Below are 51841 nucleotides of genomic sequence, written 5' to 3' on the forward strand. Positions count from 1 at the left end.
AGGCCGGCCAGTTGGTCTTCCCTTCCAACGAGTGGGCCGCGCTGTTGCGCACAGCATCCCGCCCCTAGCGGAGAACGCAGAAGGCCCCGACCTTGCCGATCGGGGCCTTCGCGATGCTCACCAGAAGCATTATCCGAGAACACTCTATCCCGCTCCAGCGGTGTGGACAGGTGCCCTTGTCGACTAATCGTCTTCGTCGGCGTGCTTGGGCAGGACCACGACCGGGACCTTGGAGCGGTGCAGGATCCCCTGACTGACCGAACCCAACAGCAGGCCTCGGACGCTTCCCCTGCCCCGCGAACCGACGACGATGGCGTCGGCGTTGGTGTCTGCGGAGGCCTCCAGGAGGGCGTTCACCGGGTTGGACTGGGTCCGGACCACGGAGACCTGGATGTCGACGTCCTCACACTGGTCGTCCATGACGTCGGCCAGTAGCTCGGCGACGAGCGCCTCGGACTGCTTCTCGAAGACGTCGTCCTGGGGCCGGTATCCCGCTGCGGACATGGCGACCGGGTCATACGGGAACGGCACCTCCCAGCTGTTGACGACGACCAGTTCACCCTCGGTCTCGGCGGTGAGTTCCACCGCCAGGCCCAGGGCGCGGCGGGCGTTCTTGGAGTCGTCCACACCGACGACGACGCGCTCCAGCTTGGTCCTGGTGGGCTTGCCGTTCTCGGACGGCACCACCACGACGGGGCAGGGCGCCTGAGCGGAGACACGGACGCTGACCGAACCCACGAAGAGTGCGGCCACGGAACCGAGTCCCCTACTACCCAGAACGATGAGGTCGTGCGGGTGGCTCTGCCGGATCAGCGCCAGCGGAGCCTCCTCCAGCGCGGTGACGGTCTCGACCGTCAGCGAAGGCTGCAGCTCCTCGGCCTTCTCCTTGGCCGCGGTGACGACGGCGTCCGCCTGACCGGACATCTCGTTGGTCGGCTGGAAACGCTGTGGCCCCCCGTAGGCCGAGACGATCAGCGGCATCCCCAGGGCGTGGACGATGTGAAGTGAGACGCCGCGACGAACGGCTTCGGCCGCGGCCCATTCGAGCGCGGCCTGCGACTGGTGGGAACCGTCGACACCGACGACCACCTTGTTGTCTGCCATGAATCCCCCTTTGCGCTGCTGCCCATCATCACCGAGTAGAGCAAATTCATGCGTGAACGGCACAGGCTGAAGGTCCCCGAAATGTAGCCATTAGTCCGTTTCGTCCGAATGTGGTGGCAGGACCGCCACCGGGACCTTCGCGTGGTGCAGGACCCCCTGGCTCGTGGAGCCCATGATGAGCCCCCGCACCCCTCCTCGCCCACGGGACCCCACGACGATGAGGTCGGCGTCCCGCGAAGCACGGGTCAGCGCCTCGACCGGGTCGTCCTGCATCCGAACGGCGGAGATGTCCAGGTCCTCGGTCTGGTCGTCGACGACCTCGGCGAGCACGCCCGCGACGATCTCCTCGGACTGACGGTCGAACACCTCCTCGTGCATCGCCTCGGCGTCCGCCGCCAGGGACTCGGCGTCCTGTGGCAGCGGCACCTCCCAGCTGTTGACCACCTCGACGGAGGAACCCGTGAGCAGCGCGTGCCGCAGGGCGAAGCGCAGGGCCCGACGCGAGGAGTCCGAGCCGTCGACACCGACGACGACCTTGCCGTGATGTCGTTCGTCCCCGGCCTCGGGCACGACGACCACCGGGCAGGGAGCGTGCGAGGCCGTGCGGGAGCTGACGGAACCGAGCATGATGGCCCGGACCGCCCCCAATCCCCGCGAGCCGACGACGATGACGTCACCACGCGCGGCCTCGTTCAACAGGACCGCCGGCGCCTCCTCGGGTGCGAGGACGGTGGCGACGTCCAGGGAGGGACGGGCCCCACGCGCGTACTCGGCGGCGTCGCCCAGCAGTCGGTGCCCGGCCTCCCGCTCCTGTTCACCGGCCTTGTACCTCTCGGACCCGGTGTCGGCGAAGACACCCATCACCATGGGCATGCCCAGGCCGTGCACGATCCGTAGTTGTTCACCTCGTCTGGCGGCCACCTCCGTGGCCCACACCAGCGCCGCGTGCGCGGCCGGTGAGCCGTCCACCCCCACGATGATCGCCGGTGGGCGCTCCTGAGCGTTCATGTCCACCCCTTCCCCTCCCTTCCATTGTCGTGCCCACCCGCCCGTAAACCAGGGGAGAGGGGCCCGGGCGTCGTGACACCCCCGGGTCAGCGGTGGTAGGCGAAGGCCTCACCGACGTTAGCGGCCAGTTGCAGGTAGGCGTCCTTGGTGGCGGGGGCCAGACGGTCGAGGTCGACCTCCGCGCCCTCCTCCAGGTGACCGTCCCAGGGGACCCGCACGACGGACCGGCATCGTCCGGCGAAGTGGTCCTCCAGACGGTCGAGGTCGACGCTGCTCTTGCTGTTGGAGCGCACCATGGACAGCACCACGACGGCACCGGCCACGAGAGCGCCGTGACCGTGCGCTTCGAGCCAGTCCAGGGTGGCGCTGGCGCTGCGCGCACCATCCACGGAAGCGGAGCTGACCAGCACCACCTGGTCGGCGAGGCCGAGGACACCGCCCATGGCCGAGTGCAGCAGCCCGGTGCCGCAGTCGGTGATGCAGATCGAGTAGAAGTGCTCGACGATGCGGGCGACCTCGCGGTAGTCCTCGTCGCTGAACGCCTCGGAGACAGCGGGGTCACGGTCGGAGGCGAGGATCTCCAACCGGCTGGGCGACTGGGAGGTGAAGCCGCGGATGTCGGCGTACCGCGACACCAGGTGGCGCTCGTTGAGCAGGTCGCGGATGGTGGCGGCGGTCTCCAACCGCACCTTGTCCGAGAGGGTGCCGCGGTCGGGGTTGGCGTCGACGGCCAGGACCCGGTCACCGCGCAGGGAACCGAGGGTCGCGCCGAGGGCGACGGTGGTGGTGGTCTTGCCGACGCCACCCTTGAGACTGAGCACCGCGACCCGGTGATGTCCGGTGGCGACGGGGGTGCTGGCCCGGGCGACGAGTTCGCGTTCGCGCAGGACCTTGGGAGACTCCCCCGGGTTGATCAGGCCGAGGCTGGCCGTGTGCACGGCGCGGCGCCACCCCCCGGTGGGCCCCTGGCGCCGGTTGCGGACCAGGGTGGCGGCGTTGAGCGCGTCGGAGGTCACCCCGGGTTCGTACTCGGATGGTGGAAAGGGCGAGGAAGTGCCCCGGGAGACCAGGCCACCACCGTGTTCCCGCGCCTCGGTGTTCCCCGTCGTCCCGGTGGGCTCGGTCGTCCCGGTGGGCTCGGTGCTCCCCGTGGTTCCGGCCGGACCGATCCGGCCACTCGAAACCTGACCGGAACGATCCCGAAGGGGTTCGGTTCGTTCCACCGGCTCCGGCGAGGCCACGTCCGACCGTTCGGTCCGCTCCGCTTCCAGGGGCGGGAGCTGCTCGGGTTCGGGGACGTCCGAGTCGCCTCGTATCCGGCGGGGGCCGAGCGGGTCCTGGTCCTCGCGGCCGACCCGGCCGGGTCGTGAGGGCCGTGGCGGAATCCGGGGCTCCTCCTCCCGCCACGGGGTGTCCCCCGGCCCGCTCCGGCGAATGCCGGGCATGAGCCGGACCGTGCCGCCACTCGTCTCCTCCGGCTCGTCGCCGGAGTCCTCGTCGTTCCCATCCTCGGCCCCGGCCACCGACTCCGCCTCTGGATCCGGTGCGGCGTAGGCGGTCCCGGGCAACGGCGGTGGGGTGTCCTCGGGCAACCGGGCGTAGGGCGGGGGCGGGGGAGCCTCACCCTCGAACCCGCCGAACCACTGCTCGCGGGGGCTGGGGGTGGAGGGGCCCGGGGTGGACTCGGTGGCCGGTTCGTCGAGTTCCTCCGCAGCGCCCAAGGGACGCCGGATCGGCTCGGATCGGTCCGGCGACTCCGACTCCGCGCCTGTCCCGTTGTGTTCGTGCTGTGCCACCGGGGTTTCTCCTGCGTCAAGGGGCTTGCTGTGGAGGTGGGGCCCTCCCGGGGGAGATGTCGGGATCGAGCCCTCCAGGGGTCTCATACCCCTGCGAGCCCACCCAAGCATCCTTCCCGGTCACCTGAACAGTCTCCGACCGTTCCGATGTACTCCACGGGTCGGTCATGGATACTGTCGCCCCATGCACGCGATCCGAATCATCGAACCCGGGGGCCCCGAGGTCCTGTCCTGGTCAGAGGTACCAGACCCCGTCCTCAAGGAGGGTGAGGTCCTGGTGGACGTGGCGGCCACGGCGGTCAACCGCGCCGACGTCGCCCAACGCCAAGGCAACTACGCACCCCCGCCCGGAGCCTCCGAGTACCCCGGACTGGAGTGCTCGGGAACCATCGTCGAGGTCGGCCCCGGTGTCGAGGGCAGGTCCGTGGGCGACCGGGTGTGCGCCCTGTTGTCCGGTGGCGGCTACGCGGAACGGGTGGCGGTACCGGCCGGCCAGCTCCTACCGATCCCGCACGGCGTGGACCTGGTGGAGGCGGCGGCGCTGCCCGAGGTGGCCTGCACCGTGTGGTCGAACCTGGTGATGGCGGGCCGGTTGAAGGCCGGCGAGACCGTCCTGGTGCACGGCGGCGGCAGCGGCATCGGCACGTTCGCGATCCAGTTCGCGCGCGCCTTGGGCGCCCGTGTGGCCGTCACCGCGGGCAGCGACGAGAAGCTCGCACGCTGCCGAGAGCTGGGCGCCGAGATCACCATCGACTACGGGACCGAGGACTTCACCGAACGGCTGCGCGCCGAGGGCGGAGCGGACGTCGTCCTCGACATCATGGGCGGGTCGTACCTGGACGCCAACCTGCGTTCGTTGGCCACCAACGGCCGGCTGGTGATCATCGGCCTGATGGGCGGACGCCGTTCGGAGATCGACCTGGGCCGCATGCTGGCCAAACGGCTCTCGGTACAGGCGACCACGCTCCGTTCCCGCCCGGCCGCGGAGAAGGCGGAGATCGTCTCGGGAGTACTGGAGCAGGTTTGGCCGTTGGTAGAAAATGGAACCATCCGCCCCGTCATCGACCGTACGGTGCCCTTGCGGGACGCGGCGGAGGCACATCGTGTCATGGAATCGAGCGCGCACACCGGCAAGATCCTTCTCGCCCGTTGAACGCGTGCCGAACACAGCCGAACTAGGGGATCGATGAGCAACGCAGACGAACAGAAGGAGCCCCGGGTCCTGGTGGTGGGCGCGGACGCCGATCACGAGGACGAGGGGGGCGAGGGCGCGGAGGAGACGCGCTCGCTCGCGGACATGGTGGAGCAGCCCGCCAAGGTCATGCGGATCGGCAGCATGATCCGTCAGCTCTTGGAAGAGGTGAAGGCGGCTCCGTTGGACGAGGCCAGCCGCTCCCGGTTGAAGGAGATCCACACCTCCTCGATCAAGGAGTTGGAGGACGGTCTCGCACCGGAGCTGATCGAGGAGCTCGAACGGCTCACCCTGCCCTTCGCGGACGGAGCCGCGCCCAGCGACGCCGAGCTCCGGATCGCCCAGGCACAGCTGGTGGGTTGGTTGGAGGGCCTGTTCCACGGCATCCAGACCACCCTGGTCGCCCAGCAGATGGCCGCCCGTGCCCAGCTGGAGAACATGCGCAAGGCACTGCCGCCCGGCGTGGTCGGTCTCCAGACGCAGGGCCCCGGTGGCCCGGGTGAGGAGCAGGACCGTCCGAGCATGGGGTCGGGCCCCTACCTGTAGGTGTCGCGCCCCGAGCTCCGCCTGAACGAACGGGAGCCCGGAGGACCTCGGTCGAGGTCTTCCGGGCTCCCGCGTGTTCGTGTGCGAGCGTGGGCGAGCTACCTCTTCTTGCCCTTGGGCGCCTGGATCGGCTCCAGGACGTCCTTGCCCAGGTACGGGCGCAGCGCCTCGGGGACGACCACGGAACCGTCCTCGCGCTGGTGGTTCTCCAGGATGGCGACGATCCACCGGGTGGTGGCCAACGTGCCGTTGAGGGTCGCGGCGAAGCGCGGTTTGCCGTCCTCGTCCCGGTAGCGGACGTTGAGACGTCGAGCCTGGAAGTCGGTGCAGTTCGAGGTGGAGGTCAGCTCACGGTAGGTCTCCTGGGTGGGGACCCACGCCTCGCAGTCGTACTTGCGGGCGGCGCTGGTGCCCAGGTCGCCACCGGCGATGTCCACCACGCGGTAGGGCAGGTCGAGCTTGTCGAGCATCCGTCGCTCCCAGGCCAGGAGCCGCTCGTGCTCCTCGTGGGCCTGGTCCGGGTGGGTGTAGACGAACATCTCCACCTTGTTGAACTGGTGGACGCGGATGATGCCGCGGGTGTCCTTGCCGTAGGAGCCGGCCTCCCGACGGAAGCACGACGACCAGCCGATGTACCGGTTGGGCAGGGCGTCCGCCGGCAGGATCTCCCCACCGTGGTACCCGGCCAGGGCCACCTCCGAGGTTCCGACCAGGTACAGGTCGTCCTCGGGCAGGTGGTAGATCTCGTCGGAGTGCTCACCGAGGAACCCGGTGCCCTCCATGGTCTCGGGCTTGACCAGGACCGGGGGGATCATCGGGGTGAAGCCCGCCTCGATGGCCTGGTTCATCGCCATGTTGAGCAGCGCCAGCTCCAGCTGGGCGCCCACGCCGGTGAGGAAGTAGAACCGGGCGCCGGAGACCTTGGCCCCACGCTCCATGTCGATGGCGCCGAGCATCTCGCCCAGTTCCAGGTGGTCGCGCGGGGTGAAGTCGAACTCGCGGGGCTCGCCCGCGGTCTCCAGGACCACGAAGTCGTCGACGCCACCCTCCGGGGCGCCTTCCTCCACGAGGTTGGGCACGCGGGCCAGGACGGTGTCGAGCTCGTCGCCCAGTCGCCCGGCCTCCGCCTCGGCCTCCTTGACCTCGGCGGCCAGGGACTTGGCCTTGGCCAGGAGCTCCTCGCGCTCCTCCGCGGACGCCTTGGAGACGGACTTGCCCACGCTCTTCTGTTCGGCGCGCAGGGTTTCGAACCGGGTCAGCGCGGAACGGCGACTGGCGTCCAGTTCGAGCAGTCGGTCGGCGACGGAGGGGTCCTCCCCGCGGGCCCGCTGCGATGCACGGAGTCGGTCGGGGTCTTCTCGAAGAGCGCGAAGGTCGATCACGCCTTGCAGGTTACCGCCCGCCCAGGTCCGACCCCACATCTTTTCCCCGCGGTCACGTCATGAACGGCCCGTTCCCCCGTCTTCCTCCTAGGAAGGGCCGCCGGGGAGAGACACCGGCGGCGCGTTCGGAGCTTGGGGGACTGTCGTGAAACCGCTGGGTGAGATGACGACCGGGGAACTCACCGAAGCCCTGGAAGCGCTGGACGACGCGGGTTCGCAGGACACCGCGCTGAGGTTGGCGCTGTACCTGGAGCTGCGTCGGGCCGCGACCGAGGAGTGGGTGTTCGACGAGGAGGACCTCTCCGAGACCGGTTGAGCGCACGGTCGGGGCGACCGCCGGTGGGGTGGTCGCCTCAGTCGATCTCGCCGGAGCGGACACGGGCGAGCCAGCGCTCCGCCTCCGCGAAGTCGGCGTCGGTGGCCGCGCGCGGCCGCATCGGCGGGTCGAGTTCGGTGCCCTTGCTGCGGCGCGGATAGCTGCCGAGGAACCGGACGTCACGGCAGACCCGGCGAATGCCCATGAGCGCTTCGCCCACCCGGGCGTCGGCGACGTGTCCTTCGGCGTCGATGCTGAAGCAGTAGCTGCCGAGGCCGTCGCCGGTGGGGCGCGACTCCAGGCGGGTGAGGTTGACGCCGCGGACGGCGAACTGGTTCAGCACCTCGATGAGCGCGCCGGGGTGGTCGTCGGCGATGAAGGCGACCAGGGAGGTCAGGTCCGCCCCGGTGGGTTCGGGCAGGGCCCCGGCCCGCGACAGGTAGATGAACCGGGTGGCGGCGTCGGAGCGGTCGCCGACCCCGGTGGCCAGTGCGTGCAGCCCGTAGCGTTCACCGGCGATGACGGCGCAGATCGCGGCCTCGTAGGGCGACCCGGGTTCGGAGACGGCGCGGGCGGCGGCCGCGGTGGAGGACACGGTGTGGGTGTCGGCGTCCGGGAGGTGCCGGGAGAGCCAGCCGCGGCACTGCGCGAGGGCGTGGGGATGGGTGGCCACCCGCTTGACGTCCTCGATCACGGTTCCGGGTCGGGCGAAGAGCGCGAACTCGACCGGAACCGCGGTCTCACCGGTGATGAGCAGGGGTTCGCCGTTGATGAGTTCGGCGATGGTGGTGGTGACTCCGCCCTCGACCGAGTTCTCCAAGGGCACGACCCCGCCGTCCACCGTGCCGGCGCGGACCGCGTCGAAGACCGCGGCCACTCCATCGCAGGGAACGCGGGCTTCCGCGGGCGCGTCGGGACGCAGCGCGCGTAGGGCGGCCTCGGTGAAGGTGCCCTCGGGGCCGAGGTAGGCGTAACGGTTGGGCATGCTGTTCAGGCTATACGGGACGTGTGGGCCGGGTGGGATCAGTTCCGGAAGTCGGGGGTCACGGGTTCCGCCGTCTCGGAGTCCGGATCCCTGGGTTCCGGGGCGCGCGCCTCGTCGGCGCCGTCGACGCACGACTCGGTCCCCTCCCCCGCCTCGGTCTCCCTCTCGGGTCCGGACACCACGGTGACCAGGTCCTTCTCCGATTCCACGAGTACGGTGTCGTCTTCTGCCCGTGCCGACCCGGGTGATGTCGCGCCGATCCCGTCGCCGAGTCGCGCGGACCGGATCACCTGGCACTCCTCGGGGCTGAGCCGGTCCTCGGACTCGCCTCGGGTGACGACCTTGGCGTAGGTACGGGTCTCGGTACGCCCGTTTATGGAGGTGACCACCACACCGTCGCCGTGGCTGTTGAGCAGGGCCAATGAGAAGGAGCGCGCGCCCGTCATCTCCTCCAGGGCGTCGTAGTGCAGCACCGCGATGTCGCGGATGGTGCACGGGTCCGAATCGGTGGCGTTGACGGCGAGCGCGCGTTTGGCCAGGGTCCGGTACTCGTCTTGGGCCTCGCGGGCCCGAAACAACGCGTAGCCGCCGACGGTGAGGCCGACCAGTCCGATGAGCAGTCCGATGAGAGCCAAGATGGTAGTGAACACAGCGCGAGCGTATCGCCACGCATAGCACCCATGTGGTTACTCTTAGCGTTTTTTGCGAGCAATCTGCCCGATTTTCCGAGGTATTTCCCGACCAGTGGCCTGCACACCATCGACCGTGCGTCCCCACGTCCGGTGCAGGGCCGGACGCAGCTCCCGGGAGGTCAACGCCCTGGCCACGTCCACGAACTGGTGCGCCCGGTGCATCTGGGCCCGCAGGTCCGTGCCGGTCGCCCGGTGCTCCAGGGGCACCTCGACCTCCACCACACGGAAGCCGGCGCGCAGGACGTCGATGCTCAGCCCGGTCTCCACACCGAATCCCTGGGCCAGTGGTCGCGCCGCCTCGAATGCCGAGCGGGTCAAGCAGCGCTGTCCGTTCAACGGCTGCTCCGGTTCCCAACCGGTGGCCTTGTGGACCCCGCCCCGGGCCAGGCTGACCACGAACCCGTGGCCGCCCAGGCGTAGACGAGTGGCGGGGAAGAGGGCGACGGTCATGTCCGCGACGCCCTCCAGCACCGGTGTCACCAACGGGGCGGCGCCCTGGGCGCTGTGGGCGAGGTCCGCGTCGAGGAACAGCAGGTGGCGCGGTGGGTAAGCGGTTCCCGACGCCGCCTCGTGTTCCTCCACCAGGCGGATCCCCTCCGCCCCGGTCTCCATGGCGGCGCCCTTGCCGCGGTTGCGGCCGTGCCGGAACACGCGGGCCCCGGCGTCCAGGGCCAGGGCCACGGTGTCGTCCGTCGACCCGTCGTCGACCACGACGACCAGGTCCACTCCGGGCAGCCCGCGCGCGGCGCCGACGGTCGCTCCGATGCGCTCGGCCTCGTTCTTCGCGGGAATCACCACCGCGACGGACGCACCGGCCGCCTCTCCGGGCCGGTACGGCTCCTGGGGCATGGCCGCTACTGTGCCGTGCCGGTTCCCGCGGCCACCGGCAACACGTCGAGGTCGGAGTGAATGGTGAAGACCTCGTGCAGCCCGGTGACTTCGAGGACCTTCATGACCGCGGGCCGGGGCGCCACGATCTCCAGGTCGCCGCCCTTCTCACGGGCGCGCTTCATCGCCGCGAGCAGGACGCTGATCCCGGTCGAGTCGCAGAACTCCGTCCGTGACATGTCCACGAGCAGCCGTCGTGTCCCTTCATCAAGGGAACCGACGAGCTCGTCGCGCAACTGGGGTGCCGTGTACAGGTCGATCTCACCGCCAACGGTTACCACCACGACGTCATCTTGAGACCGGCTCGATATCTTCAACTCCACAGTCGTGACTGTAGCGCCCATGACAGAGCCGGGCCACCTCGCCGACGGCGTTTCGCGCCATCAGTCAGGTTCATCCGTTCCTGAGGCCGTGACCAGGGACGGAAGCAGGAGTGAAGCCGGTCAGAGCAGGGCCCCCCAAGCCGGTTCGTCATGGTGGCCGTCCAGATCGAGTTCGACGACGCCTCGGTCTTGGTCACGACGTGCCCGCTCCAGGAGGGAGAGGGGTGAATCGGTCACGGCGTCGTCGTCATCGCTCGGCAGGTCGTCGGCGGTGATGTCCAGGACCGCCCAGACCGTGGTCGTGGTCTCGTCCATCTCGGTGCCCCAACGTCCGGCCAGGGTCTGGACGATGCCCAGGCCACGGCCGCCCAACCCGGAGATCGAGGGACGGGACACTCTCGGCATGGTGGTCGACCCCCCGTCGCGGACCGCGATCTCCAGCCGGGCGCCGGAGGCCTCCTTGTCCACCGCCAACCGCCAGGAGACACCGACCGTGTCGTCGGGCAGGGGGCCGGCGTGACGGAGCGCGTTGCCGACCAGCTCGCTGAGGATCAAGGCGGCGTCGTCGACCAGGGAATCGCGGATCCGTAGGGATCGCAGATCCGCGCAAAGGTCGTGTCTGGCGTCGGTGACACTTTCGGGAACGTAGGGAAGAGTGACGCTTCGCTCGACCTTTCGAGGATTCTGGGGGTCCTCGGCGTCGAGTGAGGTGTGGTCTCCTGTCACGGCTTTCGTCCCTGCGCGTTCGTGCTTATCAGCCGGCCCGGAACCCGACCGTTGTATGACGGCGAATTCCACCAGGGGTGGAAATGCCCCGAACACCCGGGGAGGAAACCAACCCCGAGGTGAAACTACGCACACGTGGCCCCTCGACGATGCGTTCGGCCCCCTCATCATCTGAATTCCAGGGTTTCTCGGGTTTCCTGAGACCACTGGGGCCCATGGGTTCTAGGCGCGGGCAGAGGGCACCCCTCCGCCCTCCCCCGTGACATGGGATTCGGACAGGACCACGTCCGGGCCGGGGTCCTCGCCCCTATGCCTGGGCACGGTGATCCGCATCCGGGTGCCCTTGGTCAACCGGTGCGCGGTGACCTCACCACCCTGTTCCCGGACCAGCTGGCGCACGATGTACAGACCGATACCGAGCCCGCCGTAGCCTCGCCGATCGCCCCGCTCCCCACTCTGGAAGAACCGCTCGAAGATCTGTTCCTCGTCACCGGGGTCGATGCCGATGCCCTCGTCGTCCACGTGGATCGTGAGCGTGTCCTCGTCGACGTCCACGTGGACCCGCACCAGGCCGCCATCGGGCGAGAACTTCAGCGCGTTCTCCAACAGCTGGTCCATGACCATGCCGGTGACCAGGGGATCTCCCACGGTGCACAGCGGGCCCTCCGAGTCCAACACCAGTTCCTGGCTCTCGGCCAACGGGCGGAACGCCGCCACGGACTGGCCGAGCAGTTCCACCAGGTCGAACGGGACCCGGTCCAGGGTCATCTCGCCGCTGGCCACGTCCGAGCCCAGCCGCAGCCGCTCCACCAGCTTGGCCAGGGCACGTGCCCGGTCGAGGATGATCTCGCTGGCCTCCTGGCGCCCGGCCGGTCCCAGCCGTTCGCCCTTGCGGGACAGCATCGCCGCGTACCCCTGGATGACCGTGACCGGGGTCCGCAGTTCGTGCCCGGTGCTGGCCAGGAAGAACTCGCGTTCCTCCTCCAGGGCCTTCTGCGCGGTGATGTCGCGAAAGTCCACCACCCATTCGTCGGTGCTGGGGATCCTCGCCATGAGGATCTCCAGCCAACGCCCGCCCTCGTTCTTGTGCTTGACCGGGTCACCGTGGGCCACCGGGATGGGGAAGGGCGGGTGTTTGCCCTCCATCTCCTCGAAGGTGTAGCCGGTGAGCTCGGTCGCGGAGCGGTTCCACTTACGGACCTTGCCGTTGATGTCCAGCACCGCGATCCCGTCCGCGCTGGAGTCCGCGACCGCCTGTTCCCGCGCCCGCTGCAACTTGAGTTCCTCGTAGGCCATCGCGTTGCCGATCGCCACCCCGGCGTGCGACGCCAGGAGTTCCAACAACTCCAGCTCCACGTGCCCGACCTTGCGCCGGCTGTACAAGGCGTACAGCGCGCCATAGGGCCGCCCCTGGGCGTTGGACACGCACAGGGCGATGGTGTGGAGTCCGGGCAGGTCGGCCCAGATGAGGTCCTCCAGGCTGCGGGTGTCGCTGTTGGCCAACAGCACGGACTTGCCGCTGCGCAACAGTTCACCGAACAGGCTGGTCTCCAGCGAGGCGCTGAATCCGTACAACTCGCCGGACAGGTGGGTGAGGCTGACCAGCCGCACCTTGTCCTCGTCCAACAGCACGAACCCGCCGGCGTCGGCGCCGGTGAGCTCGGTGAGGCTGCTGGTGATCCGGTCCAGGACCGACTTGAGGCTGAGGTCGGCGTTGATGTCGGCGACGACGTCGGTGAGCCGACGGACCAGGCGGGCGCGTTCCATCGCCGAGGTCTGCGCCTGGGACTCCTTCTCCCGGGGGTAGAGGACCAGCACCCACCCGGCGTGCCGACCCTGGTCGTCGTACACGCACCCGGTGCTGACCCGCACGTCCAGGGCGGTCCCGTCCCGGCGCGTCCTGCGGCTGAAGATGGTCAACGGGGTTCCGGCGCGCACCTGTTCGAGCACCGCGCCGTGCTCGGGCCTCAACTCCGGCGGGACGATCGGCAGCTCGCCACCGATCACCTCGCCCGCGGACCAGCCGAGCATCCGTTCGGCCGCCGGATTCCAGAAGGTGACTCGGCGCTCGCCGTCGATACCGATGACCGCGTCCGCCGAAGAGGCGAGCATGGCTTCGGCGCTGAGGGGCGCGCGCTCGGAACTCACGTCGTCATAGTGCCACTCGCGAGCCTCCGAGTGGCAGGCCTTTGCGTAATCCGTCCGGATTCGACGCTCAGATCACACGGGGCTCGCTGTCCGAATCGGTCTCCATGTCCCGTCCGGCCTGCTCCCAGGCCTGCATGCCACCGGCCACGTTCACCGCGTCCCAGCCGGCCTGGTTGAGCGCCATGGTGGCCTGGGCCGAACGCCCGCCCGCGCGGCAGACGACGTAGACCTTCTTGTCCTTGGGCACCTCGGCGACGCGCTCGCCCAGCGCGCCGAGCGGAATGTGCACCGCGTCCGGCGCGTGCCCCGCGTTCCACTCGTCGTCCTCGCGGACGTCGAGGAGGTAGACGCCCTCGGGCACCTCGCCGACCAGCACCTCTGCGACCTGTTGACCGAACATGTGACCCCCTGTGTCAGGTGTGTACAAAGAATGTGAGAACCGGAGGAACCGAGTGATCCGGGTCTCCGTCAAAGCGGTATGCGTATGCACACCTTCGCAACGGCCCTGCCGACCCGCCTCGCCGCTCTCGCAGCCCTTGGCCTGCTTATCACGGCCTGCGGCAACGAGCCCGCCGAGGTGGAAGCACCCGCCCCCGGCGCGGAAGCCCCCGAAGAGACCGAGACCGAGACCGACGAAGACGATGAGGACGCGGAGGACTCCGAGAACTCCGAGGACGCCGAGGACGCCGAGGATACCGACGGTGGCGATGCCGCCGTGGAGCTCGTGATCGAGACCTCGGTGTCCGGTGAGGACGGCATGCCCGTCCAGGAGGGTTTCGAGGAGGGCACGTGGACACTGACCTGCGCGCCCGTCGGGGGTGACCACCCCGACCCCGAGGCCGCCTGCGCCGCGATCGACGAGATCGGTACCGAACCGTTCACCATGGACACCTCCGACATGGCGTGCACGATGCAGATCGGTGGCCCCGAAGAGGCCCGGGTGACCGGTCACGTCGAGGACACCGAGATCGACACCGAGTTCAACAAGCGCAACGGTTGTGAGATCGAACGCTTCGGCGACGTCGAGGCCGTCATCACTCACTGACCCCCACCGATCCGAGGGCCCCGAGGCCCCGAGGGGCGGACCGACCACCGGTCCGCCCCTTTTCCATGCGTCGTTTCTCCTGGCCGAAAGTTTCGGAAACCCGTCGGGCCCGGCTTTCCCCGGGCCTCGCCTCACCCACCTTCGATGGCGCTTGACGGGTGGGGCCTCTCAGAAAAGGGTGACCCGCACCTCCGAAGGGGGTTGACCCTGCGGGGACGTGAACGTACATTCACCGGCAACAAGTTTCGCGAAAATTTACGAAACTTTCGGAGCATGCCGGCCACCCCGGCGTACCCCGTGTCCCCACCATGGAAAGGCACTCCTTGACCAGGTCATCCGCTCGCCCCACCGACACACCCCCGGTGACGGCCGGCCAGCACTGGCAGGACCCCACCGCGACGACCGACGAGCGCGTGGAGTCGCTCTTGTCCGCGATGACCATCGAGGAGAAGGTCTCCCAGCTGTACGGAGTGTGGGTCCAGGCGAGCTCCGGCGGCGGACCCGTCGCCCCGCACCAACACGACATGTCCCAGGAACCCCCCGCCTGGGACGAGGTCGTCAAGGACGGGCTCGGCCAGCTCACCCGGCCGTTCGGCACCGTCCCGGTCGACCCCACCGAGGGCCGCGCCTCCCTGGCCCGCAGCCAACGCGAGATCATGGCCGCCAACCGCTTCGGCATCCCGGCCGTGGCCCACGAGGAGTGCCTGGCCGGATTCGCCGCCTGGACCGCGACGATCTACCCCGTGCCCCTGGCCTGGGGCGCCTCCTTCGACCCACCGTTGGTCGAACGGATGGCCGCGCAGATCGGCCGGAGCATGCGCGCGGTCGGCGCCCACCAGGGACTGGCCCCCGTGTTGGACGTGGTCCGCGACACCCGTTGGGGCCGTACCGAGGAGACCATCGGCGAGGACCCCCACCTGGTCGGCACGGTCGCCACCGCCTACGTCCGCGGGCTCCAGTCCAGCGGGATCGTGGCCACCCTCAAGCACTTCGCCGGCTACTCGGCGTCCCGTTCGGGCCGCAACCTGGCACCGGTCTCCATCGGCCCCCGCGAGTTCGCCGACGTCATCCTGCCGCCGTTCGAGATGGCGGTCCGCGACGGCGGGGCCCGATCGGTGATGCACGCCTACAACGACAACGACGGGCTGCCGGCCGCCGCGGACGAGGGCCTGCTCACCGGGCTCCTTCGGGACACCTGGGGTTTCGAGGGGACCGTGGTCGCCGACTACTTCGGGGTCGACTTCCTGCACAAGCTGCACGGGATCGCCGAGTCCCCGGCGCACGCGGGCGCCTTGGCCCTGTCGGCGGGCGTGGACGTCGAACTGCCCACCGTCCACTGCTACGGGGACCTGTTGGTCGAGGAGGTCCGCGCCGGCCGCGTCCCCGAGGCGACCGTGGACCGGGCCGTCCGAAGGGTCCTGCGCCAAAAGTGCGAGCTGGGCATGCTCGATCCGGGTTGGTCCCCGGAGGGTGACGAGGACGCGGGCATCGATCTGGACCCGACCGAACACCGCGCGCTGGCCCGCCGGCTCGCGGAGCGGTCCGTGGTGCTGCTCGACAACTCCGGCGCCGCCCTGCCGTTGCCGGACGCCGGAGACAACGGCGTCGCGGACGTGGCGCTGATCGGCCCGCTCGCGGACACCGAGGACGCCATGCTGGGCTGCTACTCCTTCCCCGCCCACGTGGGACGCCGCCACCCCGGTACTGAGACCGGGGTCGCCATCCCCACTCTGGTGTCGGCGCTTCGCGACGAGCTGCCCGGGCACCGGATCACCCACGCCGAGGGCTGCTCGGTGGACGGCGACTCGGTGGGCGGGTTCGACGCGGCGACGGAGGCGGCCCGCTCCGCGCGCGTGTGCGTGGTCGCCCTCGGAGACCGCTCCGACCTGTTCGGCCGCGGCACCTCCGGAGAGGGCTGCGACGCCACCGACCTGCGTCTGCCCGGGGTCCAGCAGGATCTCCTGGAAGCACTCGTCGACACCGGAACCCCGGTGGTGGCGGTGGTGTCGAGCGGTCGCCCGTACGTGCTGGGGCCGGCGGCCGACCGCTTGGCCGCCGTCGTCCAGACGTTCCTTCCCGGGGAAGAGGGCGGTCCCGCGCTCGCCGGTGTGCTCTCCGGTCGGGTCGAGCCCGGTGGGCGCCTGCCCGTGTCGATCCCTCGGCACCCGGGCGGCCAGCCCGCCACCTACCTGGGGGCACCGCTGGCCGGGAAGAGCCAGGTGAGTTCGGTCGATCCCACCCCGCGCCACCCCTTCGGGCACGGCCTGTCTTACACGGACTTCGAGTGGAGCGCCCCCGAGGTCGAGGGCGCTCCGGCCACGGAAACCGCGATCGAAGTCGCCACCGACGGCGAGGTGACCGTCGGCTGCACCGTCCACAACACCGGTTCCCGAACCGGTTCCGAGGTCGTGCAGCTGTACCTGTCCGACCCGGTCGCCCAGGTGACGCAGCCGGTGCGCCGCCTGATCGGCTACGCCCGAGTCGACCTCGAACCCGGACAGGGGTCGATGGTGCGCTTCAGCGTCCCCGCCGACCTGGCCGCCTACACCGGTCTTGACCTGCGACGCATCGTCGACTCAGGGGAACTCGTCCTCGATCTGGCCGCCTCCAGCGCCGACGTTCGGCACACCGTACGTGTACGGCTCACCGGCCCCACCCGGGTGGTCGACCACCGGCGTCGACTCGTCTGCGACACCCACGTGGAACCGCTCCTGGGCCGGACGCCACGCACCTGAGGAGGGAACCCCCGTCTCGCGCCTTTAGGCCTACGACCGGTTCGTCGAGGACGGGGGTTCCGGGGGTTCCCCCACCGCGCACCGCCTCGTCCGAGGACGCTCAGAGGCATCCGAACGCACTTTCCCAGAGTGATGGAGACCACTTATCGGACTCCCCAGCGCTCACCACCACAAAGGGATCCAGAACAGGCATGTGCGGTGATCTCCGAACCCGGGACCTCGACGACACCACCTCGGCCCCACACCGTGACCGGTTCCGGCCCCGGAGGGCGGGTTGCCCCGAACCTAACGATCCAAGATCGTTGCTACCGCTTGTCCCCCATTACGGCCCACCCGAAAAGAGCCCCCATGAGCACCATCGACGCCATCAGGTGTCGCGCGACGAGAGGTGCCGGCCAAGGGCCGCGACCGAGCGGCGCACCGCGAGGTACAGGGGCTCACACCCCCGGAGGACACAACAAAGCCGACCCCGGAAGTCGGCCGGAGGCCGACGACCAGGGTCGTCCCGGGGGTCTGGGGGTCGCCCCACAGAGGACACAACGAAAACGACCCTGGGAGCAAGCACAGCTTGCGACCAAGGTCGTCCCGGGGGTCTGGGGGTCGCCCCACAGAGGACACAACGAAAACGACCCTGGGAGCAAGCGCAGCTTGCGACCAGGGTCGTCTAGAGTTGAGTGGGCGAGGAGGGATTTGAACCCTCACATCCTTTCGGACACACGGACCTGAACCGTGCGCGTCTACCGTTCCGCCACCCGCCCGAGTGACTTATCCAATTATAGTGCCAGGTGATCCGGTGTTATTCCGGTTCGTCCTGGCGACAAGAAAAAGACTAGCACGGGCTGGAGGCGGCTCGCACATCGTTTGTGGACGGCCCCGATCGTGGCCGTTCGACACCGCTGCCGGGGGTGCACCTGAGACCAGGGGCGCCCCGGCCCGGTTACGATCGTCTACACATACGGAGTGGAGTACAAAGGGAGGTACCTCGTGGGAGTGCTCCAACGCTTCGAGCGCAGGCTTGAGGGCATGATCGAAGGCACCTTCGCGATGGCCTTCAAGTCGGAGCTCCAGCCGGTCGAGGTCGCGAGCGCCGTTCAGCGAGAGATGGACGAACGGGCCGCCATCGTCGCCCAGGGTCGGACATTGGTCCCGAACGACTTCATCGTCGAGTTGTCGGCCAGTGACAAGGAACGCCTGGAGGTGTACGCCGACAGCCTGGGTCAGGAACTGTCGAAGCTGGCCCGTGACTACGCCACCGAACAGGGTTATTCGTTCGTCGGTCCGGTGCGGGTGCAGTTCCGCTCGGACGAGGGACTGAAGACCGGACGATTCCGGATCCGTTCCGGCGTCGTTCGCGGGAGTCTGGTGGAGGGCGGTGAGCTCCGCCAGCCGGTGGGCGATCCGGCTCCGGGCTCGGCGCAGCCCCAGACGGGTCGTCCTCGCCTGCTGATCTCCCCTGGTGGGGCGACGGCCGAGGGCAACATCGCCAGTCAGGGCATGCAGCAGTCGTTCGAACTGACCACGCCGGTGACCCTGCTGGGTCGCGGTACGGACTGTGACCTGCGCCTGGTGGACAACGGTGTCTCCCGTCACCACGTGGAGATCCGCGTGGACGGTGACGAGGTCATCCTGGAGGACAGGGGTTCCACGAACGGCACCTTCGTCAACGGGCAGCAGGTCAGGCAAGCACGGTTGGTGGACGGTACCCGGATCAGTCTGGGCCGCACCACCATGACCTTCCGCCGCGACTGACCGCTTCCCCGACAGGCCACCGATTCCGACCCCTCCCGGACCGCAACCAACCACCTCGCTTCGGCATCTGAGGGTTCGGGACCGGTGGTGGGCCGACAAGGGACCACTGTCGGAGAATCCGGCCGGGAGGGTAGTCTCCGCGAAGACCTGACCGATCGGGCACAATGGCCGCGGCCGGCTCTGGGTCGCGGACAGCGACCTGGACTCACCGACCCGAAGGTGGGGCAGACACGGTGGCGGCGCCGATGACCGCCACCCCGGCCGAAGCACGACAGGGGCTGAAGAGCAGTTCGATGTCCAACTTGACCCTCATATTGATCAAGATCGCGTATCTCGCGGTGCTTTGGCTGTTCGTCCTCATGGCGGTCGGCGTTATCAGTACGGACCTCTTCGGACAGTCGAAGAGGAAGTCCCGCAAGAAGAAGCCGCGATCGGCTCCGCGTCCCGCGCCGCGTCGTTCCCCTTCCTCCTCTCAGGGGCGTTCACGGGCATCGCGTAACGAGCCCACGGTGCTGGCCGTGACCCAGGGCCCGTTGACGGGGACGACGATCAACCTCTCCTCCCAACCCATCCTCATCGGCCGCGCTCCCGATTCGACGTTGGTCATCACCGATGACTACGCGTCGGGGCGGCACGCGCGCGTTTACACCGAAAGCGGCCGCTGGTTCGTCGAGGACCTCAACTCCACCAACGGCACCTACCTCGGCCAGCAGAAGCTGAACCGCCCCCAGCCCATCACGGTGGGTCAGCCCATCCGTATCGGCAAAACCGTCCTGGAACTGCGCAAATGACAATCGCTCTCCGATACGCGGCGTACTCCGACGTAGGATGCCTCCGCGAAGGCAACGAAGACTCCGGTTACGCCGGCCAGCACCTCCTCGCGGTGGCCGACGGCATGGGCGGGTACGCGGGCGGAGAGGTGGCCAGCTCGATCGCGATCTCGTCGATCCGCAGCCTGGACACCTCCGACGATCCACGGGCCGAAGAGATGGCCGAGGTCCTGCAACAGGCCGTCGAGAAGGCCAATGAGTCCCTGGCCCTCCGGATCCGGCAGGAACCCCAGCTTGAGAACATGGGCACCACCCTGACCGCCATGCTGTGGTCGGGTTCACAGGTCGCCCTGATCCACATCGGTGACTCGCGCGCCTACCTCATGCGGGGTTCGCGGTTCGAGCAGATCACCCATGACCACACCTTGGTGCAGACCCTCGTGGACGAGGGCAAGATCACCGAGGAGGAGGTCGCCACCCACCCGCAGCGGTCCCTGATCCTGCGTGCCCTGGACGGCAAGACCCCGGTCGACCCGGACATCTCCATCAGCCGTGCCAAGCCCGGTGACCGTTACATGCTGTGCTCCGACGGGCTGTCGGGCGTGGTCAGCAAGAAGACCATCCACGAGACCCTGGCGACCGAGAGCGACCCGCGCGCGGCCGCCAAGAAGCTCATCGAGCTGGCGATCCGCGGTGGCGGTCCGGACAACATCACCACCGTGGTCGCGGACGTCATCGAGACGGACGACGACCAGGAGGGAGCGACCGTCGGCTCCCAGGTCGTGGGCGCCGCGGACCAGCGTGACGTGGCGACGGGCCCGAACGAGACCAGCCCCGCCAGACGGGCGCAGGAGCTGCGCGGCAACGGCGGCGACACCGCAGAGATGGACCCCATCGACGAGCAGGCGCCGCCCCCGACCGGTACGTACGGTGCTTCTCCCTACGAGGAGCACGCCTACGAGGCCTCGCCCCCTCGTGACCGGGACCCGGAGCCGGAGTACCGGACCCGTAGCTGGTGGCCGATCATCCTCGTCTTCGTCATCGTGGTCGGCGCGATCGCCGGTGGCGGCTACTACTTCGGTAGCCGGTACATCAATGACCAGTACTACGTGGGCGTCTCCGCCGACGGGGAGAACGTCAGCATCTACCGCGGCATCGACACCAACATCGCCGGGATCGACCTCTCCGAGGAGGTGGAGAGGACCGAGCTTCGACTGGACTCGCTCGCCCCCACCGACCAGGAAGCCCTCCAGAACAACATCGAGGCGACCGACCTCGCGGACGCCGAGGCGAAGGTCGAGGACCTGCAGGGCGAGGTCGAGAACTCCGAGCGGACCCGGACCGACTCGGGCGGCCAGGAGACCGAGACCGAGGAATCGGGGTGACCCATTGAGCACCACGAAACCTGAGGCACCGACGGCACTTCCGCCGGTCAAACGGCGCAACGCCGAGCTGGTCCTGGTCCTCGTCGCCATCGTCATCATGATGAGCGCGATGGCCACGGCCGGGCTGAACCTCAACAACCAGGTCCCGGGCGCGATGTGGGGCTATGGCCTCATCTTCGGTGCGCTCGCCCTCGCCACGCACATGGCACTGCGGTTCATCGCACCGTACGCCGACCCCCTGATCCTGCCCTGCGCACTGTTCCTCAACGGGATCGGTGTGGCGATGATCTGGCGCCTGGACGCGGCCGACTCCGGGAACATCGAGCACGCCGGTATCGGCATGCAGCTGGTGTGGACCGCGGTCGGCATGGTCCTGTGCATCGCGCTGCTGTTCTTCCTGAAGGAACCGCGGATCCTACAGCGGTACACCTACCTCACCGCCCTCGCCGCGATCATCCTCATCGCGCTTCCGATGGTCCCGGGCCTGGGCATCAGCGAGTACGGTGCCCGCCGGTGGATCGGCATCGGGCCGTTCACCATGCAACCGTCCGAGTTCGCGAAGATCGCGTTGGTGATCTTCCTGTCCTCGTATCTGGTCACCAAACGGCAGGTGCTGTCGTTGGCGGCCAGGTCGATCAAGATCGGCCGGTTCAAGATCCTGGACCTGCCTCGCGCCCGTGACTTCATGCCGATGGTCGTCGGCTGGGTCGTGGCCATCGGTCTGCTGGTCATCAGCAAGGACCTCGGTTCCTCGCTGCTGCTCTTCGGCATCTTCCTGGCGATGCTGTACGTGGCCACCCAGCGTTCCTCCTGGGTGCTCATCGGTCTCACGGTCTTCATCGGCGCGGCGACCGCCGCGATGTACATCTTCTGGCACTTCCGCCAGCGTGTCGACATCTGGTTCCACGCCTTCGACCAGGAGGTCTACGACCGGGTGGGCGGTAGCATGCAGATCGTCCAGGGCATCGTGGGCATGGCCTACGGTGGCGTGTTCGGTACCGGTTTCGGTGGCGGCCAGGCGCACAACATCTTCGCCGCGGACAGCGACTTCATCTTCGCCTCGCTGGCGGAGGACCTGGGCCTGACCGGACTCATGACCATCCTGATCGTGATCTTCCTTCTGGTCCAGCGCGGTATGCGCGTCGCGCTGGCCTCCCGTGAACTCTTCGTCAAGATGCTGGCGAGCGGTATCGCGTTCGTTATGTGCTTCCAGGTGTTCGTGGTGCTGGGCGGCCTGACCAGGATCATTCCGTTGACCGGTATGACCACGCCGTTCCTGGCCGCGGGTGGTTCCGCGTTGATGGCCAGTTGGCTGATGATCGGTCTATTGCTCCGGATGAGCGACAACGCGCGCAGACCCGCGCCACAAGCCATCCAGGACGAGGGGGCCACACAGGTGATCCGACGATGAACACACCCATCCGACGCCTCAGCGTCTTCTCGATGATCCTGTTCGGTGCCCTGATGCTCCAGCTCACCTGGATCCAGGGCTTCCAGGCCGAGGCCATCCGAGACCACTCTCTCAACACCCGCCAGTACAGCGAACGGCTCACCGAGATGCGGGGACCCATCGTCGTCGGTGGGGAGAACGTCGCCTACTCCGAGAACATCGCCGCCGAGGACGACCCTGCCCGCTACCAGCGCGTGTACGAGGGCGGTCCCCTGTACACGCCGGTGGTCGGTTCCTTCCGCAGCTACGGCGCGGACGGCATCGAGAAGAGCGAGAACGCGCTGTTGGACGGCACCGACGACCGGCTCGCGGTGCGCAACTTCCGCGACGTCATCACCGGCCGTGAGCCCGAGGGCGCGCGCGTCGAACTCACCATCGACCCCGCCGTGCAGCAGGCCGGTTACGAAGGCTTCGAGCAACTGGGCATGAACGGTGCCGCCGTCGCGATCGACCCGAGCAGCGGGGCGATCCTCGGCTCGGTCTCCTACCCCTCCTTCGACGCCAACGAGGTCGTGAGCATCGAGGAGATCACGGACGCGGTCACGAACTTCGACGCCTTGGCGGCCGACGAGAACCAGCCGCTGCTCAACCGGGCGCTGAGGGAGCGCTACCCTCCGGGTTCCACGTTCAAGGTCGTGACCGCCGCCGCGGCCATGGAGCACCTGGACGCCGGCCCGGACTCCACCATGGACGCTCCGGACACCCTGGAACTCGGTCACCCGCTGCCCAACGCCACCCCTGGTGGTACGTGCAACGGCGGGGATCCCGACACCCTGGCGCACTCCATCCAGATCTCCTGCAACACGTCGATGGCCAACTGGGCCATCGAGATGGGTGGTCAGGCCCTGGCGGACCAGGCGGAGGCCTTTGGGTTCCACCCGCAGGTCACCGAGGACGAAATGCAGGTTCCGCTGCCGGTCATCCCGAGCTACGCGCCCGTGGAGGAGGACCGCAACATCCTGGGCCGCGCGGGCATCGGTCAGTCCAACGTGGAGGCGACGCCGCTGCAGATGGCGATGGTGGCCGGGGGCGTGGCCAACTCCGGTGAGGTCATGCACCCGTACATGGTGGACTCGGTGCGCGACTCCGACCGCACCGTCGTCACCCAGACCACACCCGAGGTCTACAGCCAGGCCATGAGTGCCAGCACCGCGTCCGACCTGACGGACATGATGGTCCGGGTGACCGGACCGGACGGATCCGGAACCAACGGAGCCATCCAGGGCATGGACGTGGCCGGCAAGACCGGTACCGCCGAGACCGGCGGAGAACAGGGCACGCACAACTGGTTCATCGGGTTCGCCCCGGCCGACGACCCCCAGGTCGCGGTCGCGGTCGTCATCGAACACGGTGGCGGCAGCGGTGGCGAACTGGCCGCGCCGATCGCGCGAAACATGATGGAGGCAGTGGTTCTGTAGTGAACGCCTACGAACCGTCTTCCCGGAACGGTCCCGGTGACCTCACCGGGACCGTTCTGAGCGACCGATATCGGCTTGAGGAGCAGATCGGCTCCGGCGGCATGGGCACCGTGTGGCGGGCGACCGACACCCTGCTCAACCGTTCGGTGGCGGTCAAACTGCTTCACCCGGCCCAGATGGCCGAACCGACCGCGCGTGAACGGTTCCGCACGGAGGGCCGGATCACAGCCGGTCTGTCCCACCCGGGGATCGCTCAGGTCTACGACTACGGCGAGGAGCACGGGCGTGCCTTCCTCATCATGGAGCTCGTGGTCAGCGAACCCCTGTCGCAGGTACTGCGGGAACAGGGGGGACTGAGCTCGGACCAGACCCTCGACTTCGTGTGCCAGGCGGCCAAGGCGCTGGCCGCGGCGCACGCCCGTGGCGTGGTGCACCGGGACATCAAGCCGGGCAACCTGTTGGTGACCGAGGACGGACAGCTGAAGCTGACCGACTTCGGCATCGCACGCGGGGACATGTCGGTGACCCTCACCCAGACCGGCATGGTGATGGGCACGGCCCAGTACATCTCACCGGAGCAGGCGTCGGGACGACCCGCGACCGCGGCCTCCGACCTGTACGCGCTGGGTGTGGTGGCCTACGAGTGCCTGGCCGGGCAGCCGCCGTTCACCGGGGACAGTCCGGTGGCGTTGGCACTGGCGCACACGCGCGACGATCCGCCCTCCCTGCCCGAACACGTCCCCGCGGACATCGACGACCTCGTCTTCTCCATGCTGGAGAAGGACCCGGAGGATCGACCCTCATCCGCCGGGGAGGTCGCGCACCTCGCCGCGGTGATCCGCTCCAACGCCGGTACCGGACCACCCACCCCCTCCACCGGCTTCAACGGCATGGCCCAGACCAGGGTGGTCGGCGCGGTGCCCGATTTCGGTCCCCGCAGCGGCGCCACCGATCAGGTACGGCGAACCACCGGTCAATCTCCCGTAGCCCCTGATCAGGGCATGGATTCCACTAGGCTGGCGGAGAACCCGGACTCTGGTCGGCGGGTCAGGATGCCGGTCGTGCTCGCGGCCGTGGCCGCGACCGTCCTCATCGTGGGTGCGGCGGTGGCCGGGTTCATGATGGGTGACACCGGGACCGAACCGGTCAACAACAGCAACCGGCCGGCCGTCACCGACGAGTCCCCCGATTCCAGTCCCAGTGAGGAACCGGAGGAGACCGAGACACCCGAGGCCCTCGATCCGGTCCCGGACACCCCGGAGTGGACTCCGCCCCCTCAGGACTGGGACCAGACCGAGTCCCCGCCTCCTGGTGAGGGTGAGGAGGAATCTCCCCCGCCAGAGGACGACGTCACCGATCCACCAGAGGACGACGTCACCGATCCGCCCGAGGAAGAGGAACCCGGCGGAGAGAACCCGGGCGGAGAGAACCCCGGCGGAGGTGGCGGCGGGGGCGGAGGCGGCGACGGTAACAACGGGGAGGGACCCTGATTCCACTGCGAAGACCAGAGCCTGTGACCATGCAATGAGCGAGAGATGCTCAGGGTAGGCGGCGGCCCGCGGGCGGCCACCGGAAGACACGAGGATTAGTGCACGACATGTCCCAGCCCCGGCTCCTCGGCGGACGCTACGAGCTCGACACGGTTGTCGGGCGCGGTGGCATGGCCGAGGTATACCGCGCTCGCGACCTGAGGCTCGACCGGCTCGTCGCGATCAAGACCCTCCGACACGACATGGCCCGGGACCACGTGTTCCAGGCGCGGTTCCGCCGCGAGGCCCAGTCCGCGGCGTCCCTGAACCACCCCGCGATCATCGCCGTCTATGACACCGGCGAGGACATGATCGATGGCGTGTCCATCCCGTACATCGTCATGGAGTACGTGGATGGTCGGACGCTCAAGGAACTGCTCGACGACGAGCGCAAACTGCTGCCGGAGCGTTCGGCGGAGCTGGTCGACGGCATCCTCAAGGCCCTTGAGTACAGCCATGACAACGGCATCGTGCACCGTGACATCAAGCCGGCGAACGTCATGTTGACCCGCAACGCCGACGTCAAGGTGATGGACTTCGGCATCGCCCGGTCCATGGGCGACGACCAGGCGACGATGACGCAGACGTCGCAGGTCATCGGCACCGCTCAGTACCTGTCGCCGGAACAGGCTCGCGGCGAGCGCGTCGACCCGCGCAGTGACATCTACTCCACCGGTTGCGTGCTGTACGAGCTGCTCACCAGCCGGCCGCCGTTCACCGGCGACTCCCCTGTCTCCATCGCCTACCAGCACGTCCGTGAAGACCCGATCCCGCCGTCCGAGGTGGACCCGCAGGTCCCGGAGTGGCTGGAGGACGTCACCCTCCGCGCCATGACCAAGGACCGCGAGGAGCGGTACCAGAACGCCGCGGAGATGCGCGCCGACATCCAACGCGGTATGGCCGGAATGCCCACGCAGGCCGGCACCATGGCCATGGCCGCCGCCGGAGCGACCACGGCGCTTCCACCCGCGAACGACAACCGGTACGACGACTACGACGACGATTACGACGACTACCGGGACGAGAAGAAGGGCGGGAACAAGACAGCCCTTTGGGTCCTGCTCGTCCTGGGTGTCATCGCCTCGATCGCCCTGGTCGTCTTCCTGATGACCCGGGACGGGACCGAGGAGATCGAGCAGGGTACCGTCCCCGACGTGGCCGGCCAATCCCAGGAGGAGGCCGAGTCGGCGCTGATGGCGGAAGGCTTCGAGACCTTCACCGTGGATACGCAGGCCGACGACGAGGTCGAGGAGGGCTCGGTCATCGAGACCGACCCGACGGCCGGTACCGAGGCCCCACTCGATGAGTCCGTCGTCATCATGGTCTCCTCCGGCCCCGGCGCCATGGAGATCCCGAGCGTCGAAGGACAGACGGAGGCCGACGCGCAGTCGGCCCTGAGCGAGGCGGGCTTCGAGAACGTCACCACCGAGTCGCAGGCCCACGAGACGGTGGCCCAGGGCAACGCGATCGGCACGGATCCGTCCGCCGGCAACGAGGTCGCCCCCGACACCGAGATCACCCTGCGCATCTCCTCCGGGCCCGACCAGGTCGGAGTGCCGGACCTGCAGAACATGTCCCGTGACCAGGCCCAGAACGCCCTGGACCAGGCGAATCTGGTGGCACAGTTCGAGGAGCAGGAGAACCCGGACCACCCGGCGGACACCGTCATGAGCCAGTCCCCCGCGGCCGGTCAGAACGTGAACGCCGGTACCACGGTGACCGTGACGCTCGCGATCGCTCCGGCGGACGACGAGCCGTCCGAGCCCGAGGAGCCGAGCGAGCCCGAGCAGCCCACGGATCCGGAGGAGCCCACGGACGGCCCGTGGTTCCCGGGCCCGCCGGATGACGATTTCGCGATCCCGCGCCGCTGATAGAGGACGCGGGAACAGACACGAGAAGGGCCGTACCCGAAGGGGTGCGGCCCTTCTCGTGGTCATGAGACCGTTGGGGTTTCGGGACCTCCCCGACGGTGACGCCCACACCGGCCGGGGCGTAGACTGTGGGCCTATTCCGAACCGCCCCACAGTCCTGGAGCAGCGACCGTGCCCAAGTCCCGCAACGATCGCAAGAAGAAGGCCGTTTACACGCCGCCTCCTTCCAAGGAGCAGCCCAAGGTCAGTCCCCGTTGGCTCGTGCCGACGATGCTGGGCTTCTTCATCGTGGGCATCCTCTGGATCGGCGTGTACTACATCGCGGGTTCCCAGATCCCGTACATGCAGGACTGGCACAACTGGAACCTGCTGATCGGGTTCAGCGGCATCATCGTCGCGGTCATCCTGTCGACCCGCTGGCACTGACCCCCGCCGCGCACTGACAACGGCCGGGGCGTTCGCCCCGCCTTGAACCGGTTTTCCACAGGGTTATCCACAGATTGTGGGTAGCTCTGTTCGACGTACCCGGAACCGGTTCGACCTGGACATACGCGATGGCCCCCGGAGAGCGCGCTCTCCGGGGGCCATCGCATGAGTGCTCAGACCAGGAACGTCGTCCACAGGCTCGGAGCCACCAGGGTCAGCACCACCAGCAGGACCACGAAGGCCGCCAGAAGCAGGGCGTGCACCAGGGTGCGCCGCCCCGCCGTGGCGTCACGGCCCGGCAGGTAGGCGAAGACCGCCCCGATCAGCAGACCCCCGACCAGACCACCGATGTGGGCCGTCCAGGAGATGTTGGGGACCAGGAAGGTGATTCCGAGGTTGAGGGCGAGCAGCACCATGATCATCCGCGTGTCCAGCCGCAGCCGTCGACCGATCACGAACACCGCGCCGAAGAGCGCGAAGATCGCCCCGGAAGCACCGACGGAACCCGCGTTGGGTGTGGCGAGCAGGCTGAGCACCGAGCCCGCCAGGGCGCCCAGGATCCACAGGGCGAGGAACCGCCCGTGGCCCAGCCACCGCTCCAACTGCGGGCCCAGGATGAACATCGCGTACCCGTTGAACAGCAGGTGGAAGACACCCGCGTGCAAGAACGCGGCGGTGATGAGTCGATACCACTCGCCGTACTCGACGACGCCGTATCCCCACATGCTGAACAACCCGGTCAACGGCGACATCGTCGCCTGACCGATGGGGTTCGAGGTCCCCAGTTGGAGTGCGAAGCCCACCACCATCATGACCAGGATCGTCCAGGTCACGTACGGCTTGGCGACGACCTTGCCCCCGAAGGTGGTCCGGGTGGACCGCACCTTGCGGTTTCCCTCCGCCACGCACGAGGGGCACTGGAACCCGACGGACGCCTCGACCATGCAGTCGGGGCAGATCGGTTTCCCGCACCGGGTGCAGCTCACCCCGGTCTCCCGGTCGGTGTGCCGGTAACAGGTGCGCGGCGCTCCGGCGTCCGGTGTGGAGCCGGAGGGAGGGGGAGAAGCGGTCATGGGCGTCTGGTCACTCCTTGGTTCTCACCGTGTCTTTAACGGGTGATCTCGACACTGTTGATCACGATGTCCTCGCGGGGACGGTCCTGCGCGTCGGTATCGACCTTGCTGATGCCGCTGACGATGTCGGCGCCCTCGACGACCTCACCGAAGATGGTGTGGCGGCCGTCGAGCCAGTTCGGCTCGGTGACGGTGATGAAGAACTGCGAGCCGTTGGTGCCCGGACCGGCGTTGGCCATGGCCAGCAGGAACGGACGGTCGAAACGGAGGCTCGGGTGGATCTCGTCCTTGAAGGTGTAGCCGGGGCCACCGCGACCGGTGCCCAGCGGGTCGCCACCCTGGATCATGAAGCCGTCGATGACACGGTGGAAGACCGTGCCCTCGTAGAGACTGTTGTTGGACGGCTTGCCCGTGGCGGGGTCCATCCACTGCTTGGAGCCGTCGGCCAGCCCGATGAAGTTGGCGACCGTCTCCGGCGCCTGCTCCTCGAACAGCTTGACGACGATGGTTCCCTTGGAGGTGTTCAGCCGCGCGGTGGGCTGACCCGTGGAGTCCGACACCACAGTGCCTTTCGGTCGAGTGAGATTACGTGCTCACGTTACCGTTCCCTCCACGCCGGTCAGGCAGATCCCGAACGGCCGCGCACAGTGTCGAAACGTAGATCACAGACGCAGAGGACGTATGTTGAGATAACACCCGGATAACGGGGAAGGACGACGAGCAGCACCATCCATGGTCTGACGCGTCGACCATCGGGTGGAAAACCCGTACGAACTGGCGAAACGATCAAAGGAGCTGACGACGTGCCTATCACTGCCAAGCGTCGCAAGGCACGCAAGGAGGCGGAGGTTGCCCTCGCCCGCCTGCAGGACCTGGCCAGGGACCAGGCCGACCGATTCGGCCCCTACGCTGACCAGGCCAGGGACCAGGCGGCCCTGAAGCTCATCCAGGCCCGTGGCTGGACCGCGCCTCGGTTGGAGACCGCCGCGCTGCGTGTCGAGGACACCGTGGCCCCGCGGGTGGCCGGCCTACTGACCACGGCCGCCCATCGGATCGACCCCAAGCCCGCACGTCGTGGGCTGAGGTTGTTCCGCGCAGGCGGCCGTCGGATCCCCCGCGGTGTCGTGATCGGCGGTGCCGCCCTGGTCGGCGGTGTGGTCGTGTACTCACTGATCCGCCTGCGCCAGGCCTCCCAGGACGCCGAGTGGCAGGAGCACCTGGACCAGGCCCGCGAACAGGTCCGTGAGACCCGCGAGAACCTGGGGGAGAAGACCGCCGAGGCTGCGGACGAGGTAGCCGAGAACGCCAAGGCGGCCTCCGCCAAGACGAAGGAGAAGGTGCGCGCCACCACCGGTGAGGGTCGCGCCAAGGACAACGGCCGGCCCGGCAAGTGATCCTGTACCTCGGGCCCGGGGATCTTCTCCCCGGGCCCGAGGTGTGTCATCACTCCTGGTCGTCCTTGATGAAGCGATAGGTCAGCGGGTAACGCCACCCGTTGCCCATGATGTTGGTGGCCGCCGCCATGACCGGCAGGACCAACCCGCCCAGGGCCACCACGAGCAGCAGCACGATCGGGAGAACCAGGACCGACAGCACCGCGCTGGTGAGGATGGCGACGAGCCACCAGAGCTGGAAGTTCAGCGCCTCCAGCGCGTGCCTGCGCATGAAACTCGTACTGTTCGGACTGATCAACAGGACCAGCAACGGCCCCAGAAGAGGGAAGAAGAACGCCGAGCCGTGACTCAGGCCGGCTACGACCTTCTCCGCCGGGTTGTCGGTCCGCAGGTTCCGTAGGTCGTTCGGGCCACGCTTACCACCCCGGAACCGACCCTCCCGGGCCTGCCCTGGAGGCGTGTTCCCCTCGAACCCCTGAACACCCAGGTCCGTGGTGAGCGGAACGAGCTCCGAGGCGACCTTGGCCCGCATGGCCTGGTCGATCCGTTCGTCGAACTCGTCCTCCTCCAGCTGTCCCTTGGCGTAGGCCTCGCGAAGGACCTCCGCCACGGCGTCCCGGTCCTGGTGGGTGAGACGAACCTGTGGCCTTGGCTCGTTCGGGACCCATGGCCGCGGGTCCCGCCGGCTCTGCTCTGACATCCCCACTCCCAAAGACTGTGTGGGGGCTCGACCGTACGAGGATGATCGCGCCCTCCTCCATAATGCTGCATGGAGACGGGTGCGGATATGGGGGTCGTCCCTGATCCTCCCCTGATCCGCCGGTCCTCCGAAAGGAGGTGGCGGCCTTCCGACCATCGGCCCGTCCAGCCGGGTCGGCATGTCGATGAATCGGGTTGTTCCCCTCGCTCCGCGCCCGGCCTCCCTCACAGCCTCGCGCGAGCATCCTCGTCACGGTCGGCGTCGGGGCTCCCCTCCCCAACGCCCTCGGGTCAGTGCCCGGCGGCGACGGCCGGTTCGCCGCGCACCGGCTCCGGCTGGGTCCTCTCCTCCTCATAATGCTTCTCGGCGCTGGTGAGGAGGTCATACCAGCTGGTGACGTCCTTTCGGCGACGCAATAGAGCGCGACGCTCACGCTCGGTCATTCCGCCCCAGACGCCGAACTCGATCCGGCTGTCCAGCGCCTCGGCGAGGCACTGGGTTCGAACCGGGCAGCCACGGCAGATCAGCTTGGCGCGGTTCTGCGCGGCACCCTGGACGAACAGTGCGTCGGGGTCGATTTCGCGGCACTTGGCACGAGCCGCCGTCTTCTCATTCCACATGTTGCCCCACTCCCAAGATCAGCATGTGTGGTGATCGAAACCCGCCGACCGGCTGTCGGCGGACGAGGGATTCAGCGGACCGATCCGAGGACTTTGCAAGAGGCCGTACGGGGGGCCGTTCGGCTCGCCTTCGGGGGTCGTTCGTTTCGGCGCGCTGTGTTCCTCGTTGTCGTTGGTGTCGAAACTACGGATCGTCCCAGTTCACCAACAGACCCCAAGAGGCCTATTTCTCATATGGCCCACTCGGACCATTGCCTCCACAGGAAGTGTCATCATACACACACGGAGGGTCACTACATGTGATAGGAGCCCCCGCCGGCGAAAGGAAGGAAAGGTCTCCTTCGGACCATTCTTCCACAACCTTAATGACCTGCGACTTCACGCCATCCCATGAGCGGCTCACCCCACACGGACAGGCCTGACCGAACCGGGCGGGCAGGACACGAACCCATCCGAACGGACTAGAGAACACCTTCCGACGACCACACTGCGCAATCCCACCACCCACCCTTTCCCCACCCGCACGGAACGCCCCGAACTACTATTCAGTAACCCAGACAAATGGGCCGGCACGACACTCGGGACCCTCTTTCCAACCGGAAGAAGGTCCCGAAAAATGGTTTTCCCGACGAATTCTTCCCGGGGTTCAGGGAGCCGGAAGCCCGGCTCGGAACTCCCGGACCAGGTCCTCCAAGACCTGCTTGGCGTCGCCGAACAGCATCGTGCAGTGATCCCGCTCGAACAGCTCGTTCTTGATGCCCGCGTACCCGGGGGACAGGCTCCGCTTCACCACCATCACCCGCCGGGCGTTCTCCACGTCCAGGATGGGCATCCCGGCGATCGGGGACCCGCTCGCCCGATTGGCCGCCGGGTTGACCACGTCGTTGGCTCCCACGACGATCACCAGGTCGACGTTGGGGAAGTCGCTGTTGATCCGCTCCATCTCCACCAACCGGTCATAGGGGACATTGGCCTCCGCCAGCACCACGTTCATGTGCCCGGGCATACGCCCGGCCACCGGATGGATGGCGAACCGGACCTGGACCCCTTGTTCGGCCAGCGCGTCGGCCAGGTCGGCGGCGGTCTGCTGCGCACGGGCCGCGGCCAGGCCGTACCCCGGCACGATGACCACGTTCCGGGCCGCGTCCAGCACCATCGCCGCATCCTCCGGATCAGAGCCCACGACGTTCTCGTAGGAGTCCCCCTCACCCGAAGCGACCTCTCCCAGGCCTCCGGCGAAGACGCTCAACAGCGTCCGGTTCATCGCCACGCACATGATCTGGGTGAGCATCAGCCCGGCCGCGCCAACGATGATGCCGCCCATGATGAGCATCGTGTTGCCGATCGCGAACCCGCTCGCGGCCACGGCGAGACCGGACACCGAGTTCAGCAGCGAGATCATCACCGGCATGTCCGCCCCGCCCACCGGAGCCACCGCGAAGAACCCGACCGCGAGGCCGAACAGGAGCAGCAGCAGAATCGCCAGGACCGCGTACCGAACGTCCACCAAGGACAGCGACAGCGCCATCGTGACCAAGGTCAGCAGCGACGCCCCGACGATCAGGGGCCCGCGTCCGGGAATCCGGGTCAACCGGCCCAACCGACCCCACAGCTTGGCCTCGGCGAGGATCGATCCGGACAGCGTGGCCGCGCCGACCACCACGGAGATGGCCAGGGCGAGAGCGGAAACGGCCCCCATGAGGCCGATGGCGCCCTCCCCGGTGTCGGGGGCGAGTACCTCCTCCCAGAACAGCGCCAGCCCCACCAAGGCCGCCGCGGCCCCACTGAATCCGTTGAACCGGGCCACCACCTGCGGCATGGAGGTCGCCGACGCCCGCAGGACCGTGATGACGCCGACCGTGCCACCGGCGACGAACCCGAGAACCATCCAGGTGTAGTCCACCAGGCCCATCTCGACCAGGGTGATGATCACGGCCAGCAGGACACCGACGGCCAGGAAGAGGTTGCCCGTACGCGCGGTGCGCACCCGCGCCAGTCGCTTGATCCCCAGGACGAAGAGCGCCACCGGGACGAGGTAGGCCAGTCGGGTGATCTCCTCGGCGCTCATGAACGCTCCTTCCCACCCGGGGTGAAACTGCCCAGCATGCGGTCGGTGACCATGAAGCCGCCCACGACGTTGGCGGTGGCGAAGGCGACGCCCAAGGTGGCGAAGACCGTCGCGACCGGACCGGAAGTGGTCCCGGCCAGGACCAGGGCGCCGATGACGACCACACCGGACATCGCGTTGGCACCCGACATCAACGGTGTGTGCAGCATCGGCGGGACCTTGGTCAACAGCTCGTAGCCGAGGAAGGCCGCGAGGACGAAGACATAGATCGAGAGGATCAACGTGCCGGTCATGATGTGGCCTCCGATGTGTCCCGAGCGAACGCCAATGCCGCCGCGGTGGGTTCGTGGAGCACCTCGCCGTCCCGGGCGAGTAGGAACCCCGCGAGTTCGGGATCGGCGTCGACGTCCAACTCCCCCTCTTCGGTGACGATTCGGGCCAGCAGGTTGACGACGTTGCGTGCGTAGAGGGCGCTGGCCTCACGAGGCATGGCCGCGGCCAACCGGGGTGCGGGGAGGATCTTCGTACCGCCCCGGTCCAGTGGTTCGTCCGAGTCGGTCAGCTCACAGTTCCCGCCGTCCTCGGCCGCCAGGTCGACGACCACGGAACCGACGGGCATCCGGTCGACCATCTCGGTGGTGAGCAGTACGGGGGCGTCACGTCCGGGGATCAGCGCGGTACAGATGACCGCGTCGGCCTGGGCGACGTGCGGAGCGAGCGCCTCGTGTTGGGCTCGCGCCAGGTCCGCGCCGAGCTTCTTCGCGTACACGCCGTCGCTCTGGTCGGTGACCCCCGGGATGTGCACGAAGTCGGCCCCCAACGAGGCGACTTCGTCAGCCGCGGCGGCACGCACGTCGTTGGCCTTGACCGTGGCACCGAGACGTTTGGCCGTGGCGATGGCCTGCAGACCCGCCACACCCACGCCCAGGACGACCACGCGGGCGGGCTTCACCGTGCCCGCGGCCGTCATGGACAGCGGGAAGAGCTTGTCGATGGCGTTGGCGGCGAGGAGGACCGCCTTGTAACCGGCGATCCCCGCCTGGGACGAGAGCGCGTCCATGGCCTGCGCCTTGCTGATTCTCGGCACGAGTTCCATGGCCAGTGCCGTGATCCTGCGTTCGACCAGTGCTCGGGCGAGTTCGGTGTCGTGGACGGGCCGTAGGAATCCGATCAGGGCCGAGCCCTCGGGGAGCGCGGCGATCCGGGCGGGGGAGGGCGGGCCCACCGTCACCAGGGCCTCCGACGTGGCGAGGAGCTTCTCCGTGTCCACGACCGTCGCCCCTGCCTGACGGTAGTCCTCGTCGTCGTGTCCGGCGGCGGTGCCCGCCCCGGCCTCGATCTCGATCTCCAGGCCTCGATCGACCAGTGTCGCGACGGTCTCGGGTGTCGCCCCGACCCGTCCGTCGCCGGGATCCTCCGATCGCGCGAAGGAAAGTCGCATGCCTCATCACCTTCCGTAGGGTGTGGGCCGGCGACAGTGGCCTGGACGCATGGCCGGGCCGTGAGGGGACGCCTGAAGTCGGGGGAAAGGGGGGTGGCTGCCGTCGGCTCGGACTGACTACCTACCCGCGCCGATGGCCCGGATCACGCCCGGAAAGACGAAAGACCCTGCCGGCGCGTCGTACGCGCGAGCAGGGTCGTATCGAGGAGGAGTGGAGCCAAGGGGAGTCGAACCCCTGACCTCCGGTATGCAAATCTCGCGCAAGCGAATTCGCCACCTGCAACAACTCGGGAGAGCAGCGGATCACCTGCGAAAACTCGCACTCATAGATACCGCGTTATCCCCGGCCTTACCGCTGTCATCCGTACCAAATGCGTACCGGAAACAGAGAGCCCGACCAGGGGCCTATCCCTGGTCGGGCGGGCGGCCGGACCTACCCGAGAGGTCCACCTTGAACCACGCTACCCCGACCGTCGCCGTGCCGCTGTCCCTCACCGTCGGCGCCCTCCCCACCAGCGCCCCGGTCCGCGTCTACGACATCCCCCTCACCGTCGACCACACTCACCACCTGGTCGTGATCGACGAAGCCGCCACCATCGACCTTGCCGTGCACGCGTTCCGCGCCCTCACCGCCCCCGTGCGCTCCCTGCTGTTCGTCGCCCTGGACGTGCCCGACCCCGACACCGACCCGGCCGGCTACCGTGCGGCCCGTTGGTGGGCGCCCTCCCAGACGTTCACCCTCGACCTGATCCGGGGCATGGAGCAGGGCGGGCGGCTCGACCCGTGGCCCGGCAACAGCGACGCCCAGGGCGCCCAGGACGACACCGTGGAGGCGAACCGATGAGCCGCACCCGACTCCAGTTCTCCCCCACCCCGGACATGACCAGCGAGACCACCACCGGGTTCCCCGACGGGCACCCCGCTCACTGGGAGGCGACCCGCAACGGCGCTGTCGTTGGCCGCTACAGCTTCCTCTTGGACTACTGGGAGGCCTACATCCCCGGGCGGGAACCGCACCGGTGCCGTACCGAGACGGCCGCCCGGCTGTGGCTGATCCGGCACACACCCGACGTGCCGGTGGTCGAGCCCGACCTCGACAGTGCCCCCGACGGTGCTCTCTTCGACGCCGCCGTCCTCACCGGTCAGGGCACCATCGACCAGGCCATCGCCACCGTCGAAGCTGAACAGACCGCCGACGTACCCGACAGCGCCGCCGGACGTTGGTCGGCCACCTCCACCGGGGACACCGGCACCGTCCCCTTCGCCCAGGTGCGCGAACTACTTGACGCCGTCGAGGCTGTCCTCGACCTGCCGAAGGACGGCGCTCCGGATCAGCTGACCTACCGGTACTCCTTCATGTCCGGTGTGCTGTCCACCGTCGAGGACGGGCGCGGCGCCGACCACGCGGCCGTGCTCCTGCGCAAGCTGGCCAACGCCGCCCAGGGCACCGAGGAGGTCAACCGATGATGCACGGGAACCTTGTCGCCTGGTTGGCGTTCACCACCGGCGCCGTCGTCTCCGTGGGCGCCAACGTGTTGCACGCCCTCGACGGTGGCGGGGCGGTCGACTTCGGCCGTGTCGTCGCCGCGGGGTGGGCGCCCGTCGCCCTGCTGTTGGTCGCCGAACTGGTGGCCCGTGCCCGCCAATCGGGGCCGTGGTGGATCATCGCGCTTCGGTGGGCCGGTACCGCTGTCGTGGCCGGGGTCGCGGCGATCGTGTCGTATGGGCACATGCGGGACCTGTTGCTGTCCTACGGCGAAACCGCGTTGGTCGCCCACCTGTTGCCGTTGAGCGTTGACGGCCTGCTGTTGGTGGCGTCGTTGGCGTTGGCCTTCCCCGGCGACACAGGCGACCGTCCGGAGCGTCCCGTGGAGCGTGTCGAGGAGGCGCCCACGGTCGAGGAGGAACGGCACGGCTTGCCGTCCCTTGCCGCGCCGGTGTCGGTGTCTGCCGTGGACGGCACACGCGACACGGTGACCGTGCCGGTCGGCGACGCCCAGGACCCGGGCGGCGAACCGTTCGATGACCGGGTGCGGGCGCGGAACGCCTACCGTGTCGCCCGTACCGAGGGTGTGCCTCCCACCGGTAAGGAGCTTGCCGCGCGGTTCGGTCGCTCCGAGTCGTGGGGGCGTGCACGTATCAGGGAGTGCCAGGCCGCGTGACGCGGTGAGCACGGGGCCGGCCCTTCGTCGAGGGGCCGGCCCTTCCCGCTGCCCGGGGCCGTTGCGGTTGACCCCCTGACATGGCGAAGGCCCCGGCCTACCCTGTGAAGTGCGACCAACCAGGGAAGGACGGGACCCATGCCCGCACAGGATACCTCCGTGGCCGACCGGCTCATAGAGCTTCGACGACGCCGCGGGCTCACCCAAGAGGGCCTTGCAGAACGGGCAGGGATCAGCGTCGGCGTCATCCGCAAGGTCGAACAGGGCGGCACGGCCCGGATCGAGAATTACCACCGCATCGCCCGAACCCTGGGAGTGCGCACGGTGTGGTTCATGACTGCCGAAGCACCGGCGCCGCGGGTCGACGATGAGCGCGACGCGGTTCTCGCCGACATCCGGTCAGCCGTCAATCCTCCGTTGGGGTTGCGGGGGCGGCTCTACCCCGACGACGACGTTCCCCCGAACCTGGGCCTGTTGGAGCGCGCCGTGTCGTCGGTGGCGGCGCATTACCAGGCCGACCGGTATGACGACGTGGCGCGGTTGTCGCCCGCTCTTGTGCGGTCCGCTCACGCCCACGTGGCGTTGTTGGAGGGCGACGAGAAGAACGAAGCGATCCGCCTTCGGTCGGATTCCCTCCAATTGACGGCGCGGTACCTCATCCAGATCAGGGAGCATGATCTGTCGCTGATCGCGCTTCGTGACGCGCTCACCGACGCGCTTGCCGTTGGCGATCAGGGGCTTGCCGCGGCGTGCATCGGTGAGCAGGGGTGGGCGCTCATGCGGCAAGGCCGGTTCGATGACGTGGAACGCCTGTGCGCCGACACGGCAGACGCGTTGGAGCCCGAACGGCTCTCCAAGGCCGGCAAGGAGTCGGTGGCGGCGTGGGGGTACGTGCTCATGCGCGCCGGTGCCGCGGCCGTCCGCAACAACCGGCCCGACGAAGCACGGGAGTATCAGACGCTTGCCCAGACCGCCGGGGAGCTTGTCGGCGACGAGATCGCAACCGCTGGACACATGAGGTTCGGCCGCGCCACGGCGCTCATGAACGGGATGCAGAACGAGTTGATCGCCGACCGGCCCGACCGGGCGTTGGACCTGGTCGAGGAGATCCGGCCGCGGCAAGGGCAGACCACGGCGAACACTCAACAGCGGTACGCGCTCGACCAGGCCGCAGCTCACCTTCGGTTGCGCAACGTCGACCGGACAACCGAGATCGTGCTCGGGTTGAAGAGCCAGGCGCCGTCATGGTTCCGGCAACAGCAGGCCGCCCGGGACATCGCCGAAGACCTGTTGGAGCAGGCGAAGCGGATGCCGTCGAGTGAGCATCGGGAGGTTGCCGCGTTCCTCGGTGTGACCTGATCAGCGGCGCTACCACGAAGCGTGGCAGTTCTGGGGCGGTGGTCCGGGAACTGCCACGTTCTGTGTCTGTAGCGGGCATCACAGGGTCCGTAGCGTCGTTGTCACCCCAACCTCCGAGGTGACCGATGATGACCGACCAGCGCGCAGACGAACGGGCCGCGCTGCACGCCCATCCGTCCGCAATCGAGATCATCGCGGCCGACTACCCGCACTGGGAGATCAGCCGGACCCGTGACGGGGCCGTGCACGGCAACTGGACAGCGACCAGCGGCAAGGCAACCTTGACGGCGGCCGACACCCGCGCGTTGCTCGTCGCCCTGGAGAAGCACGAACTCGACCGACTCCAGACCGAGCACGGCGCTCTGTGGAAGGTGTGGCGCACGCCTCGGTATTGGATGGCTACCGCTCTCGTCGACGGGGTCGAACCCACGTTGATGGAGGAAACCCCGGGCGCGCTCGAAGCCAGGATGAACAACCCCGGCACGTGGGGACAACGACCGCGGGCAGGGGGCGCCCGGTGACCTTCGCAGAGTTCGCCCGACTCACCCGACCACGCCGGCCCCGACCGGCCGCGCCCGTCAACGACGGCGGACCGCTCCCTCGACGTGTCCCGCGCGCGTCCGGGCTGATCCCCGCCCCGCGGCCGTCTCCGGAGAACCCCGCCCCGCCCAGGGCGGCCTAGAGCCCCCGCGCGCCCGGCCCGTATCCGTTCGTTGTTCGGGTTCGTCTCCCCAACGGGTGCGCGGGTCTCATACGGCCGCGCCCTTCTGCCGTGGGGGAAGGCACAGGGGCGCGGTCCCCGCCCGGTGAGGCACACCTCCCGGGCACACAGCAGGGCCACAGGAACGCGACCTGTGGCCCTGCTTCATGCCCGGAGCGGGCGACACCTGACGAACCAGTACACGAGACCGCAGAGTTTTTACCGGAAGCGGGTATGACAGGGTGACCGACCCGCACGGGCATCATCACATTCCCGACTCTGGGAGCAGAGCTACCGTGTCTGCCTCCGGGTAATCAGCTCTCTCCGATCAGCCCATCCGCGCGAGTACGAGCATCCTCGGTAAGCCAGTTGATATGCGCCACCTTGCCCGTCGCCCCCACCTGGGGCGTGGACGTCAAGCCCTTCGCGTGCAACACCGCGAGCACGTCCGCCACAGTGCCAGCATCGAGTTTCGCGCCATTGAACTCGGCGATCCTTCTCGTGATCGTCACAGGGGTGATCATGTCGACCTGCCCGGGCTTGAGACTGCGTTCGTGAAGCCGGGCGCCGACGAGAACAAGATCTTCAGTGGTCATGTCGCCCATGATCCCTCGCCTTGCGACCGTCCGGGGTAAGCGCCAAGGCAAGAGCATGGCCAGAAACGGACAGCAGACGCGGCAACCCCCGGGCGCCGCTACCTTGTCGCTATGGAAACAGCAACATGGGAACTCGTTGTCGCCATCATCGCGGCGGTCATCGCGGCCGGAGCTCTCGTCGTAGCCTGGATTACGAAAGACGCCGCCAAGGAATCCGCCTGCACAGCAAAGAAGGCCCTCGAAGTAGCACGTGAGTCAGTCGAGGCCGCGAAACTTTCGGCCCATGCAGCAGACAGGTCAGCTTCGGCGGAGGAGAAGGCCCTCCAACTGGAGAAAAGCCAAGCCGAACACCGAGTCGCTCGATGGGAGATCAAGAAGGTTCAGGGCTCGACAGACAGGTTGTCAGCAACGCGCAAGGCGAAGATCACCAACGTTGGCGAAGAGGTCGCCCTCTCGGTCCGCATATCCGGCCAGCGGCTTCAAAGCTCGGTCACAGCTGATTCTGTCCCCGTGGGGCAGTTCGTAGAGATCACTTACGACGCCAGCGAGGTCGCCCCAGGCGCATTCCCGGTCGCCCATGAATATCTGGTCGAGTGGATGCGGCCCAGGCCGTTCCACGAGGAGAGTAAGAGTCAGCTCGTGGAACTACCCGAACTCTGACCTGCAGAAGGACCCGCACAAGGCGGGGCCCATCGTCGGCTCACAGCCACGGTCACCGTACTTATCGGGGGTCAGAAACCGGTCATTCGGCGGTGGTCTTGGAGCGCTTTCGACCGTCCCGCTTCCCCTGCTTCCTTCGTTCGGCGCGGCGCCGTTCGGCCTCTGCGCGGCGCCGCTGCTCAACCTCGACCCGCTCCCTGTAGTCGGCCGGGATGCCGTCGGGGGCGTCCTCGATCAGGACCCGCTTGTGCGCCAACACCCACACCGTTTCGGGGTCGTCGGTGTACGTCACCCCGTCGACCCACCACACCTGTTCGCCCTCCCGTGGCCCCGAAGTGGCCACGACCTTCCCCCGCTTCGGGATGGTGTCGTGGGTGATCTTGCGCAGCACCCGGGACGGGTTGTCGACGTAGGCCCGCCACTCGATCAACTCTTCAGCCGTGCGCGGCGCTGTCTTGCCCACTCGCAGGCGCCGAAGACGTTCCTGTGCGGGACTGTAGCCAAAGCGTTCCTGTGCCTGTTCGAGGCGTTTCTGAAGCTCTTCGGCGCGGTTCACCACTGCCCGTCTCCCTCTCCCATGTCGACCAGGTGATCGCCTTCCCCGGCGGCCACCAGAGCGGCCACCTGTAGGGCGAGAGCGTCCATAAGCCCGCGTTCCTCCACGGCCTTCCTGGCGCGCCTGTGGTGGGCTCTGACACCCCGGGGAGTGTCCGGACGGAGCGACGCACCCGCCGCGCCCGTCAACGCCTCACGGGCCGGCTCGGGGGCGTCCGGGTCGAGGGCGTTGGCCAACGCCGTGATGACCACCGGTCGGGGCCGGCGCTCCCCCGATTCGAGCCGCAACACGGTTGTGTGAGCGACCACCGCGCGGGCGGCCAACCCCCGGATGGACAACCCCCGTTCGGTGCGCAGGCGCCGAAGGAGGGCGCCGAAGGTGGCGGCCAACCTGGCGGTTTCGTCCGGGTCGGGTCGACCGTTCGCCCACCGGTCGGGGGTGGTCGCTGGTGTCTGTACCGGGCGGTGTCCAACGTCGTGACGAGGGGCCGGGCGACCGTTCGCCCGCTGATCCGGGGTGGTCGTTGGTGGGTGGTGTCCAATGTCGCGTGCGGGTGTGGGTGGGGTGGTCGACCGGTCGAGGTTGTGGGGCATGTGGGGTGTCTCCTGTGGTGGGTATGGGTCGGCCGCCCCGTGGTTGGTGCGGGGCGGCCGGGGTGGTGGGTTACTCGGTTGGGGTTGTGGTGGTGTTCGTGGGGGTGTTGCCGGTGCGGCGGGCGGTGCCCTCACGCTTGAGCTGGGCCATGATCGCTTCGCGGTTGGCGGCGTACTCGTCGGTGTCCATGTCGGCGATCTGGCCGCGGGTGAAGGTGGGGCGGGGTTCGGTCATCGGTTGGTCTCCATGCGCTGGGTGGGTGCGGTGTGGTTGTGGAGGAGGGCGCCCAGGTCCTTGCCGCCGGCGGGGAGTCCGCCGTGGCGGCGGGCGACCTGGCAAACGGCGTCGGCGACGTGCATGCCGGTCTTGACCTCGTTGATGCGGCCGTTCGGGGTGATCACTACGGCGCCGCCGGCGCCGGTGTACCAGGTGGTGCCGGACGGGTCGGGCTCTCCCTGGTTCTGGGCAGGGACGTCGAGGTTGTGCAGGCGACCAACGGTGGAGCGCACCCACTGGTTGCGGTCCTCGCAGGCGTTCACGAACGCCTCGACGGCAGTCTCGGCCTGGGCGCGGAGTTCGACCAGGCGGCGGGTGTCGTCGGTCTGGGCGTCGATGTCGGCGGTCACGGTGTCGATGTCGTGGCGGCGCTGCTTGGCCTGCTTGCGTGCGGTCTTGCGTCGGGCGGCTTCGGCTCGGAGCTTGGCGAAGCGGGACAGGCCGCGCTGCTGTTCGATGTGGTCGGCGGTGATGGTGTCGTCGCCGTTGCGTACCTGCTCTTCGAGTTCTTCGACTCGTCGGGCGGCTTCGGTGGCTTCGGTGTCGGCGGTGGTGATGGGGTCGTTGCTCATGGGGTGGTGTTCTCCTGTTCGGTGAGTTGGTGGAGCAGGTCGAGGGCGTTTGCCCGGGTGGTGTCGTCGATGTGGGCGGCGTGGGTGATGAGGTGTCGGGCGCGGTCTATGTCTTCGGTGATGTAGAGGGCGGCGGCGACACTGCTGGTGGTTTTGAACTCGGGTGTTCCGGGTTGGGTGGCGCGGTTGGCGGCGATGGCTTTGGTTCGGACGCGGGCGGCGATGTAGCGGGCGCTCATGTCCACCTCACGGGGGTGAGGCCGTGGCGGGCGGCGAGAGCGTCGAGCACGTCATCGGCGGCCGGGCAGTTGTCTTCGTGGACGACGGACAGCCGGATCACTTCGGTGTGCCCGTGTCGGTGTCGGGTGGTGATGCGTCGGCGCTGGGCGCGGTTGAGGCGGATGGGTGCGGCGCCGCAGGGGCAGGGGTGGCCGGTGGCGACCAGGCGGCGGCGGGCGATGCCTTCGCGGATGTCGGTGGGGAGGTCTTCGGAGAGTCGGGGGACGACGGAGAGGGCGGGGTAGCCGTCGACGTGGGAGCGAATCAGATCGCTCATGTTGCTTCCTTCCTGCCGGCTCTCCCTCTCACTCCCACCCCTAAAGGGGTGGGGTGTGGGAGGAAGTTAGGGGCGTACTGTCATGGGAGTTGGTGGGAGTAGGTGAGAGTCATTGGTTGGCGGGCACCTCCCGTAGTTGGTAGTGGGAGCGCCTACCGGCCCCGGTGTTGACCACCAATCCCTTATTGACCAGCGCTTTCAAAGCCCGGTAGAAGGAACTTTCGGCGACGTCGGATGCCTTCATGAGGGCGGACGCGGACGCGCCGGTACTCTCAAACAACTCTCGGAGCGTGGACAGAATCGCCTCTTCCGAAGGGGTGACGCGGGCGCTGTTACTCCCACCGGTGAGAACGGCGCTGTCGCCCTCGGTTTCCAGCCGCAACAGGAACGGATCGAAGGGGGTCGCGTCCTTCTGCTTCTTGCACTCCAGACGCACATGCGGGCCGTCTTTGAGCACGCGGACGATGGTGGTTGCGGCGCCCTCCATGGCGGTGGAGCCGCGCATGTTGTCGCCGCTACGCCCTTCGTGGTGGACCAACAGCACGCACGCCCGGGACGCGCGTCGGATGTCGTCGGCCGCGGAGACCAGGCGCCCCATGTCCTGGGAACTGTTCTCGTCGGCGCCGACGGTGACGCGGGCCTGGGTGTCGATGATGACCAGGGCGGGGCGTAGTTCGGCGACCAGGGCGACGAACGCCTCCTTCTCGCCGTGGTTCATGAGCTGCACGGCGACGGGCAGGAAGCGGACACCACCCATGCGGGCCTGTGCACGCTGCTCCCAGGCGCGCACGCGTTGGCGAACACCGGACACGCCTTCGGCGATGAGGTAGAGCACGGGGCCGCTGGTGACCTCTCGGGTCTGCCAGGGGAGCCCCAGACCGACACGTCCGGCCCAGTCGATCGCGAGGAAGCTCTTACCGTGTCCGGGTTTGCCTTGGACCCACGCGAGGCTGTCGAGGTAGAGCACGCCGTCGATGAGCGGTTCCGGGTCGGGGATTCCGTCGAGGCCGGCGGAGTCGACCAGTAGGGAACGAAGCTCGGAGAGCCGTGCGAGAGTCGGGTCTTCCTCGGTGTCGTCGAGGTCCTGGGCGTCGTCAGCGGGGGTCTCGTCGAGGTCTTCCTCCGGCGCCTGGTCGAGGGGCACCAAGTCGTCGAGGGACAGACCCGCGTCGAGGTGATCGGACACGTCGGCGCCCTTACGGTCGAGCGGGGACCGGAGCATCCGGACGGACGCGGCGGCCCCGTCGAGGGCCTGGGCGACCTTGTGGGCGTGCTCGATACCGGGGCCGTCGTTGTCGGCGATGACCACGACGTGCGCGCCCTTGAGAGCGACTGTGTAGTCGTGCTCCCACTTGGCGTTGGCGCCGTTGACGGCGGTGGTCGCGACGTGCCCGCGTTCGTTGAGCCGGTCGGCGTCCTTCTCTCCCTCCACCACGGCGACCGTGCCACCAGCGGCGGCGGCTTCGGTGACCGCGGGGAGGTTGTACAGGACCCGGACGCCGCGCGGCAGGCCAGCTTTGTCGGTGGCCCGGTTGTGCGGCCGGAACGTCTTGGCACCACAGGACCGGCACCGGTAGCGGCGTTGGGTGTAAAGCACTTCCCCGGCCGGGTCGACGTAGTCGTAGCTGGCGACGAGATCACTCGACTTCCACGGGCGGGCGTGGTCGCACTCAGGGCGCCGTTCGGTGTCTTCGTCGAACAGGTCCGTCATACGCAGGTCGAGGGCGGTAACGACGTCTTCGGTGTCGCAGCCGGCCTTACACGAGAGCAGGGCCTTACTGCCGTCGTAGCCGACGGACAGGGACGGCGCCCGGTCGTCGTGGGCGGGGCACCGTGCGGAGAGCTGGGTGTCTCCGTGAGGTGCGTGTCCGTGCGCTTCGAGGGCGTCACGGACTCGGGCGAGAGCGGTCACTTCCTCACCGTCCACGGGGGCACGGGGGCGCCTTCGTCGTTCCGGTGGGCGAGAGCGTGGGCGAGATCGGAGCGGACTCGGGCGATCCCGAAGGGGTTGGCTCCGCGCACCTCGACCGACGCGGCCCGGTGGACCAGGCACGCGGTCATGAACGCTTCCCACTCGGGGTCGGAGCGGAACCCGGGGGCGTCGCCGATGTCGACGATGATGTGCATCCCGGCGTAGGCGGCCGGCCCGATGGGCAGCCCGTCCTTACGGGGCGCTTCGGGGGCGATGGCCCCGTCGAACCCGGGGATGAGCATGTCGCGTTCGCGCTGGTGAAGTTTGCAGGTGAAGACCACGGTCCCGGTGATGTTCGGGGTGTGGTCATGGTGCTGTCGTACGCTGGTCATGACGTCCTTTTGCTGAGGGTGCGTCTTCTGAATGGCCGGGGTTGCCGCCCCGGCCATTCGCATGTGTGAGGTGGGTTCGGCGGTCATGCGGCGGCGCCGCCCTGGTGGGCGTCGAGCCACGCCTCGACGTCGGCCACGCGGTAGCGGACTCGGGACGTGCGTCCGGTACCGAGTTTGATGAAGCTGGGGCCGACGCCCTTGTAACGCCAGTTGCTCGCGGTCTGGGGCGCGACGCCCGTCATCTCGCAGAACTCGGCGGGAGTGAGCAGCTTCCTGTTCCCGTGGTGAGGCATCTTCCACTTCCTAGTGTTGAAAATTCACACTGCGGCGTTGACAGTTGCCGCTACACCGGGAATAGTAGCACTCAAGCAAGGGCGAGGCCAGTTATGAGAGGAGGGGAAAACCATGGGAACTCCGTCTACAGTGGGAATCATGACCACTAAAAAGGCGAAGAACCACGGACCTACTGCTATCCAGGTCGCTACGAACGTCGCCCGCCTACGCAAGGCACAGGGCCTGACCCGGAAGGAGCTTGCCAACAGGACTAACGGCCTGGTCAGCGTGGAGATGCTGCGCGGGATCGAGAACGGGGAATCACCCGAAACCGGCAGGACCACCCGCCGCGTTGACGTCGATGACCTGATGGTTCTCGCGCTTGCGTTGAACACGTCTCCGGTCGCCTTGTTGATCGGTACACCCACCCATGCGTGGGACTCCGTCGAGTTCACAGGGTTGAACCACAGCCACAATCACGTGGCCGCTGACGTATGGCGGTGGGCGACAGGAGATGACCCCTCCATCCTGGATGAGGGCAGCGACCCCGCCGAGATCCGCCATCAGCAAGCGCTCTTTCACGCCTACGCGCGCCCCTGGTGGGTCGAAGCGTCGGCGGAGTATCAGGAGGCGATCGACAAGCACCGGGCGGAGAAGCACGCCCGCAAACAGCTAGGCGACATCGCAGATGAGGAGACAGACGAGTGATCCGTGTATGGATCGAGGACCGGGCCAAACACGCCGACTACCGCGAACGCGCGGCGGCGGCCCGGAAGGCGAAGCGCACCCCGCCCGGCCGGTGGCGGGTGCGGTACTACGACCTGTCCGGCAAGGAGCGCGCCGAGACCTTCGCCAAGGAGCCCCAGGCGCAGGCACGGCGTACCGAGCTTGAGACTCAACTCGCGCTGGGCACGTACCGTGACCCGCGCGACGGCAGGGTGAAGCTGTCCACGGTCGCCGAAGCGTGGTTCGAGGCACAGCACGACCTGAAGCGGTCAACCCGGAAGGGCTACCGGGATCACCTCGACCTGTACGTGCTCCCCCGGTGGGGCGAGTTGGCCGTGTCGGACATCCGGCGCGACGACGTCGTGACCTGGGTCGCCGAACTGGTCAACTCCCCCGGGGTCCGGGGCGGCAAACTCAGCTCGTCGTCGGTGCGCAAGATCTACGGCGTGCTGTCGATGATCCTCGACTCCGCGGTCGCATCGAACAAGGTCGCCGCGAACGTGGCCACGGACGTCAAGCTCCCCCGGTTGCCCGTGGGTGAGCACGTGTACCTCGATCACCACCAGGTCGAGCTACTCGGCAAGGCGGCCGGCCCGTACCGGGCGTTCGTGCTCATGCTGGCGTACACCGGTCTCCGGTACGGGGAAGCCGCGGCGGTGCGGGTGCGGCACGTCGACATGAAGCGGAAGCGTATCCGTGTGGTCGAGGCGTTCGGCCGTGACGGCGGAGAGGTGTACGTCGACACCCCGAAGACGCACGAACAGCGGTCCGTGCCATTGCCGGCCTTCCTCGTGCGGGAGCTACGGCCCCTGGTGAAGGACCGGGAGCCGGACGCGTGGGTGTTCACCGCGCCCGGGGGCGGCCCGCTGCGCTACGACAACTTCCGGCGCCGGGTGTTCGATCCTGCCGTGATCGACGCCGGTCTCGGAGAGCAGGGCGTCACGGCGCACAAGCTCCGGCACACCGCCGCGTCCCTTGCCATCGCGGCCGGTGCGGACGTGAAGGTGGTGCAGACGATGCTCGGCCACAAGACGGCGACGATGACCCTCGACCACTACGGGCACCTGTTCCCCGACCGGCTCGACGAGGTGGCCACGCGCACGAGCACGGCGCGCGCGGCCGCCCTCCGGAAGGCGAAGCAGGACCCGAGGAAGTGACCATGTTCTGTACCAAGTCGTGTGCCATCCGTACCAAATGCGTACCGGGCACCGGAAACGCAAAACGGGGACCCCCGTAGGAAGCCCCCGTTACCACGTCTGATCTGCGCTTTTCTTGAGTGGAGCCAAGGGGAGTCGAACCCCTGACCTCCGGTATGCAAAACCGGCGCTCTGCCAGCTGAGCTATGGCCCCGTTTCGGTTCCGGGCCTGGCCCGTTCACCATTGCAGAGCATACCCGTATCGGCGGGTGCTCCGAGCGCACATGACAGGGGGCCGGACACAGCACAAAGCCGTGGGTCGCACCACGGGGTTGTCGGCCCACCCACGTCTTCGTGTCACTAGCGGACGCCGGGCGACACACGTGGTGTGCACCGTCGAACCCGTGACGGGAAACCCACCGGCCCCCTGTCGGTGGCCAGGAGGGTCCGCGATCAGCTCTCGCTGGCCGCGGTGGCTTCCGTCCACAGGTCGAGCTCGGCGCGGTCCGCCTGGATCTTGCGGTAGACGGCGAAAGCCCCGAGGGCCACCAGCGCCAGAACGATGATCTTCTTCACTGTCCGGACCCTTTCTCAGTTGGAAAACCGGTCGTACACACGGGCTCTCGCCATTGGGCGAGGGCACCGAGGGCAACTTTATGAGGTTGTCACCTAGCAGACTAGCAAGCTATTGCGGGCGGTCCCTGCCATCGTGGACCGATTCACACCGGGTTTCTCGGTTGATCCACTTCCGAGCCCTCAGGTGAGCAGCGCCATCCGGCGCAGAATCCCCACGGTGGCCCGAGGATCCGCGGCGATGCCGGTGAGCCGGTCCCAGACTCCATGGCAGGAGCGGACGGCCTCCTCCGACTCGACGATCGCCCCGCCCTGGGTCGCTTCGACGTAGGCGAGGTCGGCCTCGTCCTCCTCGAACCCCATGATCGAGAACGGGCCGGCCAACCCGGGGTGGGGCCCGGCCGAGGTGGGGAGGAGCTGCACCGTGACGTGGTCGGAGCCCGTGGCGAGTTCGACCAGGCGGCCCGCCTGTGCCCGCAGCAGGGAGAGGTCCGCGGAGACACGCTGGAGCGCGTCCTCTTCCACCACGGCGTGGTAGCGGCCCAGGGCACCGGATTCGAGGATCTCCTGGCGTTTGAGGTGCGCGGCGACCATGCGTTCGGCACCGTGGTCACCATGGCCGAGGGACCGCGCCACGGTGGCCGTGTAGTCGGGGACCTGGAGCAGGTCGGGGACGAGGATCCCGGCATAGGTCCGGATGGTGACCGCGCCGGCCTCGTTGCCCACGTAGGCGGAGGAGAGAACGTCCTCATACTCCGTCCACCAGGGGCGAAGTCGGGATTCCCGGACGAGGGTCAAGATGGCCTCTCGCCGGCCGCCGGTGACCCCGTAGAGCTTCAGCAGGGCGGAGATCTCCATGACGGAGGGCCACTTGCGGATCCCGGTCTCTATGTGGCCGAGTTTGGCCGGCGACCACTCCAACTCGTCGGCCACGTCGTTGAGGGTCATCCCGGACCGCACACGGTGACGGCGGAGTTCGGCGGACAGTCGCCGTCGACGAACCGTGGGACTGGTCATAACACTGATCCAATGACGCGGAGTGTCGGAAGTGTCCCTCCAGCGAAACACGGTGTCTAGCATCTAGCAATGAGTTTCTAGAAAACCGGTGCCGATTCGATGCAATAAGGACAACGCGACTCGCTTCTCCTTCGTCGATTCCAGGCGTTTGTTACGATGAGTAAGCGAAGTTCGGTGTTGGGTGGTCACATGGCCCACAGGAGGTCGTTCACTCGTCGTGGCCCTCCTACGACGCTGCGGACCCAACCGGGGCGCGTCAGGAGGCGCGTACGATGCAGGAGGTGCCCGCCGCGGCGGGCGTACCCGCACATGTAGAGGAAACCCATGAGCTACCCGCTTGACGACGCAGAGCAGCTGATCGCGAACGCGGAGGCCGAGATGCCACCGAGTACCCGGTCCCGTCTCATCGCGAAACTCCGTATGGGTAAGCACATCGACGACGCGGCAGCGGAACTCGGGATCGGCCCCAAACAGGTGTTCTCGACCGCCCGCATCCTCACCGCTTTCGGCGACCAGCTGGACGCCACCCTCACCGAACAGCGTGACCCCTCGCTGCCGCACGGCACCGTCACCGGCTACAACAAACGCTGCCGTTGCCCCGAATGTCGAGCCGCCCTCCAGCAGCGCATTTGACCTCTAAAAGGCCGATGTCCGCTTTCGGCCACCCGCCTCCACCTGCGGCAACGGGTTGTTAACCCAGACTTCTCGAAGCAATACGGTTCTCCGAGGCTTATCAGCCGTGGGTTCGGGGGAGATCGCTGACATGAACGAGCACGTGGACTGGTCGGCGATGAGCGAAGACGATTTCGTTGCGCTGCTGCGGCAGCTCATCGAGGCCCCGGAGGTCGACGAAGACTAGGGCCTGTTTCCCCGCCACGGGCCTGACCTGGCCCGGCGAGTACGACCCGTGCCCATCACGGGTCGGTCCCCCACCCCTGCGCCTCCCCTGGCGATATCGGTGGTAGTCGGTAGCGGTCGCCGGCGTTGTCATGTCTCGGCCGTTGTCGTCGGTGTGTCGGTGTGTCGGTGTGGTCATTGGCCTGCCGTGCCGTGTCCGGCTATGGCCAGGGGCTCAAGGACATGTTCATGGACCTCAGCAGCCAAGACAGCAGCCACGACGTCAGTGGCCACAAAGGTGGAGAAGGGTCCCCCACACACGGAACCCGTGCGCGGTTCCGGGGCGGGGCGGCCAGGACGGGACGAACCCGGGTAGGCCCCGCCGAGTACGGTCATGCCCCGGTGTGTGCTCTAGCCCCCTTCAGGAACCCGGCATGCGACACCTGATCACGCCTCTGACCGAGGCCATGCCCGTGATCTGAGGCGCCCACCTATCCCGCCCTCTCGGTCACTGCTGGATTGTCCACAGGCGGGGAGTTCGGGGTGGTGAACCGTTCTGCCTACGTGATCCCATTGATCTTGGGGGAGCCGCTGGTTTCGCCGGTTTCGTGCTGCCCGGGGGTGGGGTGGGGTGCCTCAGGTTTTTGGCTCTTGGGGTTGGTGGGGGTAGCTCGGGTGTGTTGGTGGGGCGCCTCGGCTAGAGAACCTGCCGGTGGTCGGGCGGGGTGGGGGTGGGTTCTCCCTCCTTCCCCGCCGCGTGATTGTTGCCGCCCGCACCGCACGCGTCAAGGCGATGTTGAGTCCCCATCAGCGGTGCTGGTGGCCTTGACCCGTGCGGCGCGGGCGGCGGTTTGGCGGCTATCGGGGAAGGGGGGAGAGTGGTTGAGGTCCCAACGGCCCCGGGCTTCGCCCGGTCCGGCCGCAGGCGGCCGGATCCCTTCCCCTCCGCCTGGTGTCCTCGTGGGCCGCGTCGCCACTACGTGACGGGTGAGGTCACGAAGCACCCGCTACAGGTGGGGTGGGTGGTGGGGCGCGTCCCCGCGGTAGCCGGCTCTGGTCTTTTCAGCGATGATCTTGCTCGTAGCGCCCATTTGGGCGCCCAACATGGCGCTACGGACAAGATCGTTTCTCTTCAGAGCCCCTTCCCTCGAATTCGCCAGGAGTGTCTCCGCGATGGACGGATCCGGCCATAAGGAAAAGGGGGGTTCGGGCAACCCAAAACAGGGACTCTCGCATAGCAGGAATGCCAGCTCCAGAATTCGACTAATAAACTCACAGGGGGGCTGCCATTCTTGAGGGTGTTCGCATATAATCAGAGTATGAGCTTTCCTCCCCACGCACCGCGCCCGACCGGGAACACCCCGGTCGATAAGGCGATGGCGGGTGCGCGGGAGATCGCGGTGGAATTCTCCGAACGGGATATCCCGTTCGGGTGCGAAGCCGATGTACTCGCACAGTTCGGCCGCCTCAACCAGGAAACAGACCGCATCCGCTACGGGATGCTGCCCGCCCTGGCCCGCATGGAGACCACCGGTGCCCTGTTGGAAGAGGGCGGCCAGCGCAGCATCCAGGCGTGGATCACCCGCCAGTGGGGCACCTCCCCGGCCGAGGCCAAGAGCCTTGCCGCCCTCGCCCGGGCGTTGTACAAGCAGCAGCTGCCCCTGGTGGAAGAAGCCTTCCAGGGCGAAGTCTTGTCGTTGGGTGAGGCATGCGCGATCGCGACCTCCACCGAAAAAGCTGTGGCCGATTGGGCGCAGGTGTGGGAAAAGAGCGATGAGGATTTCCGGTCCGCCCACCCGGACGTGGAGGGGTTTCGGGCCCGGTTAGAATACGGGCTCATCGCCTATAAGCAGGAGTACCCGCAGGCGTCGGTGCGCCAGTTGCGGGACGCGGCGAAATGGTTCGTGGCCCGCCTGGACCCCGATAAGGCCGACCGGGACTATGACGAAACGTTCGAGAACCGGGGCGCCCAATTCTCGCCCACGTTCGAGTCCGGGTTTCTGTTGCGGATGTGGGGTCCTGGGGCCGATAACGAGCTGATCCAGGCCGCCCTGGAGGCTTACACCGAACCGTATGGGCCGGAGAACGCCGCCGTGGCGAAGCATCAGCGCACTTATGACGCGATGATGCGGATCTTCGAGACCGCTCTGACCCACCGGGGTTG

At 68.0% G+C, this 51841-nt stretch carries 53 protein-coding genes, 2 tRNA genes and 1 pseudogene; 24 read left to right on the forward strand and 32 right to left on the reverse strand.

Features of this window, described 5'->3' with window-relative positions; translation table 11 throughout:
* Positions 1 to 183: 183 nt before the first annotated feature.
* The 3 genes from ACWGKS_RS26760 to ACWGKS_RS26770 all read right to left on the reverse strand — a co-directional run bounded on the left by ACWGKS_RS26760 (position 184) and on the right by ACWGKS_RS26770 (position 3908).
* Complete coding sequence (locus ACWGKS_RS26760) at positions 184 to 1104, reverse strand: universal stress protein (protein WP_358511140.1); 921 nt, start codon at positions 1102 to 1104, stop codon at positions 184 to 186.
* 90 nt (positions 1105 to 1194) lie between these two features.
* Positions 1195 to 2112, reverse strand: coding sequence for a universal stress protein (locus tag ACWGKS_RS26765; RefSeq protein WP_358511143.1), 918 nt, complete (start codon positions 2110 to 2112; stop codon positions 1195 to 1197).
* A gap of 86 nt (positions 2113 to 2198) precedes the next feature.
* Positions 2199 to 3908: a MinD/ParA family ATP-binding protein gene (locus tag ACWGKS_RS26770; RefSeq protein ID WP_358511146.1), complete on the reverse strand. Its 1710-nt coding sequence runs from the start codon at positions 3906 to 3908 to the stop codon at positions 2199 to 2201.
* Positions 3909 to 4092: 184 nt separating this feature from the next.
* Between ACWGKS_RS26770 and ACWGKS_RS26775 the strand changes: the two genes are divergently transcribed.
* Complete coding sequence (locus ACWGKS_RS26775; protein ID WP_358511149.1) at positions 4093 to 5061, forward strand: NAD(P)H-quinone oxidoreductase; 969 nt, start codon at positions 4093 to 4095, stop codon at positions 5059 to 5061.
* 33 nt (positions 5062 to 5094) lie between these two features.
* On the forward strand, positions 5095 to 5646 hold the full coding sequence (locus ACWGKS_RS26780) for a bacterial proteasome activator family protein (RefSeq protein ID WP_358511152.1): 552 nt from the start codon (positions 5095 to 5097) through the stop codon (positions 5644 to 5646).
* Between the two features lie 98 nt (positions 5647 to 5744).
* Here the strand turns inward: ACWGKS_RS26780 and serS are convergent, their stop codons facing one another.
* The gene (gene serS / locus ACWGKS_RS26785) at positions 5745 to 7028 is read right to left on the reverse strand and encodes a serine--tRNA ligase (protein ID WP_358511155.1); all 1284 of its coding nucleotides are present in this window, start codon (positions 7026 to 7028) and stop codon (positions 5745 to 5747) included.
* A 145-nt stretch (positions 7029 to 7173) separates the two neighbouring features.
* On the opposite strand from serS, the gene ACWGKS_RS26790 reads away from it, so the two are divergent.
* A complete protein-coding gene (locus ACWGKS_RS26790) occupies positions 7174 to 7344 on the forward strand; it encodes a hypothetical protein (RefSeq protein ID WP_190318449.1) in 171 nt (56 codons plus the stop codon).
* Between the two features lie 37 nt (positions 7345 to 7381).
* Here the strand turns inward: ACWGKS_RS26790 and pheA are convergent, their stop codons facing one another.
* From pheA to ACWGKS_RS26825, 7 genes are all read right to left on the reverse strand, one after another.
* Positions 7382 to 8329, reverse strand: coding sequence for a prephenate dehydratase (gene pheA, locus ACWGKS_RS26795; protein ID WP_358511158.1), 948 nt, complete (start codon positions 8327 to 8329; stop codon positions 7382 to 7384).
* A gap of 38 nt (positions 8330 to 8367) precedes the next feature.
* Positions 8368 to 8979 carry a DUF4446 family protein gene (locus ACWGKS_RS26800; protein WP_358511161.1) on the reverse strand — a complete coding sequence of 204 codons (612 nt, stop codon included), beginning with the start codon at positions 8977 to 8979 and terminating at the stop codon, positions 8368 to 8370.
* A gap of 42 nt (positions 8980 to 9021) precedes the next feature.
* Entirely contained in the window at positions 9022 to 9870 is an 849-nt protein-coding gene (locus ACWGKS_RS26805; RefSeq protein ID WP_358511164.1) for a glycosyltransferase family 2 protein, read from the reverse strand.
* A gap of 5 nt (positions 9871 to 9875) precedes the next feature.
* On the reverse strand, positions 9876 to 10232 hold the full coding sequence (locus ACWGKS_RS26810; protein ID WP_358511167.1) for an STAS domain-containing protein: 357 nt from the start codon (positions 10230 to 10232) through the stop codon (positions 9876 to 9878).
* Between the two features lie 120 nt (positions 10233 to 10352).
* The gene (locus ACWGKS_RS26815; protein ID WP_358511170.1) at positions 10353 to 10958 is read right to left on the reverse strand and encodes an ATP-binding protein; all 606 of its coding nucleotides are present in this window, start codon (positions 10956 to 10958) and stop codon (positions 10353 to 10355) included.
* Between the two features lie 222 nt (positions 10959 to 11180).
* Positions 11181 to 13106: a PAS domain S-box protein gene (locus tag ACWGKS_RS26820; RefSeq protein WP_358511172.1), complete on the reverse strand. Its 1926-nt coding sequence runs from the start codon at positions 13104 to 13106 to the stop codon at positions 11181 to 11183.
* A 67-nt stretch (positions 13107 to 13173) separates the two neighbouring features.
* Positions 13174 to 13506 (reverse strand): rhodanese-like domain-containing protein, encoded by a 333-nt coding sequence (locus ACWGKS_RS26825; protein WP_358511175.1) that lies wholly within the window; start codon positions 13504 to 13506, stop codon positions 13174 to 13176.
* A 78-nt stretch (positions 13507 to 13584) separates the two neighbouring features.
* Here ACWGKS_RS26825 and ACWGKS_RS26830 point away from each other — a divergent pair, with 78 nt between their 5' ends.
* Together ACWGKS_RS26830 and ACWGKS_RS26835 are read left to right on the forward strand one after the other, a co-directional pair.
* Complete coding sequence (locus ACWGKS_RS26830; RefSeq protein WP_358511178.1) at positions 13585 to 14151, forward strand: SSI family serine proteinase inhibitor; 567 nt, start codon at positions 13585 to 13587, stop codon at positions 14149 to 14151.
* Between the two features lie 308 nt (positions 14152 to 14459).
* Entirely contained in the window at positions 14460 to 16886 is a 2427-nt protein-coding gene (locus ACWGKS_RS26835) for a beta-xylosidase/alpha-l-arabinosidase (RefSeq protein WP_452524442.1), read from the forward strand.
* A 675-nt stretch (positions 16887 to 17561) separates the two neighbouring features.
* Here ACWGKS_RS26835 and ACWGKS_RS26840 read toward each other — a convergent pair.
* Positions 17562 to 17644, reverse strand: a tRNA-Leu gene (locus tag ACWGKS_RS26840).
* A 226-nt stretch (positions 17645 to 17870) separates the two neighbouring features.
* Between ACWGKS_RS26840 and ACWGKS_RS26845 the strand changes: the two genes are divergently transcribed.
* From ACWGKS_RS26845 to ACWGKS_RS26880, 8 genes are all read left to right on the forward strand, one after another.
* Positions 17871 to 18635 (forward strand): FhaA domain-containing protein, encoded by a 765-nt coding sequence (locus ACWGKS_RS26845; protein WP_449289443.1) that lies wholly within the window; start codon positions 17871 to 17873, stop codon positions 18633 to 18635.
* Positions 18636 to 18928: 293 nt separating this feature from the next.
* The gene (locus ACWGKS_RS26850) at positions 18929 to 19426 is read left to right on the forward strand and encodes an FHA domain-containing protein FhaB/FipA (RefSeq protein ID WP_452457106.1); all 498 of its coding nucleotides are present in this window, start codon (positions 18929 to 18931) and stop codon (positions 19424 to 19426) included.
* Complete coding sequence (locus ACWGKS_RS26855) at positions 19423 to 20790, forward strand: Stp1/IreP family PP2C-type Ser/Thr phosphatase (RefSeq protein ID WP_452457089.1); 1368 nt, start codon at positions 19423 to 19425, stop codon at positions 20788 to 20790. The genes ACWGKS_RS26850 and ACWGKS_RS26855 overlap by 4 nt, the downstream gene beginning before the upstream one ends.
* A gap of 4 nt (positions 20791 to 20794) precedes the next feature.
* Positions 20795 to 22201 (forward strand): FtsW/RodA/SpoVE family cell cycle protein, encoded by a 1407-nt coding sequence (locus tag ACWGKS_RS26860; RefSeq protein ID WP_452524444.1) that lies wholly within the window; start codon positions 20795 to 20797, stop codon positions 22199 to 22201.
* Positions 22198 to 23658: a peptidoglycan D,D-transpeptidase FtsI family protein gene (locus ACWGKS_RS26865; protein WP_358516151.1), complete on the forward strand. Its 1461-nt coding sequence runs from the start codon at positions 22198 to 22200 to the stop codon at positions 23656 to 23658. Before ACWGKS_RS26860 ends, ACWGKS_RS26865 begins: the two co-directional genes overlap by 4 nt.
* Positions 23658 to 25148 carry a serine/threonine-protein kinase gene (locus ACWGKS_RS26870; protein ID WP_452457087.1) on the forward strand — a complete coding sequence of 497 codons (1491 nt, stop codon included), beginning with the start codon at positions 23658 to 23660 and terminating at the stop codon, positions 25146 to 25148. Before ACWGKS_RS26865 ends, ACWGKS_RS26870 begins: the two co-directional genes overlap by 1 nt.
* Positions 25149 to 25255: 107 nt before the next feature.
* On the forward strand, positions 25256 to 27058 hold the full coding sequence (gene pknB / locus ACWGKS_RS26875) for a Stk1 family PASTA domain-containing Ser/Thr kinase (RefSeq protein WP_452524447.1): 1803 nt from the start codon (positions 25256 to 25258) through the stop codon (positions 27056 to 27058).
* Between the two features lie 171 nt (positions 27059 to 27229).
* Positions 27230 to 27484, forward strand: a complete 255-nt coding sequence (locus ACWGKS_RS26880; protein ID WP_067603863.1) for a cell division protein CrgA — start codon at positions 27230 to 27232, stop codon at positions 27482 to 27484.
* A 173-nt stretch (positions 27485 to 27657) separates the two neighbouring features.
* Here the strand turns inward: ACWGKS_RS26880 and ACWGKS_RS26885 are convergent, their stop codons facing one another.
* Together ACWGKS_RS26885 and ACWGKS_RS26890 are read right to left on the reverse strand one after the other, a co-directional pair.
* Positions 27658 to 28557, reverse strand: a complete 900-nt coding sequence (locus ACWGKS_RS26885) for a rhomboid family intramembrane serine protease (protein WP_358515592.1) — start codon at positions 28555 to 28557, stop codon at positions 27658 to 27660.
* A gap of 35 nt (positions 28558 to 28592) precedes the next feature.
* Positions 28593 to 29117 (reverse strand): peptidylprolyl isomerase, encoded by a 525-nt coding sequence (locus ACWGKS_RS26890; protein ID WP_358515595.1) that lies wholly within the window; start codon positions 29115 to 29117, stop codon positions 28593 to 28595.
* 243 nt (positions 29118 to 29360) lie between these two features.
* Between ACWGKS_RS26890 and ACWGKS_RS26895 the strand changes: the two genes are divergently transcribed.
* A complete protein-coding gene (locus ACWGKS_RS26895; RefSeq protein ID WP_452457085.1) occupies positions 29361 to 29951 on the forward strand; it encodes a hypothetical protein in 591 nt (196 codons plus the stop codon).
* A 49-nt stretch (positions 29952 to 30000) separates the two neighbouring features.
* Here the strand turns inward: ACWGKS_RS26895 and ACWGKS_RS26900 are convergent, their stop codons facing one another.
* From ACWGKS_RS26900 to ACWGKS_RS26920, 5 genes are all read right to left on the reverse strand, one after another.
* Entirely contained in the window at positions 30001 to 30651 is a 651-nt protein-coding gene (locus ACWGKS_RS26900) for a DUF4870 domain-containing protein (protein ID WP_358515600.1), read from the reverse strand.
* A gap of 290 nt (positions 30652 to 30941) precedes the next feature.
* Positions 30942 to 31271 carry a WhiB family transcriptional regulator gene (locus ACWGKS_RS26905; protein ID WP_358515603.1) on the reverse strand — a complete coding sequence of 110 codons (330 nt, stop codon included), beginning with the start codon at positions 31269 to 31271 and terminating at the stop codon, positions 30942 to 30944.
* Positions 31272 to 31917: 646 nt separating this feature from the next.
* On the reverse strand, positions 31918 to 33339 hold the full coding sequence (locus ACWGKS_RS26910; protein ID WP_452524451.1) for an NAD(P)(+) transhydrogenase (Re/Si-specific) subunit beta: 1422 nt from the start codon (positions 33337 to 33339) through the stop codon (positions 31918 to 31920).
* Complete coding sequence (locus ACWGKS_RS26915) at positions 33336 to 33632, reverse strand: NAD(P) transhydrogenase subunit alpha (protein ID WP_358515608.1); 297 nt, start codon at positions 33630 to 33632, stop codon at positions 33336 to 33338. The genes ACWGKS_RS26910 and ACWGKS_RS26915 overlap by 4 nt, the downstream gene beginning before the upstream one ends.
* Positions 33629 to 34780 carry an NAD(P) transhydrogenase subunit alpha gene (locus tag ACWGKS_RS26920; protein ID WP_452524454.1) on the reverse strand — a complete coding sequence of 384 codons (1152 nt, stop codon included), beginning with the start codon at positions 34778 to 34780 and terminating at the stop codon, positions 33629 to 33631. The genes ACWGKS_RS26915 and ACWGKS_RS26920 overlap by 4 nt, the downstream gene beginning before the upstream one ends.
* Positions 34781 to 35231: 451 nt before the next feature.
* Between ACWGKS_RS26920 and ACWGKS_RS26925 the strand changes: the two genes are divergently transcribed.
* The 5 genes from ACWGKS_RS26925 to ACWGKS_RS26945 all read left to right on the forward strand — a co-directional run bounded on the left by ACWGKS_RS26925 (position 35232) and on the right by ACWGKS_RS26945 (position 38822).
* Positions 35232 to 35624 carry a hypothetical protein gene (locus ACWGKS_RS26925; RefSeq protein WP_452524456.1) on the forward strand — a complete coding sequence of 131 codons (393 nt, stop codon included), beginning with the start codon at positions 35232 to 35234 and terminating at the stop codon, positions 35622 to 35624.
* Positions 35621 to 36247 carry a hypothetical protein gene (locus tag ACWGKS_RS26930; RefSeq protein ID WP_452524458.1) on the forward strand — a complete coding sequence of 209 codons (627 nt, stop codon included), beginning with the start codon at positions 35621 to 35623 and terminating at the stop codon, positions 36245 to 36247. Before ACWGKS_RS26925 ends, ACWGKS_RS26930 begins: the two co-directional genes overlap by 4 nt.
* Complete coding sequence (locus ACWGKS_RS26935; RefSeq protein WP_452524460.1) at positions 36244 to 36942, forward strand: DUF2637 domain-containing protein; 699 nt, start codon at positions 36244 to 36246, stop codon at positions 36940 to 36942. Before ACWGKS_RS26930 ends, ACWGKS_RS26935 begins: the two co-directional genes overlap by 4 nt.
* Before the next feature lie 159 nt (positions 36943 to 37101).
* Positions 37102 to 38301: a helix-turn-helix domain-containing protein gene (locus ACWGKS_RS26940; protein WP_452524462.1), complete on the forward strand. Its 1200-nt coding sequence runs from the start codon at positions 37102 to 37104 to the stop codon at positions 38299 to 38301.
* 125 nt (positions 38302 to 38426) lie between these two features.
* Positions 38427 to 38822 carry a hypothetical protein gene (locus ACWGKS_RS26945; protein WP_452524464.1) on the forward strand — a complete coding sequence of 132 codons (396 nt, stop codon included), beginning with the start codon at positions 38427 to 38429 and terminating at the stop codon, positions 38820 to 38822.
* Positions 38823 to 39315: 493 nt separating this feature from the next.
* On the opposite strand, the gene ACWGKS_RS26950 is transcribed toward ACWGKS_RS26945, so the two are convergent.
* On the reverse strand, positions 39316 to 39597 hold the full coding sequence (locus tag ACWGKS_RS26950; RefSeq protein ID WP_452524466.1) for a hypothetical protein: 282 nt from the start codon (positions 39595 to 39597) through the stop codon (positions 39316 to 39318).
* Positions 39598 to 39708: 111 nt separating this feature from the next.
* Between ACWGKS_RS26950 and ACWGKS_RS26955 the strand changes: the two genes are divergently transcribed.
* Complete coding sequence (locus tag ACWGKS_RS26955; RefSeq protein ID WP_452524468.1) at positions 39709 to 40257, forward strand: hypothetical protein; 549 nt, start codon at positions 39709 to 39711, stop codon at positions 40255 to 40257.
* Between the two features lie 82 nt (positions 40258 to 40339).
* On the opposite strand, the gene ACWGKS_RS26960 is transcribed toward ACWGKS_RS26955, so the two are convergent.
* The 9 genes from ACWGKS_RS26960 to ACWGKS_RS27000 all read right to left on the reverse strand — a co-directional run bounded on the left by ACWGKS_RS26960 (position 40340) and on the right by ACWGKS_RS27000 (position 45408).
* Positions 40340 to 40813 carry a hypothetical protein gene (locus ACWGKS_RS26960; protein ID WP_452524470.1) on the reverse strand — a complete coding sequence of 158 codons (474 nt, stop codon included), beginning with the start codon at positions 40811 to 40813 and terminating at the stop codon, positions 40340 to 40342.
* Positions 40810 to 41202, reverse strand: a complete 393-nt coding sequence (locus ACWGKS_RS26965) for a helix-turn-helix domain-containing protein (RefSeq protein WP_452524472.1) — start codon at positions 41200 to 41202, stop codon at positions 40810 to 40812. The genes ACWGKS_RS26960 and ACWGKS_RS26965 overlap by 4 nt, the downstream gene beginning before the upstream one ends.
* Before the next feature lie 274 nt (positions 41203 to 41476).
* Positions 41477 to 41641 carry a hypothetical protein gene (locus ACWGKS_RS26970; protein ID WP_452524474.1) on the reverse strand — a complete coding sequence of 55 codons (165 nt, stop codon included), beginning with the start codon at positions 41639 to 41641 and terminating at the stop codon, positions 41477 to 41479.
* Positions 41638 to 42255 carry a hypothetical protein gene (locus tag ACWGKS_RS26975; RefSeq protein WP_452524476.1) on the reverse strand — a complete coding sequence of 206 codons (618 nt, stop codon included), beginning with the start codon at positions 42253 to 42255 and terminating at the stop codon, positions 41638 to 41640. The genes ACWGKS_RS26970 and ACWGKS_RS26975 overlap by 4 nt, the downstream gene beginning before the upstream one ends.
* Complete coding sequence (locus tag ACWGKS_RS26980; protein ID WP_452524478.1) at positions 42252 to 42494, reverse strand: hypothetical protein; 243 nt, start codon at positions 42492 to 42494, stop codon at positions 42252 to 42254. Before ACWGKS_RS26980 ends, ACWGKS_RS26975 begins: the two co-directional genes overlap by 4 nt.
* The gene (locus ACWGKS_RS26985) at positions 42491 to 42811 is read right to left on the reverse strand and encodes a hypothetical protein (RefSeq protein WP_452524480.1); all 321 of its coding nucleotides are present in this window, start codon (positions 42809 to 42811) and stop codon (positions 42491 to 42493) included. Before ACWGKS_RS26985 ends, ACWGKS_RS26980 begins: the two co-directional genes overlap by 4 nt.
* Before the next feature lie 109 nt (positions 42812 to 42920).
* Entirely contained in the window at positions 42921 to 44723 is a 1803-nt protein-coding gene (locus ACWGKS_RS26990; RefSeq protein WP_452524482.1) for an AAA family ATPase, read from the reverse strand.
* Positions 44720 to 45115, reverse strand: coding sequence for a hypothetical protein (locus ACWGKS_RS26995; RefSeq protein ID WP_452524484.1), 396 nt, complete (start codon positions 45113 to 45115; stop codon positions 44720 to 44722). The genes ACWGKS_RS26990 and ACWGKS_RS26995 overlap by 4 nt, the downstream gene beginning before the upstream one ends.
* Positions 45116 to 45198: 83 nt before the next feature.
* On the reverse strand, positions 45199 to 45408 hold the full coding sequence (locus ACWGKS_RS27000) for a helix-turn-helix transcriptional regulator (protein WP_452524486.1): 210 nt from the start codon (positions 45406 to 45408) through the stop codon (positions 45199 to 45201).
* Positions 45409 to 45547: 139 nt separating this feature from the next.
* Here ACWGKS_RS27000 and ACWGKS_RS27005 point away from each other — a divergent pair, with 139 nt between their 5' ends.
* Both ACWGKS_RS27005 and ACWGKS_RS27010 read left to right on the forward strand, forming a co-directional pair.
* Complete coding sequence (locus tag ACWGKS_RS27005) at positions 45548 to 46096, forward strand: helix-turn-helix domain-containing protein (RefSeq protein ID WP_452524488.1); 549 nt, start codon at positions 45548 to 45550, stop codon at positions 46094 to 46096.
* A complete protein-coding gene (locus tag ACWGKS_RS27010) occupies positions 46093 to 47271 on the forward strand; it encodes a tyrosine-type recombinase/integrase (protein ID WP_452524490.1) in 1179 nt (392 codons plus the stop codon). Before ACWGKS_RS27005 ends, ACWGKS_RS27010 begins: the two co-directional genes overlap by 4 nt.
* Before the next feature lie 120 nt (positions 47272 to 47391).
* On the opposite strand, the gene ACWGKS_RS27015 is transcribed toward ACWGKS_RS27010, so the two are convergent.
* The 3 genes from ACWGKS_RS27015 to ACWGKS_RS27025 form a co-directional block, all read right to left on the reverse strand.
* A tRNA-Ala gene (locus ACWGKS_RS27015) sits at positions 47392 to 47464 on the reverse strand.
* 239 nt (positions 47465 to 47703) lie between these two features.
* Complete coding sequence (locus ACWGKS_RS27020) at positions 47704 to 47826, reverse strand: DLW-39 family protein (protein WP_014912962.1); 123 nt, start codon at positions 47824 to 47826, stop codon at positions 47704 to 47706.
* A 180-nt stretch (positions 47827 to 48006) separates the two neighbouring features.
* On the reverse strand, positions 48007 to 48840 hold the full coding sequence (locus ACWGKS_RS27025) for a helix-turn-helix domain-containing protein (RefSeq protein ID WP_358515614.1): 834 nt from the start codon (positions 48838 to 48840) through the stop codon (positions 48007 to 48009).
* Between the two features lie 324 nt (positions 48841 to 49164).
* Here ACWGKS_RS27025 and ACWGKS_RS27030 point away from each other — a divergent pair, with 324 nt between their 5' ends.
* Both ACWGKS_RS27030 and ACWGKS_RS27035 read left to right on the forward strand, forming a co-directional pair.
* Entirely contained in the window at positions 49165 to 49473 is a 309-nt protein-coding gene (locus ACWGKS_RS27030) for a hypothetical protein (RefSeq protein WP_358515617.1), read from the forward strand.
* A 1523-nt stretch (positions 49474 to 50996) separates the two neighbouring features.
* Positions 50997 to 51841: pseudogene (locus tag ACWGKS_RS27035) on the forward strand (hypothetical protein); the annotation flags it as partial.

The sequence above is a fragment of the Nocardiopsis sp. NPDC055879 genome (genome assembly GCF_053615935.1).

Coding starts and splice junctions, on each gene's coding strand:
- ACWGKS_RS26885 (WP_358515592.1), bottom strand. CDS start 28,557: ATGACCGCTTCTCCCCCTCCCTCCGGCTCCACACCGGACGCCGGAGCG.
- ACWGKS_RS27030 (WP_358515617.1), top strand. CDS start 49,165: ATGAGCTACCCGCTTGACGACGCAGAGCAGCTGATCGCGAACGCGGAG.
- pknB (WP_452524447.1), top strand. CDS start 25,256: ATGTCCCAGCCCCGGCTCCTCGGCGGACGCTACGAGCTCGACACGGTT.
- ACWGKS_RS26930 (WP_452524458.1), top strand. CDS start 35,621: ATGAGCCGCACCCGACTCCAGTTCTCCCCCACCCCGGACATGACCAGC.
- ACWGKS_RS26955 (WP_452524468.1), top strand. CDS start 39,709: ATGGAAACAGCAACATGGGAACTCGTTGTCGCCATCATCGCGGCGGTC.
- ACWGKS_RS27000 (WP_452524486.1), bottom strand. CDS start 45,408: ATGCCTCACCACGGGAACAGGAAGCTGCTCACTCCCGCCGAGTTCTGC.
- ACWGKS_RS27005 (WP_452524488.1), top strand. CDS start 45,548: ATGACCACTAAAAAGGCGAAGAACCACGGACCTACTGCTATCCAGGTC.
- ACWGKS_RS26780 (WP_358511152.1), top strand. CDS start 5,095: ATGAGCAACGCAGACGAACAGAAGGAGCCCCGGGTCCTGGTGGTGGGC.
- ACWGKS_RS27025 (WP_358515614.1), bottom strand. CDS start 48,840: ATGACCAGTCCCACGGTTCGTCGACGGCGACTGTCCGCCGAACTCCGC.
- ACWGKS_RS26910 (WP_452524451.1), bottom strand. CDS start 33,339: ATGAGCGCCGAGGAGATCACCCGACTGGCCTACCTCGTCCCGGTGGCG.
- ACWGKS_RS26905 (WP_358515603.1), bottom strand. CDS start 31,271: ATGTGGAATGAGAAGACGGCGGCTCGTGCCAAGTGCCGCGAAATCGAC.
- ACWGKS_RS26775 (WP_358511149.1), top strand. CDS start 4,093: ATGCACGCGATCCGAATCATCGAACCCGGGGGCCCCGAGGTCCTGTCC.
- ACWGKS_RS26850 (WP_452457106.1), top strand. CDS start 18,929: ATGTCCAACTTGACCCTCATATTGATCAAGATCGCGTATCTCGCGGTG.
- ACWGKS_RS26950 (WP_452524466.1), bottom strand. CDS start 39,597: ATGACCACTGAAGATCTTGTTCTCGTCGGCGCCCGGCTTCACGAACGC.
- ACWGKS_RS26855 (WP_452457089.1), top strand. CDS start 19,423: ATGACAATCGCTCTCCGATACGCGGCGTACTCCGACGTAGGATGCCTC.
- ACWGKS_RS26835 (WP_452524442.1), top strand. CDS start 14,460: ATGGAAAGGCACTCCTTGACCAGGTCATCCGCTCGCCCCACCGACACA.
- ACWGKS_RS26825 (WP_358511175.1), bottom strand. CDS start 13,506: ATGTTCGGTCAACAGGTCGCAGAGGTGCTGGTCGGCGAGGTGCCCGAG.
- ACWGKS_RS26920 (WP_452524454.1), bottom strand. CDS start 34,780: ATGCGACTTTCCTTCGCGCGATCGGAGGATCCCGGCGACGGACGGGTC.
- ACWGKS_RS26765 (WP_358511143.1), bottom strand. CDS start 2,112: ATGAACGCTCAGGAGCGCCCACCGGCGATCATCGTGGGGGTGGACGGC.
- ACWGKS_RS26945 (WP_452524464.1), top strand. CDS start 38,427: ATGATGACCGACCAGCGCGCAGACGAACGGGCCGCGCTGCACGCCCAT.
- ACWGKS_RS26975 (WP_452524476.1), bottom strand. CDS start 42,255: ATGAGCAACGACCCCATCACCACCGCCGACACCGAAGCCACCGAAGCC.
- ACWGKS_RS26915 (WP_358515608.1), bottom strand. CDS start 33,632: ATGACCGGCACGTTGATCCTCTCGATCTATGTCTTCGTCCTCGCGGCC.
- ACWGKS_RS26760 (WP_358511140.1), bottom strand. CDS start 1,104: ATGGCAGACAACAAGGTGGTCGTCGGTGTCGACGGTTCCCACCAGTCG.
- ACWGKS_RS26970 (WP_452524474.1), bottom strand. CDS start 41,641: ATGACCGAACCCCGCCCCACCTTCACCCGCGGCCAGATCGCCGACATG.
- ACWGKS_RS26985 (WP_452524480.1), bottom strand. CDS start 42,811: ATGAGCGATCTGATTCGCTCCCACGTCGACGGCTACCCCGCCCTCTCC.
- pheA (WP_358511158.1), bottom strand. CDS start 8,329: ATGCCCAACCGTTACGCCTACCTCGGCCCCGAGGGCACCTTCACCGAG.
- ACWGKS_RS26995 (WP_452524484.1), bottom strand. CDS start 45,115: ATGACCAGCGTACGACAGCACCATGACCACACCCCGAACATCACCGGG.
- ACWGKS_RS26830 (WP_358511178.1), top strand. CDS start 13,585: ATGCGTATGCACACCTTCGCAACGGCCCTGCCGACCCGCCTCGCCGCT.
- ACWGKS_RS26900 (WP_358515600.1), bottom strand. CDS start 30,651: ATGTCAGAGCAGAGCCGGCGGGACCCGCGGCCATGGGTCCCGAACGAG.
- ACWGKS_RS26805 (WP_358511164.1), bottom strand. CDS start 9,870: ATGCCCCAGGAGCCGTACCGGCCCGGAGAGGCGGCCGGTGCGTCCGTC.
- ACWGKS_RS26865 (WP_358516151.1), top strand. CDS start 22,198: ATGAACACACCCATCCGACGCCTCAGCGTCTTCTCGATGATCCTGTTC.
- ACWGKS_RS26935 (WP_452524460.1), top strand. CDS start 36,244: ATGATGCACGGGAACCTTGTCGCCTGGTTGGCGTTCACCACCGGCGCC.
- ACWGKS_RS26980 (WP_452524478.1), bottom strand. CDS start 42,494: ATGAGCGCCCGCTACATCGCCGCCCGCGTCCGAACCAAAGCCATCGCC.